This is a genomic window from Nocardioides acrostichi, from assembly GCF_015319165.1.
In the GTDB taxonomy this organism is placed as follows: Bacteria; Actinomycetota; Actinomycetes; order Propionibacteriales; family Nocardioidaceae; genus Nocardioides; species Nocardioides acrostichi.
The window spans coordinates 398121-455310 of record NZ_JADIVZ010000002.1 but is presented as its reverse complement, the minus strand read 5'-3'; the positions used below and the strand labels follow the sequence as shown (position 1 = coordinate 455310).

Annotated in this window: 56 protein-coding genes and 1 riboswitch (1 of these 57 running past the window's edge); of the genes, 25 read left to right on the top strand and 31 right to left on the bottom strand. The window is 71.7% G+C overall.

The genetic code is table 11. From position 1 onward, the window contains the following. Positions 1–129, bottom strand: the 5' portion of a protein-coding gene (locus ISG29_RS07025; RefSeq protein WP_194502652.1) for a hemolysin family protein. 1263 nt of this gene lie to the left of the window's left edge; only the first 129 of its 1392 coding nucleotides appear in the window; the start codon lies at positions 127–129; its stop codon lies beyond the left edge, outside the window. A gap of 283 nt (positions 130–412) precedes the next feature. On the opposite strand from ISG29_RS07025, the gene ISG29_RS07020 reads away from it, so the two are divergent. The 5 genes from ISG29_RS07020 (at position 413) to ISG29_RS07000 (ending at position 4906) form a co-directional block, all read left to right on the top strand. Further along, on the top strand, positions 413–1453 hold the full coding sequence (locus ISG29_RS07020; RefSeq protein WP_207792825.1) for a YihY/virulence factor BrkB family protein: 1041 nt from the start codon (positions 413–415) through the stop codon (positions 1451–1453). Positions 1454–1618: 165 nt separating this feature from the next. Continuing rightward, the gene (locus tag ISG29_RS07015) at positions 1619–3049 is read left to right on the top strand and encodes an MFS transporter (RefSeq protein WP_194502651.1); all 1431 of its coding nucleotides are present in this window, start codon (positions 1619–1621) and stop codon (positions 3047–3049) included. Between the two features lie 78 nt (positions 3050–3127). Beyond that, positions 3128–3490 (top strand): hypothetical protein, encoded by a 363-nt coding sequence (locus ISG29_RS07010; RefSeq protein ID WP_194502650.1) that lies wholly within the window; start codon positions 3128–3130, stop codon positions 3488–3490. Then, positions 3487–3768 (top strand): YrhK family protein, encoded by a 282-nt coding sequence (locus ISG29_RS07005; protein ID WP_328828291.1) that lies wholly within the window; start codon positions 3487–3489, stop codon positions 3766–3768. Before ISG29_RS07010 ends, ISG29_RS07005 begins: the two co-directional genes overlap by 4 nt. 151 nt (positions 3769–3919) lie before the next feature. Further along, positions 3920–4906: an LLM class F420-dependent oxidoreductase gene (locus ISG29_RS07000; protein ID WP_194502649.1), complete on the top strand. Its 987-nt coding sequence runs from the start codon at positions 3920–3922 to the stop codon at positions 4904–4906. A gap of 69 nt (positions 4907–4975) precedes the next feature. On the opposite strand, the gene ISG29_RS06995 is transcribed toward ISG29_RS07000, so the two are convergent. From ISG29_RS06995 to ISG29_RS06970, 6 genes are all read right to left on the bottom strand, one after another. Then, positions 4976–5521 (bottom strand): type 1 glutamine amidotransferase domain-containing protein, encoded by a 546-nt coding sequence (locus tag ISG29_RS06995; RefSeq protein ID WP_194502648.1) that lies wholly within the window; start codon positions 5519–5521, stop codon positions 4976–4978. Positions 5522–5631: 110 nt separating this feature from the next. Next, a complete protein-coding gene (gene yczE / locus ISG29_RS06990; protein ID WP_194502647.1) occupies positions 5632–6237 on the bottom strand; it encodes a membrane protein YczE in 606 nt (201 codons plus the stop codon). Then, a complete protein-coding gene (locus ISG29_RS06985; RefSeq protein WP_194502646.1) occupies positions 6234–7865 on the bottom strand; it encodes an indolepyruvate oxidoreductase subunit beta family protein in 1632 nt (543 codons plus the stop codon). The genes yczE and ISG29_RS06985 overlap by 4 nt, the downstream gene beginning before the upstream one ends. Beyond that, positions 7862–10039: a thiamine pyrophosphate-dependent enzyme gene (locus ISG29_RS06980; RefSeq protein ID WP_194502645.1), complete on the bottom strand. Its 2178-nt coding sequence runs from the start codon at positions 10037–10039 to the stop codon at positions 7862–7864. The genes ISG29_RS06985 and ISG29_RS06980 overlap by 4 nt, the downstream gene beginning before the upstream one ends. Before the next feature lie 30 nt (positions 10040–10069). Further along, a complete protein-coding gene (locus ISG29_RS06975; protein ID WP_194502644.1) occupies positions 10070–10840 on the bottom strand; it encodes a cyclase family protein in 771 nt (256 codons plus the stop codon). A 151-nt stretch (positions 10841–10991) separates the two neighbouring features. Continuing rightward, positions 10992–11972 (bottom strand): AraC family transcriptional regulator, encoded by a 981-nt coding sequence (locus ISG29_RS06970; RefSeq protein WP_194502643.1) that lies wholly within the window; start codon positions 11970–11972, stop codon positions 10992–10994. 126 nt (positions 11973–12098) lie between these two features. Here ISG29_RS06970 and ISG29_RS06965 point away from each other — a divergent pair, with 126 nt between their 5' ends. After that, on the top strand, positions 12099–12560 hold the full coding sequence (locus ISG29_RS06965; RefSeq protein WP_194502642.1) for a flavin reductase family protein: 462 nt from the start codon (positions 12099–12101) through the stop codon (positions 12558–12560). 17 nt (positions 12561–12577) lie between these two features. After that, positions 12578–13678, top strand: coding sequence for an LLM class flavin-dependent oxidoreductase (locus ISG29_RS06960; protein WP_194502641.1), 1101 nt, complete (start codon positions 12578–12580; stop codon positions 13676–13678). Positions 13679–13727: 49 nt separating this feature from the next. On the opposite strand, the gene ISG29_RS06955 is transcribed toward ISG29_RS06960, so the two are convergent. Genes ISG29_RS06955 through ISG29_RS06930 form a run of 6 tightly spaced genes read right to left on the bottom strand, consistent with a single transcriptional unit; the run spans position 13728 to position 19449 of the window. After that, complete coding sequence (locus ISG29_RS06955; RefSeq protein WP_328828284.1) at positions 13728–14537, bottom strand: PaaX family transcriptional regulator; 810 nt, start codon at positions 14535–14537, stop codon at positions 13728–13730. A gap of 16 nt (positions 14538–14553) precedes the next feature. Then, entirely contained in the window at positions 14554–14982 is a 429-nt protein-coding gene (locus ISG29_RS06950; protein ID WP_194502639.1) for an acyl-CoA thioesterase, read from the bottom strand. 7 nt (positions 14983–14989) lie between these two features. Next, complete coding sequence (locus ISG29_RS06945; protein WP_194502638.1) at positions 14990–17362, bottom strand: bifunctional salicylyl-CoA 5-hydroxylase/oxidoreductase; 2373 nt, start codon at positions 17360–17362, stop codon at positions 14990–14992. Then, a complete protein-coding gene (locus ISG29_RS06940; protein ID WP_194502637.1) occupies positions 17359–18279 on the bottom strand; it encodes an acyl-CoA thioesterase in 921 nt (306 codons plus the stop codon). Before ISG29_RS06940 ends, ISG29_RS06945 begins: the two co-directional genes overlap by 4 nt. Beyond that, on the bottom strand, positions 18276–18758 hold the full coding sequence (locus ISG29_RS06935) for a cupin domain-containing protein (protein ID WP_194502636.1): 483 nt from the start codon (positions 18756–18758) through the stop codon (positions 18276–18278). Before ISG29_RS06935 ends, ISG29_RS06940 begins: the two co-directional genes overlap by 4 nt. A 28-nt stretch (positions 18759–18786) precedes the next feature. After that, positions 18787–19449: a fumarylacetoacetate hydrolase family protein gene (locus ISG29_RS06930; protein ID WP_194502635.1), complete on the bottom strand. Its 663-nt coding sequence runs from the start codon at positions 19447–19449 to the stop codon at positions 18787–18789. A gap of 58 nt (positions 19450–19507) precedes the next feature. Between ISG29_RS06930 and ISG29_RS06925 the strand changes: the two genes are divergently transcribed. Continuing rightward, positions 19508–19939, top strand: coding sequence for a RidA family protein (locus ISG29_RS06925; protein ID WP_194502634.1), 432 nt, complete (start codon positions 19508–19510; stop codon positions 19937–19939). A 115-nt stretch (positions 19940–20054) separates the two neighbouring features. On the opposite strand, the gene ISG29_RS06920 is transcribed toward ISG29_RS06925, so the two are convergent. Genes ISG29_RS06920 through ISG29_RS06910 form a run of 3 tightly spaced genes read right to left on the bottom strand, consistent with a single transcriptional unit; the run spans position 20055 to position 23973 of the window. Next, positions 20055–21698, bottom strand: a complete 1644-nt coding sequence (locus tag ISG29_RS06920; RefSeq protein WP_194502633.1) for a phytoene desaturase family protein — start codon at positions 21696–21698, stop codon at positions 20055–20057. Further along, positions 21695–23164 (bottom strand): flavin-containing monooxygenase, encoded by a 1470-nt coding sequence (locus ISG29_RS06915; RefSeq protein ID WP_194502632.1) that lies wholly within the window; start codon positions 23162–23164, stop codon positions 21695–21697. Before ISG29_RS06915 ends, ISG29_RS06920 begins: the two co-directional genes overlap by 4 nt. A 23-nt stretch (positions 23165–23187) precedes the next feature. Then, positions 23188–23973 (bottom strand): SDR family oxidoreductase, encoded by a 786-nt coding sequence (locus ISG29_RS06910; RefSeq protein WP_194502631.1) that lies wholly within the window; start codon positions 23971–23973, stop codon positions 23188–23190. 207 nt (positions 23974–24180) lie between these two features. On the opposite strand from ISG29_RS06910, the gene ISG29_RS06905 reads away from it, so the two are divergent. Next, complete coding sequence (locus ISG29_RS06905; RefSeq protein WP_194502630.1) at positions 24181–25143, top strand: AraC family transcriptional regulator; 963 nt, start codon at positions 24181–24183, stop codon at positions 25141–25143. Positions 25144–25224: 81 nt separating this feature from the next. Beyond that, positions 25225–25761, top strand: coding sequence for a DUF3592 domain-containing protein (locus tag ISG29_RS06900; protein ID WP_194502629.1), 537 nt, complete (start codon positions 25225–25227; stop codon positions 25759–25761). Here ISG29_RS06900 and ISG29_RS06895 read toward each other — a convergent pair. The 5 genes from ISG29_RS06895 to ISG29_RS06875 form a co-directional block, all read right to left on the bottom strand. Continuing rightward, positions 25673–27187, bottom strand: a complete 1515-nt coding sequence (locus ISG29_RS06895) for a PepSY-associated TM helix domain-containing protein (protein WP_194502628.1) — start codon at positions 27185–27187, stop codon at positions 25673–25675. The genes ISG29_RS06900 and ISG29_RS06895 overlap by 89 nt on opposite strands. A 131-nt stretch (positions 27188–27318) precedes the next feature. Then, positions 27319–27972, bottom strand: a complete 654-nt coding sequence (locus ISG29_RS06890; protein ID WP_194502627.1) for a hypothetical protein — start codon at positions 27970–27972, stop codon at positions 27319–27321. A gap of 47 nt (positions 27973–28019) precedes the next feature. Beyond that, positions 28020–28769 carry a crotonase/enoyl-CoA hydratase family protein gene (locus tag ISG29_RS06885; RefSeq protein ID WP_328828274.1) on the bottom strand — a complete coding sequence of 250 codons (750 nt, stop codon included), beginning with the start codon at positions 28767–28769 and terminating at the stop codon, positions 28020–28022. 73 nt (positions 28770–28842) lie between these two features. After that, the gene (locus ISG29_RS06880) at positions 28843–29550 is read right to left on the bottom strand and encodes a dienelactone hydrolase family protein (protein WP_194502625.1); all 708 of its coding nucleotides are present in this window, start codon (positions 29548–29550) and stop codon (positions 28843–28845) included. Positions 29551–29604: 54 nt separating this feature from the next. Then, positions 29605–30708 (bottom strand): NAD(P)-dependent alcohol dehydrogenase, encoded by a 1104-nt coding sequence (locus ISG29_RS06875; RefSeq protein WP_194502624.1) that lies wholly within the window; start codon positions 30706–30708, stop codon positions 29605–29607. A gap of 100 nt (positions 30709–30808) precedes the next feature. On the opposite strand from ISG29_RS06875, the gene ISG29_RS06870 reads away from it, so the two are divergent. Continuing rightward, positions 30809–31771 (top strand): alpha/beta hydrolase, encoded by a 963-nt coding sequence (locus ISG29_RS06870; RefSeq protein WP_194502623.1) that lies wholly within the window; start codon positions 30809–30811, stop codon positions 31769–31771. Positions 31772–31810: 39 nt separating this feature from the next. On the opposite strand, the gene ISG29_RS06865 is transcribed toward ISG29_RS06870, so the two are convergent. Together ISG29_RS06865 and ISG29_RS06860 are read right to left on the bottom strand one after the other, a co-directional pair. Beyond that, positions 31811–32410: a GNAT family N-acetyltransferase gene (locus ISG29_RS06865; protein ID WP_328828271.1), complete on the bottom strand. Its 600-nt coding sequence runs from the start codon at positions 32408–32410 to the stop codon at positions 31811–31813. After that, on the bottom strand, positions 32407–33021 hold the full coding sequence (locus ISG29_RS06860) for a TetR/AcrR family transcriptional regulator (protein ID WP_194502622.1): 615 nt from the start codon (positions 33019–33021) through the stop codon (positions 32407–32409). The genes ISG29_RS06865 and ISG29_RS06860 overlap by 4 nt, the downstream gene beginning before the upstream one ends. 43 nt (positions 33022–33064) lie before the next feature. Between ISG29_RS06860 and ISG29_RS06855 the strand changes: the two genes are divergently transcribed. Beyond that, positions 33065–33712, top strand: a complete 648-nt coding sequence (locus ISG29_RS06855) for a hypothetical protein (protein ID WP_194502621.1) — start codon at positions 33065–33067, stop codon at positions 33710–33712. Positions 33713–33771: 59 nt separating this feature from the next. Here the strand turns inward: ISG29_RS06855 and dacB are convergent, their stop codons facing one another. Then, positions 33772–35280 carry a D-alanyl-D-alanine carboxypeptidase/D-alanyl-D-alanine endopeptidase gene (dacB, locus tag ISG29_RS06850; protein ID WP_207792824.1) on the bottom strand — a complete coding sequence of 503 codons (1509 nt, stop codon included), beginning with the start codon at positions 35278–35280 and terminating at the stop codon, positions 33772–33774. Positions 35281–35428: 148 nt separating this feature from the next. On the opposite strand from dacB, the gene ISG29_RS06845 reads away from it, so the two are divergent. After that, complete coding sequence (locus ISG29_RS06845; protein ID WP_194502846.1) at positions 35429–35920, top strand: inorganic diphosphatase; 492 nt, start codon at positions 35429–35431, stop codon at positions 35918–35920. Between the two features lie 158 nt (positions 35921–36078). On the opposite strand, the gene ISG29_RS06840 is transcribed toward ISG29_RS06845, so the two are convergent. The 5 genes from ISG29_RS06840 to ISG29_RS06820 form a co-directional block, all read right to left on the bottom strand. Continuing rightward, positions 36079–38100, bottom strand: coding sequence for an acyl-CoA dehydrogenase family protein (locus tag ISG29_RS06840; RefSeq protein ID WP_194502619.1), 2022 nt, complete (start codon positions 38098–38100; stop codon positions 36079–36081). 54 nt (positions 38101–38154) lie between these two features. Next, a complete protein-coding gene (locus ISG29_RS06835) occupies positions 38155–39201 on the bottom strand; it encodes a phosphatase PAP2 family protein (RefSeq protein WP_194502618.1) in 1047 nt (348 codons plus the stop codon). A gap of 5 nt (positions 39202–39206) precedes the next feature. After that, entirely contained in the window at positions 39207–40214 is a 1008-nt protein-coding gene (locus ISG29_RS06830) for an ABC transporter ATP-binding protein (RefSeq protein ID WP_194502617.1), read from the bottom strand. Between the two features lies 1 nt (position 40215). After that, positions 40216–41871: an ABC transporter permease gene (locus tag ISG29_RS06825; RefSeq protein WP_194502616.1), complete on the bottom strand. Its 1656-nt coding sequence runs from the start codon at positions 41869–41871 to the stop codon at positions 40216–40218. A 124-nt stretch (positions 41872–41995) separates the two neighbouring features. Then, positions 41996–43093, bottom strand: a complete 1098-nt coding sequence (locus ISG29_RS06820; RefSeq protein ID WP_328828266.1) for a thiamine ABC transporter substrate-binding protein — start codon at positions 43091–43093, stop codon at positions 41996–41998. Further along, positions 43086–43193: riboswitch (TPP riboswitch) on the bottom strand. Its footprint overlaps the gene before it by 8 nt. A gap of 35 nt (positions 43194–43228) precedes the next feature. Here ISG29_RS06820 and ISG29_RS06815 point away from each other — a divergent pair. The 3 genes from ISG29_RS06815 to ISG29_RS06805 are packed head-to-tail and all read left to right on the top strand — an operon-like array spanning position 43229 to position 45232. After that, on the top strand, positions 43229–44134 hold the full coding sequence (locus ISG29_RS06815) for an alpha/beta hydrolase (protein ID WP_194502615.1): 906 nt from the start codon (positions 43229–43231) through the stop codon (positions 44132–44134). Next, positions 44131–44568: a GNAT family N-acetyltransferase gene (locus ISG29_RS06810; protein ID WP_194502614.1), complete on the top strand. Its 438-nt coding sequence runs from the start codon at positions 44131–44133 to the stop codon at positions 44566–44568. The genes ISG29_RS06815 and ISG29_RS06810 overlap by 4 nt, the downstream gene beginning before the upstream one ends. Then, positions 44561–45232, top strand: coding sequence for a lysoplasmalogenase (locus ISG29_RS06805; RefSeq protein WP_194502613.1), 672 nt, complete (start codon positions 44561–44563; stop codon positions 45230–45232). The genes ISG29_RS06810 and ISG29_RS06805 overlap by 8 nt, the downstream gene beginning before the upstream one ends. A gap of 40 nt (positions 45233–45272) precedes the next feature. Here ISG29_RS06805 and ISG29_RS06800 read toward each other — a convergent pair whose 3' ends face one another. Both ISG29_RS06800 and ISG29_RS06795 read right to left on the bottom strand, forming a co-directional pair. After that, the gene (locus tag ISG29_RS06800) at positions 45273–46343 is read right to left on the bottom strand and encodes an MBL fold metallo-hydrolase (RefSeq protein ID WP_328828261.1); all 1071 of its coding nucleotides are present in this window, start codon (positions 46341–46343) and stop codon (positions 45273–45275) included. A gap of 19 nt (positions 46344–46362) precedes the next feature. Beyond that, entirely contained in the window at positions 46363–47166 is an 804-nt protein-coding gene (locus ISG29_RS06795) for an SDR family oxidoreductase (protein WP_194502612.1), read from the bottom strand. Positions 47167–47208: 42 nt separating this feature from the next. Here ISG29_RS06795 and ISG29_RS06790 point away from each other — a divergent pair, with 42 nt between their 5' ends. The 9 genes from ISG29_RS06790 to ISG29_RS06750 all read left to right on the top strand — a co-directional run bounded on the left by ISG29_RS06790 (position 47209) and on the right by ISG29_RS06750 (position 57131). Then, complete coding sequence (locus ISG29_RS06790; protein ID WP_194502611.1) at positions 47209–48006, top strand: putative protein N(5)-glutamine methyltransferase; 798 nt, start codon at positions 47209–47211, stop codon at positions 48004–48006. 5 nt (positions 48007–48011) lie between these two features. After that, entirely contained in the window at positions 48012–48518 is a 507-nt protein-coding gene (locus ISG29_RS06785; RefSeq protein WP_328828257.1) for a MarR family winged helix-turn-helix transcriptional regulator, read from the top strand. Then, positions 48515–50665, top strand: a complete 2151-nt coding sequence (locus ISG29_RS06780; RefSeq protein ID WP_194502609.1) for an alkaline phosphatase family protein — start codon at positions 48515–48517, stop codon at positions 50663–50665. Before ISG29_RS06785 ends, ISG29_RS06780 begins: the two co-directional genes overlap by 4 nt. Next, on the top strand, positions 50658–51449 hold the full coding sequence (locus tag ISG29_RS06775) for an MBL fold metallo-hydrolase (RefSeq protein WP_194502608.1): 792 nt from the start codon (positions 50658–50660) through the stop codon (positions 51447–51449). The genes ISG29_RS06780 and ISG29_RS06775 overlap by 8 nt, the downstream gene beginning before the upstream one ends. Further along, on the top strand, positions 51446–52036 hold the full coding sequence (locus ISG29_RS06770; protein WP_207792822.1) for a DedA family protein: 591 nt from the start codon (positions 51446–51448) through the stop codon (positions 52034–52036). The genes ISG29_RS06775 and ISG29_RS06770 overlap by 4 nt, the downstream gene beginning before the upstream one ends. An 80-nt stretch (positions 52037–52116) precedes the next feature. Further along, positions 52117–55341, top strand: coding sequence for a fused isobutyryl-CoA mutase/GTPase IcmF (gene icmF, locus ISG29_RS06765; protein ID WP_328828252.1), 3225 nt, complete (start codon positions 52117–52119; stop codon positions 55339–55341). A gap of 22 nt (positions 55342–55363) precedes the next feature. After that, the gene (locus ISG29_RS06760) at positions 55364–55867 is read left to right on the top strand and encodes a thioesterase family protein (protein WP_194502607.1); all 504 of its coding nucleotides are present in this window, start codon (positions 55364–55366) and stop codon (positions 55865–55867) included. Then, on the top strand, positions 55864–56397 hold the full coding sequence (locus ISG29_RS06755) for a hypothetical protein (RefSeq protein ID WP_194502606.1): 534 nt from the start codon (positions 55864–55866) through the stop codon (positions 56395–56397). Before ISG29_RS06760 ends, ISG29_RS06755 begins: the two co-directional genes overlap by 4 nt. 26 nt (positions 56398–56423) lie before the next feature. Next, positions 56424–57131, top strand: a complete 708-nt coding sequence (locus tag ISG29_RS06750) for a helical backbone metal receptor (protein WP_328828250.1) — start codon at positions 56424–56426, stop codon at positions 57129–57131. Positions 57132–57190: the final 59 nt, after the last annotated feature.

The window sequence follows — 57190 nt, the reverse complement described above, 5'->3', positions numbered from 1 at the left end:
TGCGGCCATGGCCGCGAGGCGGGAACGGTCCGCGGACATGTACGCGAACTCCTGGGCCACGAAGTAGCCGGTCGCCGCCGTGATGGCCAGGATCACCAGCAGCCCCAGCAGCAGCGTCAGCACCCACATGAGGGGTGCCTCCGAAGAGTTCGTGCGAGACGTCGAGCAAGGGGGCGGCGGGACGAGCGTCGTCCGTCGTCGGGCATGGTGCGGGCGGCTCCTGGGTCGGGCACCGAGTCGGTGTCGTCGGGTCCAACGTGTGAGGGGGCGCCGCGGTTCCCGGGAGCGCCAGGACCGGCCGCGGGGCGGCAACCGGAGGCGAGGTGCGGGGAGAGATCAGGGTTCGCGCGGGTGGCACCCGACGTGAGAGGCGCCACGGTTGCGACCGGCGGAGGCTGGGTAACGCTCGGTGGTGAGCAGCACCGACACCACCACGCCCGACACGGGGATCGGGAGGATCGACGCCTTCCAACGCCGGCACCCGGTGATCGGCCTGCCCGTCGCCGTCGTCTACAAGTTCTTCGACGACCAAGGGGGCTACCTGGCGGTCATGATCACCTACTACGGGTTCGTCTCGGTCGTGCCCATGCTGCTGCTCGCGACCACGGTGCTCGGATTCGTGCTCCAGGGTGACCCCTCGCTGCAGGGGAGGATCCTCGACTCGGCGATCCGCGACTTCCCGGTCGTCGGTGACCAGCTCGGCCGACCCGAGGGTCTACGCGGATCCCCCACCGCGCTGCTGATCGGATCGCTGGCCGCCCTCTACGGCTCTCTGGGGCTCGGCACCGCACTCCAGAACGCTGTGAACACGGTCTGGGCGGTGCCGCGCAACAGCCGCCCCAACCCCCTGCTGCTGCGGCTGCGCAGCCTCGTGCTGCTCATCACCGCCGGGCTCGCTCTGCTGGTCCTCTCGTCGGTGCCGGTGGTGCTGCCGGTGCTCTTCGGCTGGACCGGCCCCCTGCTCGGTCTCGGCGCGCCCCTCGCGGGCGTCGTCGTCATGGCCCTGCTGCTGACCGCCATCCTCTGGCTGGCCGAGGGGCGCCGCCGTCCGCTGCGTCGCAGCATGCCCGGGGCCGTCGTCGTGACCGTCTTGTGGCAGGGAATCCAGGTCGCCGCCACCCTCATCGCCCAACACGCCGCCGCGCAGGCCTCCGCCATGAACCAGACCTTCGGGCTGGTGCTGGGCCTGATCGCCGTCACCTACCTGGCCGCCCTGGCCCTGGTGCTGGGCCTGGAGCTGAACGTGGTCCTCACCCGGCGGCTGTGGCCGCGTGCACTGCTGACGCCCTTCTCCGACGACGTCGCGCTCACCCCCGGCGACAAGCGCGCGTACGCCGGCTACGTGCGCTCGCAGCGACACAAGGGCTTCCAGTACGTCGTCACGGGGTTCCGGGAGCCGAGCCGCGACGACCCCGAGGGGCCGGACGACGGGCTGGACACCTCCACCCGATGACGCGCCACTCGTCACCACCTGCGGCCGGCGCAGATCACCGCCGGTCACGACGCGCCCGCTGACCCTCCCGCGGGGGTGTACCCGTCGCCGCCCGTGCCCGGCAGGGTGCTGGGGTTCCGGTTGCCTGCGGCAACCACACCCCGAGACGAGACGAGGCTGCTGAGAATGGTGAAGGTGCTCGAACCGGTCGACGACGCCACGAGCTACGAGCTCGACGACATCGTCGTGACCGAGCCCGGAGTGATCCGGCGGGCCATCGGCGCAGCGGCGGTCGGCAACATCACCGAGTGGTACGACTTCGGCGTCTACGCGTACTTCGAGCCGACGATCAAGAAGGTCTTCTTCTCCGGTCTCGACGACACCGTCGGCACGATCGCCACCTTCGGGCTGTTCGCCGTCGCGTTCCTCGTGCGACCGTTCGGCGGCATGTTCTTCGGCCCCCTGGCCGACCGGATCGGTCGCAACCGCGTGCTGGCCACGACGATGATCATGATGGCACTGGGCACGTTCCTCATCGGATGCATCCCGTCGAAGGCGAGCATCGGCCTCTGGGCGCCCATGCTGCTGCTGCTGGCCCGGCTGCTCCAGGGCTTCTCCACCGGCGGCGAGTACGGCAACGCGATGACCTTCATCGCCGAGTACGCCCCCGACCGCAAGCGCGGTTTCCTCGGCAGCTGGCTGGAGTTCGGCACCTTCGTCGGCTACCTGCTCGGCGCCTTGCTCGTGACCCTGGCCGACGCCACTCTCAGCCAACAACAGCTGCTCTCCTGGGGCTGGCGACTGCCGTTCTTCGTCGCCCTGCCGCTCGGCATGGTCGGCGTCTACCTGCGCACCCGGCTCGCCGACACCCCCGCCTATGCGGCTCTGGAGAAGCAGGCCGACCAACGCGAGGCGCAGCACAAGGAGCGCAACGCCGGCGGCGAGACCAAGCGCCTGGCGCGCCTCTACCCGTTCGTACTGGTGTGCATGGGCCTCGTGATCGTCTGGAACGTCACCAACTACATGCTCACCTCCTACATGCCGACCTACCTCACCGACACCATCAAGAAGGGCGACGGCAGCGGTATCAGCGCCTCGGCCTCGCAGTGGCTGCAGATCGGCGTCATGGTCATCGCCCTGGTCTCCATCCCGCTGCTCGGGATGCTCTCGGACCGCATCGGCCGCAAGCCGATCGCGTGGACCGGCACCGCGATGCTCATCGTGCTGGCCTTCCCGATGGTGCTGCTCATCCGGGCCCAGAGCATGTGGTCGGTCTTCCTGGGCCTGCTCATCATGGGGATAGCGCTGATCTGCTTCAGCTCCACGATGCCCTCGACGCTGCCTTCGCTGTTCCCGACCGACGTGCGCGGGGCCGGGCTCTCGGTGTCGTTCAACGTCGCGGTCTCGCTGTTCGCCGGCACGACCTCGTTCGTCGTCGGGTCGCTGGTCGGGCTCACCGGCGACCTGAACTGGCCCGCCTACTACCTCATCATCGCCGGCCTCGTCGGAGCGGTGTCCCTGATGTTCCTCAAGGAGCCTCGCGGTGAGCGCATGTGGGGCTCTGCTCCCGCCGCCGAGACCGAGGAGGAGGCACGCGAGATCGTGAACGCCGCCTGACCGGGCAGGTGCGCGGCCTCCGGGTCGCCACCCCTCCGGACCTGGGCCACGAGGCGAACGCTGCGTTGACTCGTCGACATGACCTCCCATCGCGACGCCACCCCCCTGCCCCTGCGCCTGATGGCCGCCGCCACGGCGTCCTACGGCGCGTACGCCCTCGCTCAGCCGGCTCATCTGCGTCGCGCGATCGGCTCGGAGGACGACGTGTGGGACACCGTCGCCCGCGTGTTCGGCGTGCGCGACCTCGCCGTCAGCACCGTGACCCTGGCCGGACCTCCCGGCGCGGCGCGGGCCGCGCACGGCATCCGGATCGCGCTCGACCTGGGTGACGCCGCCGTGCTCGGCTCGGTGCTCGATGGGCAGGCGCGCCGCAAGGCGGTCGGCGTCGCCCTGGCCTGGGGCGGCCTGAACGCCCTGGCCTGGCTGGCCTCGCGACGGTGAGCCGCGACCTCGATCTGAACCTGCCCGGCCGCCGCGAGCTCGTGCTGCGGGGCCGGTACGAGACCCTCAGCACGGCCAACGACCTGCTGGTGGCGCTGTGGTTCCTGGTCGGCAGCATCCTCTTCCTGAGGGCGAGCACCACCTACGCCGGCACCTGGCTGTTCATCGTCGGCTCGGCGCAGCTGCTGGCCCGACCCGCCATCCGGTTGACCCGCCGGTTCCACCTGCGACGTCACACGGGGCGCCCCGACGGCCACGAGAGCCACGAGGACTTCTGAGCGCAGCCAGTGGCGCGGTCGCGTCGGCAGGGCTCTCGGCGATGGGCGCGTCCGCCCCTCCCCGCGTCGCGACGGCCCGGCCCCGCACGACCCCTTCGGGCGAACCCGAGCGGGCGTACGGCGCGCGGACATCGCGAGGTTCGCTGAGGTCATGACGAACTTCGGCTACACCCTCATGACCGAGCAGAGCGGGCCGCGCGAGCTCGTGCGCTACGCCCAAGACGCCGAGCGGGTCGGTTTCGACCTGCTGGTGAGCAGCGACCACTACTCTCCCTGGCTCACCGAGCAGGGTCACGCGCCGTACGCGTGGACGACGCTGGGCGCCGTCGCGCAGGCCACCGAGCGCGTCGAGCTGATGACGTACGTGACCTGCCCGACCATCCGCTACCACCCCGCGGTCGTCGCGCAGAAGGCGGCGACGCTGCAGATCCTGGCCGAGGGACGGTTCACTCTCGGGCTCGGCAGCGGGGAGAGCCTCAACGAGCACGTGGTCGGCCGCGGCTGGCCGGGTGTGCAGGACCGGCAGGGCATGCTCGCCGAGGCGATCGAGATCATCCGGCGCCTGCATACCGGAGACCTCGTCGACCACAGGGGCGAGCACTTCCAGGTCGACTCCGCCCGCGTGTGGGACGTGCCCGAGCAGGGGATGCCCATCGGGGTCGCCGTGTCGGGCGGACGCTCGGTCGAGACGTTCGCACCGCTCGCCGACCACCTCATCGCGGTCGAGCCGCAGGCCGACCTCGTGACGGCGTGGAACGGCGTCGAGGGCGCCGGCACCATCGGCGACTCCGCCCGCGCTGTGGGGCAGATCCCGATCTGCTGGCACCCCGACGCCGACGAGGCACGGCGTATCGCCCACGACCAGTTCCGCTGGTTCGCCGGAGGGTGGTCGGTCAACGCCGACCTGCCCACGCCCGCCGGCTTCGCGGGCGCCACCCAGTTCGTGACCCCAGACGACGTGGCGGCGAACATCCCGTGCGGTCCCGACCTCGACGCGATCGTCGAGGCTGTCTCCGCCTTCTGGGAAGCCGGCTTCACCGACATCGCCCTGGTGCAGATCGGAGACCAGACCCAAGACCGGTTCCTGGCCGAGGCGGCCGCACCCCTGCTCGAGAAGCTCCGCACGGCCTCCGCCTGAGGCCGGTGACGCACGAAGACCCCCGCCGCCGGCGGGGGTCTTCGGGTCACCGTCCTGGAGAGTCGGAGGTCAGTCCGTGCCGGCGGCGCCGTGCTGCACGGCCTCGAGCAGGGCGGAGTTGAACGCCGGGATGTCGTCGGGGTTGCGGCTGGTGATGAGGTTGCCGTCGGTGACGACCTTCTCGTCCACCCACTCCCCGCCGGCGTTGCGGATGTCGGTCTGGAGGCTCGGCCACGACGTGAGCGTGCGGCCCCGCACGACGTCGGCCTCCACGAGCGTCCACGGTGCGTGGCAGATGGCGGCGACGGGAATCCCGGCGGCCACGGCGGCCGAGATGAACTCGACCGCGGCGGAGTCGGTGCGCAGGGCGTCGGGGTTCGCGACGCCGCCGGGCAGCACGACCGCGGCGTATTCCTCGATGCGCGCGTCGGCGACGGTGACGTCGACGGTGCGGGTCTCGGCCTTGTCGAGGTGCTCGAACATCTGCACCTCGCCGGCCTCGGGCGCGATGAGCACCGGCTCGAGGCCGGCGTCGCTCACGGCTTGCCAGGGCTCGACCAGCTCAGCCTGCTCGATGCCCTCGTTGGCGGTCAGGAACGCGATCTTGGTGGTCATACCCCGACGCTAGGTCGCGCGACCCGTCGGCCCACCGCCCGCGCGGGTGTCCCCCTTCGGGCGAGCCCCGATCGGCGCGGCACCGCGCCTGGAGAGCCCGGCCAGGCCACTCAGGTGACACCCGGCGGCGGGGCGGCCTGCCGAAGGGGCGCCTGGCACCAGGGCAGGAACCACTGCACCAGCGGGCCGATCGAGAGCGCGTACACCACGGTGCCGACGCCGAACGCGCCACCCAGAGCGATCCCCACCCCCAGCGCCGTCAGCTCGATACCGGTCCGGATCGCTCGGAGCGACCAGCTCGTCCGGCGAGCCAACCCCGTCATCAACCCGTCGCGCGCGGACGAGCCCAGGCGTGCGCCGAGGTAGAGCGCACCCGCAAACCCGTTGAGCAGCACTCCCCCGGCGAGCAGGGCGGCCTTCAGCGCCGGCGACTCCGTCGGCGGGAGGACGCGCAGCGTGGCGTCGATGCACCCCCCGACGCAGATCACGTTGACCAGCGTGGCTACGCCCGGTCGCTGGCGCAGCGGGATCCACAGCAGGAGGACGGCGAGACCGACCACGATCACGACCTCCCCGAACGACATGCTCGTGTGTCGCTGCAGCCCGGCGGGGAGGACGTCCCAGGGGCTCAGTCCCCACGTGCTGCGCACCAGCAGGCCGATCGAGACCCCGTAGAGGCCGACACCGACCAGCAACTGCACCAGGCGCCGCGTCACGCGGCGAGCGTCAGCGCGGCCAGCTCCCGAGTGAGTGTGCTGCCGTCCTCGTCGGCCAGGGCTGCCTGACGCAAGCGCGCCAGGGTGGCTGCGGCCTCCGCCTCCCCGACGAGCGCGTCGGCGGCGTCCATGAGCTTGGTGAAGCTCTCGACGCTGTGCTGGTGCGTCTCGCCGTATCCCTTGAGCACCCTGTGGGTCTCGACGATCTCGCATGCCAGGTCGTAGTCGACCGGCGCGACGGCGACGGCCCGGTCGAGCCAGGCGTCGATGGCGGCCTGCTCGCGGGCGAACCGGTACGAGCGCGGTCGCAGCGGGCGGAACATCGCCATCGCCCACAGCATGGTGAAGCCGATGATGCCGGTGGTGTTGACGATCATGCCGTTGCGGGTGAGTCTGCCCACCAGACGGCCGAACCAGGCGGAGTCTGCGACCCAGCGGCCCAGCCGGGTGGGCAGGGTGTCGGCGATCTCCTCGACCTGGGGGTGCAGGTACTCGCGCACGTTCATCAGCTGCCCCGGCGCCGCCTTGGCCTCGGCACGGACGCCGTCGAGTCGCTTGCGGCGGATCTTCTGCAGCGCCACCTGGATGGTGTCCTGGTAGCACATCCACAACGCCACGTGCCGAGCCGCCTCGCGCGTCAGCCGGTTGTCGGCCCCGGTGTCGACGGCGGCGAGGCGCTCCACCCGTTCGAGGTAGCGGTCGGTGTAGGCCGGGTTCTGGTAGACCGCCGTGCGCACCACCCCGTGCAGCAGCATCGACCGGGCCGGCGCCGGGAAGCGCTCGGCCACGAGCGTGGCCCGGCCGTGCAGTTGCGGGCCCACCAGGGCAGTCGGCTGACTCGCGGCCACCTCCTCGCGGCGGCGCTCCGCCTGCTCGGCGGCCTCCTCGGCCGCGTCGACCGGACGACGACGGCTGATGGTCACGGGTACCGGCCCCGCTCCCGCGGGCGCCGGCTCGATCGGCTTCGGCGCCGGTTGCCGGGCGGCCTCGAATCCCGCGGCGAACGCGCGCAGTGACGCCTCGACGCCCTTGCCCGAGGCACGGATCGCGTCCTCGAAGGGCTCCCGCTCGAACGGCAGCGCACCCGACCCCGCCAGCGCCCCGAAGAGTGCGGCGCTGACGACGCTCCCGGCTTCGAGGGCCAGTTGCATGAAGTCGGCGCCGATGAAGCGTCGGCCGGCAGCGTGGGCCGCCGCGAGCAGTGTGTTGCTGTCGACCCGACCATCGCCCAGGGCGAGCTTCTCGTCCATCGAGTACACGCGGTTCGTGGAGGCGATGAGCGTGGTGCGGTCGGGCGTGGCGAAACCGCGCTGGATCGCGCGACCCGCCTCCATCAGCTCCGAGGCGATCACCACGTCGACCTCTCCCGGCGCGGGGAAGAGGCTGAGCACCGGCTGGCGGCGAGCATCCCCGGCGCGCGCCGGGCGCCCGCCGCCGGGGTAGAGCTCGACGTAGTAGACGGTGGCACCGGTTCGTTGCGCGACGCCCGCGACCGATGTCGTCTGGGCGTAGTAGCCAGCTTGCTCGCCGACGGCGACGATCCAGTCGGCGAGCACCCCGCCGCCTTCGCCGCCCATCGCCAGAATCGCGATCGTCAGGGGCCGCCGGCCCTCCTGCCAGCTGCTCATGCGAGCTCCTCGACCATCTCGTAGCGGGCCGCCCGGCGCTCCACGCCGGCCGACATCAGACCGATCCACGCACGTCGCAGCCGGGCGAGCGTCTTGTCGCGCCAGCTCGGGTTGTGCACCAGGTCGCTGCGGTAGAACGACGGACACAAGGACGCCGCGTGCGCGTTCGCTCCGCACACCCCACAGCCGACGCAGGAGTCGAGCACCGTGGCCACCGGGTCGGTGCGCATCGGGTCGGGGTTGGGCTTGACGCTGAGCGAGGGGCAGCCGGACACCCGGATGCAGGCGTGGTCGCCGGTGCAGGTCTCGGCGTCGACCCCGAAGCGCTCCTTGACGACCCGTTTCCCGCTCTGCATCGCCTGCTTGCGCAGCGGCTTCTCACGCCGCTCCTTATTGAGCATGCACTCGCTCTGTGCCACCACGACCTTCGGCCCCGAGCTGGGAGTCGTGAGGGCGTCGACGAACACGTCCCTCAGCTTGGCGATGTCGTAGGTGTTCGCGATCGTCTTCGCCCAGGTGACGCCGATGCCACGCACGGCTCGCTCGATGGGGTGCTTGGTCGAGCGCAACTGGCTGTCGGCGCGCGAGGACAGCACGTCTTGGCCACCGGTGGCGGCGCTGTAGGCGTTGTCGACGACCACGAGCATCTGGTCGCTCTGGTTGAACACCGCGTTGCCGACGCCACTGGTCAGTCCGTTGTGCCAGAAACCGCCGTCGCCCATCACCGCGACGGTGCGGCGGTCGGCGTCCTTGGAGTTGAGGGCGGCCGCTCCCGCCGAGCCGAGCCCGTATCCCATGGTGGTGGCGCCGAGGTTGAACGGCTCGTTGATGGCGAAGAGGTGGCAGCCGATGTCGGCACTCACATGGTGCTGCTTGCCGGTCTGCTTCTCGGCCAGCTTGAGCGCCGAGAAGATCGGCCGTTCCGGGCAGCCGGTGCACAGACCCGGCGGACGCGCCCGCACGACCTCGGCGTCGACGCGCGGTGCGAACGGGCTCGCCGGGTCGGTCTTCGGCAGCAACAGCGACGGCTTGGCCGACACCGCGGCCGGCAGGTGCTTGCTCAAGAACGCGTGCAGCCCCCTGGTCACCGCGGCGGCGGTGTACTCCCCGCCCACCGGCAGCAGGTCCTTGCCGTGCAGGATCACCTCGGAGCCGGCGCGGCGGAGAATGGTGTTGAGACTCTGCTCGATGTAGTCGGGCTGGCCCTCCTCGACCAGCAGCACCGCGCGCTTGTCGGCGACGAAGTCGAGGATCTCGGAGTCGACGACGGGGTAGGTCACGTTCATGACGTAGGTCGGCACGGTGGTGTTGCCGAACGCGTCCGAGCAGCCGAGCAGCTCCATCGCGCGGTTGAGCGTGTTGTAGACCCCACCCTGCACGATGATCCCGACGTCGGCGGTGCCGGCACCGATCACCTCGTTGAGCCCTCGGCTGCGGATGAACTCGACCGCTGCGGGCCAGCGATCCTCGAGCTTCTCCTTCTCGTGCAGGAAGCTCGCGGGCGGCAACACGATGCGGTCGAGCTGTCGAGAGGGGTTCTCGACGGCGTCCTTGACCGTCATCGGCGGGCGCACGTTGTCCTTGGCCGTGAACGAACCGTAGAGATGGCACGAGCGCAGTCGCAGCTGGAGCATCACCGGCGTGTTGCTGGCCTCGGAGAGCTCGAAGCCGGCCTCGACGGCGTTCACGATGGCCTCGACGTTGGGGCGGGGGTCCAGCAGCCACATCTGCGACTTCATGGCGAAGGCGTGCGAGCGCTCCTGCATGATGCTCGAGCCCTCGCCGTAGTCCTCGCCGACGATGACCAGCGCGCCGCCGCGCACCCCACCGCTGGCGAGGTTGGCCAACGCATCGGCAGCCACGTTGGTGCCGACCGTGGACTTGAAGGTGATCGCGCCTCGCAGCGGATAGTTCACCGAGGCCGCCATCATCGCCGCCGCCGTCGCCTCGGAGGCACTGTTCTCGAAGTAGACGTCGAGCTCCTCGAGGATCTCGTGGGCGTCACCCAGCACGTCCATGAGGTGCGAGATCGGCGCGCCCTGGTAGCCGCCCACGTAGGCGACCCCCGATTGGAGCAGCGCCTTGGTCACGGCCAGGATGCCTTCGCCGGCGAAGGTGGTGCCGGCCCCCTCGCGCAGCTTCTTCACCTCGTGGGCGAACGAGCGCTCAGCCATCGTTTCTCCTCGTGTGCGACGTCGGAAGGGTCAGGCGGGCACGATCGCGAGCACGCGGGACGGCGACCCGGTGCCGCCGACGATCGGCAGCGGCGAGGCGACGATCAGCGCACCGGTGGCCGGCAGTCTGTCGAGGTTCTGCAGCTGGGTCAGACCGAACTTGTTGGCACCGAGCAGGAAGTAGTGCACCGGGAAGGCGGGCTCCATGCCGCCGGCCTGGCCGGCGTCGACGCCGACGGTCTCGACGGCGAAACCGGTGATCGGGGAGGCCGCCAGCCACTGGGCACCCGCCGGAGAGACACCAGGGGTGTGCGGACCGCTCTCGTCGGCGTTGGCGAAGGCCGCGGCATCGGCGTTGAACCGGCTCCACCCGGTCTTGAAGACCAGCCAGGCTCCCTCGGGCAGGGGACCGTGCTCGGCGACGTAGGCATCGAGGTGCTCGGGCTCCAGCACGAAGTCCGGGTTCTCGGTCGCCTCCGCGGTGAAGTCGAGCACCACAGCCGGGCCCACCAGGCGGTCGGGCGGGATCTGGTCGACCGAGTAGCCCTCGCGCCCACTGACCCAGTGCACGGGCGCGTCGAGATGGGTGCCGGTGTGCTCGCCGGTGTGGATGTTGTTCCAACCCCAGGCGGGCCCTGCGTCGTCGAAGTCGCTGACGGTCTCCAGCGACATCGGGATCGTGTTCGCGAAGGGCTCGGGCAGCTGCAGGATCGGGGTCGAGGGCGAGAGCGGAGCGGTCAGGTCGACGATCTCGACCTCACCACTGCCGAGGCTTGCGAGCAGGGTGTCGATGACGGACATGGCGGCGGCCTTTCGAGGGCGGGCAGGCGCGCGGGGCGCTCGCGGAGGCTGACTGCGGTGGGCGACGCTGTCGCGCAGCTGATCTGAGGACGGTAGGTCGGCCGCCACCGGCGCCTCTATCCGCTAAGCGCGCGGCTCATCCGGATTGCGCTCACCACCCTCGCGCAGCACGCAGCGTCTCGCTCGGGCTCTCTCCGAAAGCGGCGCGGTAGTCGACCGAGAGCCGTCCGAGATGGGTCAGCCCCCAGCGCATGGCCACGTCGGTGACCGACGCCGCGACGCCGCCGCGCAGCTCCAACCGCACCCGTTCGAGTCGGGCTCGCCGCAGGTAGGCCGTGGGCGAGCACTCGTAGCGGTCGCGAAACCCCGCTTGGAGGGCCCGCACGGTGAGTCCGACCTCCTCGGCGAGACCGACGGTGGTCCATGACTCCTCGCAGCGCTCGCGCAGCAGACCGGCAGCACGCTCCACCCGCCTCCGGGCGGCCGGCCGGACCGATGGCGGCTCCGACGCCGACGGTCCGACCAGGCAGGCGAGGAGTCCGTCGACGAGGGCGAGCTGCAACGAGCTCGCGGCCGAGGAGACGGACCCGAGCGGCTGGCTGTCCTCGAGGTCGATGGTGACGACCTCGAGCAGAGCGCGCCACGAGCGGCCGACGCCGCGCGTGAGGTCGACCGAGGCGCCCGCTCGACGCGGGACGCTGACGCCGCGCTCGGCGGCCCGTGCCCGGCGGCTCTCCAGCAGGTCGCCTGGAACTCGCACCATGAGCCGCGGGTTGTCGGTGGAGTAGCGCATTCGTAGCGGGGATCCGGGCTCGGTGAACACGGCTCGGTTCGGGTCGACGCACACCGAGCGAGCGCCCGAGAAGACTGCCGTCGAGCCCGCGAGCGGGATCTGGACCAGGCCGAAGGCGAGGCCGTCTGTGTCGACGTCGACCTCGCACCCGTAGTCGATGAAGTGCAGACTCACGGCCTCCAGGGCAACGGCGTGATGACGCGCACGGAAGCCTGCGGTGCCGCGCGTCGGCGTCAGCCGATGTGGGGCGAGCGAGGAACCCACCGAGTGGCGCGCTTCGTCGACACTGGTCGTGTGGAGCACGCGGTGCGAGCTGAGCGGAGTGGCCGTGCGGGCCATGGACACCACCTCCTATCACAGCGAGTATGGAACGATCGCATCAGGAATGAAATAAGCATCGTTCGCGGGACAGTGACCTCCGCCAGCGGATAGCGCGCTCTTCCGCGGCGAAGCAGGCTCCCGGCCATGCACGAAGATCCGAGAGACCTGGGCGCCACGCTGCGCACGCAGATGGCGCGGTGGCCCACCGGGGCTGCCGTCGTCACCTCATGCAGCAACGGGCGCCTGCTCGGCAAGACCGTCAACAGCTTTCACGCCACCTCGCTGCGACCGCCCCTGGTCGGTTGGTGCCTCGATCACCGCTCCAGCCACCTCGAGGACTGGCTGACCGCCGAGGCGTACGTCGTGCACGTGCTCGCCGAGGACCACGGCACCCTCCTCTCCAGGTTCTGTGGGCCCGTCGAGAGACGGTTCGACGACGGATGGCGGACCGGACCCGACGGCGTCCCGCTGCTCGAGGCCGAGGTGCCGCTGCGCCTGACGTGCCGCGTGCAGCACCGACTCACCGCCGGCGACCACACCTATCTCGTCGGCGAGGTCATGTCCCTCGACACGAGCGAGGCCACTCCCATCGTCCTGCAACGCTGAACATCTAGGAGACAACCGTGGGCATTCCCATCCTCGAGTCGGAGCAATTCTTGCTGGGGCTCTTCTCGTCGAACTGCTCCGGCGGCCTGGCCGTCACGACCATCCCGGAACGCTGGTCGGGCTCGTGGGAGGACAACCTGCGCCTGGCCCGGCTCGCCGACACGGTCGGCATCGACTTCATGCTGCCGATCGCTCGATGGATCGGCTACGGGGGCAGCACCAACTTCCACGAGGGGGTGCTCGAACCGGTGCCGTGGGCTACCGCCATCGTGGCGAACACGCAGCGACTCAATGCGTTCGCAACCGTGCACACCGCCTTCAACCACCCGGTCGTGACGGCCAAGCAGCTCGCGACCGTCGACCAGGTGGCACCGGGGCGCGTCGGTCTCAACGTCGTGGCCGGCTGGAACCAGCCCGAGTACCTCGCGATGGGTGTGGACCTGCCCCAGGATCACGACTCGCGCTACGCCCTCGCCCAGGAGTGGGTCGACGTCGTGCAGCACCTGTGGTCGAGAGAGGGTCGCTACGACCTGCCCGGCAGCCACTGGGATCTCCACGGCGTCGAGGCCGAGCCGAAGCCGACGCATGGTCGCCTGCCCATCCTCAACGCCGGGTCGAGCCCGCAGGGCAAGGAGTACGCCGCCCGCAACGCCGACTTCGTCTTCACGATCGTCTCCGGACCCGACGAGGGTGCCGCCGTGGTCACCGACCTCGAGACGCACTCGGCCCGCCTCGGTCGTCGGGCGGGGGTGCTCACCCCGACCCACGTCGTGTGCCGCCCGACCAGGACGGAGGCCGAGGAGTACCTCACCTACTACGCCGACGACAACGCCGACTGGGAGGCCGTCGACAACCTGATGCGCCTGCAGGGACTGCACTCGCAGTCCTTCAGTCCCGAGATGCTGGCCACCTTCCGCAGCCGGTTCGCAGCCGGCCACGGCACCTGCCCGATCATCGGCTCCCCGGACGACGTCGCCGACGAGATCGAGCGGTTCGCCCGGGCCGGCTTCGGCGGCATCACCATGGCCTTCGTCGACTACGTGGGCGAGCTGGAGTACTTCGCTCAGGAAGTGATGCCACGCCTGGAGGCCAAGGGGCTGCGCGCCTCGATGTCCTGACCTGGGCGGGGCCCCGGCCCACTCCCCCAAGCAGCGGCGGCGCACCGGGTCACTCGGGCCAGTGCGCCGCCGCGTGCTCGAGGGCGGGCTTCTCGAGCTTGGCCACCTCTCGCCCGAAGAGGGCGATCGCCTCGGGGCCCGACCACTCCTCGGGGAGCACCTCGCGCGGCAGGCCGGGGTCGCGGAAGGGCAGCTTGCGCCAGCGATCGAGCAGCTCGACGTAGGCGGTGAACGCGGCCGCGCCCTTCGGGCGGTGGTGCTCGTCGATCCGCGAGCTGTCGATGAACTCGCGGTAGCCACGATCGATGGCGTCGAGATCCCAGGCTCCCCGCAACAGGGTCTGGAGATCCTGCGGCCCCCGGTAGTCACCGCAGAAGATCGCGGCGTACTCGCTGAGGTCGAGTTCGGCCACCGCGCGCTGCGCGACGTCGTGCATGCGCGCCGGAGCCATCCACAGCGCGGTGCCGGCGTTGCCGAAGCCGAGCGTGGCCAGGTGGGAGCGCAGCTGATGGCGACGCGAGCGCAGGGTCTCGGGCACGCTGAAGTGCACGACGCACCAGCCGTCAGCGAGGTCGGCCGGCTTGCGCGCGTGCCAGATCACCTCGTCGCCCGCGGCCAGGGTCGTCGTCGCGGACTCGGTCAGCGTGTAGCCGCGAGCACCTCCGCGCGAGTCCGATGCCAGCCAGCCGTTCTTCTTCAGCCGGAACACCGCCGTGCGGACGCTGGCAGCGTCGAGCCCGGCCTCGCCGAGCAGGTCGACGGCGCCGGCGATCGGCATCCACCCCCCGAGCGGACGCACCACCGCACCCAGGAACGACACCACGGTGGTGCGCGGTTGCGGTGCCGGCCGTGAGCTCACGCTCGGCATTGTGCCCTCACGCCGGCGCTGTGAGCGCCTCGACCCATGCCGCCGGCCACGGTACCGCCGACAGAGCACCCGGGTCGGCGTCGGCGCCGACATGCACCGCGACGTAGCGACCGAACGCGGCCCGTCGCCGCAGGCGGTCGTCGTACGGCTCGCCCCACACCTCGAAGGAGAACCCCATCGAGGTGGCGCCGACGCGGTCGAGCCACACGGTCGTCTCCACGGCCTGGCCGAAGACCAGGGGCGTCTCGAAGTCGACCTCGTAGTGCGCCCGGGGCGCGCACGGCGTGAAGCCGCGCACGCCCCGGGCCGTCATCAGCTGCGCTTCCGCGGCCTCCACGAGGCGGATCACCGTGCTGTTGTGGTAGATCCCGGAGGCGTCGGTATCGATCCACTGCATCTGCGTGCGGTGCACCCCGCTGCAGCGCTGCCCGCTCATGCGTGCCTCACGCCGTGGCGGCCGAGGACGGCGTCCACCGCAGATGCACCCGGTCGAGCTCGCCCTGACGCAGCAGCTGCAACCGCGGCGGAACCTTGTCGGTGCGTGAGCTGGGCGGACGCCGGCTACCGCCGGCCCACTGCTCCGGCCAGCCCGCCGCGTCGCCGGCGTAGTCCTGCTCCGCCGCGGCGTGCAGGGTCCAACTCGGGTCGTAGAGGTGGCTGCGACCGAGTGCACAGAGATCCGCGCGCCCCGCCAGGAGGATCGAGTTGACGTCGTCGAAGGAGGAGATGGCGCCGACGGCGATCACCTTGACCCCGGCCGGCCCCGCGACCTGTTGTCGGATCTTGTCGGCGAACGGCGTCTGGTAGGAACGCCCGTACGCCGGCCTCTCGTCCTTGCTCACCTGACCCGACGACACGTCGATCGCCGCGGCGCCCGCCGCGATGAACGCGCGAGCGATCTCGACCGCGTCGTCGTCGGTGTTGCCGTCCGGCATCCAGTCGACGGCCGAGATGCGCACCGTGACCGGAATCCGTGCAGGCACCGCCTCGCGCACCGCGGTGAACACCTCGATCGGGAACCTCAACCGGTTCTCCAGGCTGCCTCCGTAGACATCGGTGCGGCGATTCGCCACCGGCGAGAGGAAGGAGCTGAGCAGGTAGCCGTGAGCGGCGTGCACCTCGATCAGGTCGAAGCCCGCCTCGACCGCCCGGTGGGCAGCGGCGACGAAGTCGGCGACGACGGTGTCGAGGTCGGCGCGCGTGGCCTCGCGCGGCAGATGGCAGCCCGGACCGTACGGCAGTGCGGAGGGCCCGATCACCTCCCAGTTCGCGTCGTCGAGCGGCTCGTCGATGCCCTCCCACATCAGCTTGGTCGAACCCTTGCGCCCCGAGTGACCGAGTTGGACGCCGACCTTGGCGCCGCTGCGCGCGTGCACGAAGTCGGTGACGCGGCGCCAGGCGTCGCGCTGCTCATCGGTCCACAGTCCGGGGCAGCCGGGCGTGATGCGGCCTTCGGGCGACACGCACGTCATCTCTGTCATCACCAGCCCGGCGCCGCCGAGTGCCTTGCCGCCCAGGTGCACCAGGTGGAACTCGCCCGGGACGCCGTCGACCGCGGAGTACATGTCCATGGGGGAGAGCACGACGCGGTTCTTCAGTTCCAGGTCGCCGATGCGCACCGGCTGGAACATCGCCGGGGCGTCGTCGGTCGAGCCCTCGTGACGAGCGAACTCGGCCTGCATCCGGTGCGCGAACTCGGGATCGCGTTCCTCGAGGTTGGCGAAGGTGATGCGTCGCGACCGGGTGAGCAGGTTGAAGACGAACTGGGCGGGATCCTGCGCGGCGTACATGCCGATGTTCTCGAACCACTCCAGCGAGGCCTGGGCAGCCCGCTGAGTCGACTCGACCACCGGCTTGCGCTCCTCCTCGTAGGCAGCGAGCGCGGTCTCGACGCCGGAGTGCTCGTGCAGGCAGGCCGCGAGCGCGAGCGCGTCCTCCATGGCCAGCTTGGTGCCGGAGCCGATGGAGAAGTGCGCGGTGTGGGCGGCGTCGCCGAGCAGCACCACGTTGCCGTCGTGCCAGGTGCGGTTGCGCACGGTGTGGAAGTTCAGCCACTTGGAGTTGTTGGTGAGGATCTCGTGCCCGCCCAGCTCGTCGGCGAAGATCTCGGCGATCCGCTCGACCGCGTAGGCGTCGGACGTGCCCGGGGGCAGATCCTCGTTCTGCGTGGCGTCGAGTCCCGCTCGCCGCCACACGTCCTCGTGCATCTCGACGATGAACGTCGAACCGACGTCCGAGAAGGGATACCCGTGGATCTGCATGGTGCCCCACTGGGTCTGCTTCACGAAGAACTGGAACGCCTCGAAGACCAGATCGGTGCCGAACCAGATGTACTTGTTGGGGCGCCGATCGAGGTCGGGCCCGAAGGAGTCGGCGTACGCGGTGCGGATGACCGAGTTCACCCCGTCGGCGGCGACGACGAGGTCGAACTCCGCGCGTAGCGTGTCGGGGTCCGGCGCCTCGGTGCAGTAGTGCACGGTGACGCCGAGCTCGGCGACTCGCTGCTGCATGATCGCCAGGAGCTCCTTGCGCGCCATGGCCGCGAAGCCCTGACCCCCGATGGTGAACGGCGTGCCGTCGAAGTCGACGTCGATGTCGGTCCAACGGGCGAAGCGCTGCTCCATCCGCTCGTGGATGACCGGGTCGGCGCCCTCGATGCTGCCCAGGGTCTCGTCGGAGAACACCACGCCGAACCCGAAGGTGTCGTCCGGGGCGTTGCGCTCCCACACCGTGACGTCGTGACCGGGGTCGAGCGACTTCATCAGCGCAGCGAAGTACAGCCCTCCCGGGCCGCCGCCACAGATCGCGATCCTCATGACGATGCTCCTTGCGAGACGGGGGCCTCGGCGGCCCGGATCATGCCTTCTTGGACGACCGATGCGACGAGCACGCCGTCCGGGGTGAAGAAGCGGCCCGCTCCGGTGCCCCGCCCGTTCTCGACCGAGACCGCCTCCTGGGCGTACAGCAGCCAGCCGTCGAGCGGCACCGGACGGTGGAACCACATCGCGTGGTCGAGGCTCGCCGTGACCAGCCCCTCGTCGGCCCAGGCCAGGCCGAGCACCCGTAGTGCCGGTTCGAGGATGGTGTAGTCGCAGACGTAGGCGAGCGCTGCGAGGTCACGCTGCTCCTCGGTGAGGCCGGCGACGGTGCGCAGCGGGTCGTAGGGCCGGACCCAGAGTGCTTGGTGCGGCTTCCGGCCACCCTCGACCTCGAGGTAGACCGGCCCCTCGACGTGGCGCATGTCGAAGCCGCGCCCGTGCGACCAGTAGGCGTGGGACTCCGGCGTCATCGTGCCGCCGGAGCGTCCGGCGAGGGAGGCCTGCGAGGTCGGCAGCGTCTCAGGGGCGGGGACGTCGGGCATCGTCACCTGGAAGCTGCCCCCCGGCGCACCGGCCGCGAAGTTCACCAGGCAGGCGTAGACGGCCTTGCCGTTCTGGATGCCGCGCACCTGCCGCGTGCCGTAGCCGCGGCCGTCGCGCAGCGCCTCGACCTCGTAGCGCACCTCGCGCCCGATGTCGACGGGGCGCATGAAGAGCGAGTGCATCGCGTGCGCCTGCTTCCCGTCGCGCACGGTGCGCATCGCAGCGGCGAGCGCCTGCGCGACCATGTCGCCGCCGTAGGCCTTGGGCCACGGGCAGGGCTGGGTGACGGCGGTGAAGGCCTCGTCGAAGAGGTCGGGCGTCGTCGGCGCGAGGGTGATCGAGTCGGTGACGATCGCGGAGGTCGCGTTCACGGGCGCTCGGCCCAGTCGCGCAGGTCGGCGTCGGCCACCTGGGGCAGGTTCACCACGATGTTCTCGGGCGTGCGCGTGGTCATCCAGGTGAGCGGGTTGTTGCGATCGAGGTTGCACTCGACGTGAGGCATGAACGGAGGCACGAACACCCAGTCGCCCTCCGACATGTCGATGTAGTCGGCGAAGGCCTCGCCGAAGTAGATGCGGGCGCGGCCGGAGAGCACGTAGCCTCCGGTCTCGGCCTCACCGTGGTGGTGCGGCACGGAGCGATAGCCGGCGAGGTTGTGCACCTTGCCGAACCACAGCCTGGTGGCCGGCGTGTGCTGGATGCTGACGCCGCTGATGCGGGTGGCGCCTTCGCTCTGGCCGGTCAGATCGGGCTCGTGGCCGCCACGGGTCACGACCGGTACGACCAAGCCGTTCTCGAGCGCGTAGGCCGAGGGGTCACCCTCGAGCTGGTAGTCGGTGTTGGGGTCCATCGGGTGGCTCCTTGGTTCCAGTACGGGTTCAGACGAGGCGGACGGCGTTGCGCAGCGTGCCGATGCCGGAGATCTCGGTCTCGACGACGTCGCCGTCGGCCAGGTAGGTGGGCGGGGTCGCGGCCATGCCGACGCCGCCGGGGGTGCCGGTGAGCACCAGGTCGCCCGGGCGCAGCACGGTGAAGGTGGAGATGTAGGCCAGCAGCGCGGGGGCGTCGAAGACCAGGGTTGCGGTGTTGCCGCGCTGGCGCTCGACGCCGTTGACCCGGCAGATCACCTCCACACCGGCCTCCGGATCGAGGTCGTGAGGGCCCACGACGACCGGTCCCACCGGCGTGGTGGCGTCCCAGGCCTTGCCCTGGAACCACTGGAGGGTGCGGCGTTGCCAGTCCCGCACGGAGATGTCATTGGCCACGGTGTAGCCGCCGATGCACTCGCGGGCCTGTTCGCGGGTGGCCCGCCGCAGCTCGGCGCCGACGACGACGGCCAACTCGGCCTCCCAATCGACCTCGAGACCTCGCGGCAGCTCGATGTCGTCATCGGGGCCGATCAGCGTGTCGGCGTACTTGGCGAAGAGAGTGGGGAACTCCGGTCGCTGGCGACCGGTCTCCACGATGTGGTCGCCGTAGTTCAGCCCGCAGCAGATGACCTTGCCGGGGGCGGCGAACGGGAGCTCACGCTTCGGAATCATATTTCATTCTGTTCACGATCGTTGCTTGTTTGTCAATAGATGCGATACGGTCGGTCGCATGACCAACGACCTCGCCCCGGTGACTGTCAACCCGGCCTCGCTGCCCACCCCGAGCGGCTACTCCCACGGCACCCTGAGTGGCAACACGCTCTATCTCGGCGGCCAGACGGCCCTCGACCGCGACATGCGGATCGTTCCGGGAGGCATCGTCGAGCAGTTCCGTCAGGCCTTCGCCAACGTGCTCACCACGCTGCGCGAGGCGGGCGGAGTGCCCGAGGATCTGACCTCGATCACCATCTACCTCACCGACATCCCCGACTACCAGGCGCACGGCCGCGAGATTGGGGACGCCTGGCGCGAACTGGCCGGGCCCGTCTACCCCTCCATGGCCGGCATCGGCACGAGCGGGCTCTGGCAACCGGAGGCGCTGATCGAGATCCTCGGCGTGGCCGTGATCCCCGACGAGCGGCTCGTGCGTCCCGGCGACTGACCGGCACCCGGGCGGCCCACCCGAGGCGCTCCACGGCGACCGCGTGCGCCGGGGGCCACGCCATCGGGCAGCGGATACGCCCGGGCTCACCGCCGACCCGTGCCGGCCGCCGGCGTCAGCGACGGCCCAGGCGGGTGGCCACGCGCGAGGACAGCAGCCCGCGCACGCCGTTCGCCAGCCGCACCCCCGCGGTGGGAGCGAGGAGGGTCTGGGCGACGAGGTGTCCGGAGCCGCCGCCGAGGCCCGGGCCGGGGTGGGTGAAGGCGCCGATGTGGAACACGCCGGGCACGGCCGTGCGGTGGCCGGTGTCGGCACCGGGACGCCACAGCAGGGACTGGTCGAGCTCGGCCGCACCGCCGTAGGGGTCGCCCTCGACGGCGTTGGCGTTGGCGTCACGGAGGCCGGTCGGGCTGATCACGCGGCGCGCCATCACCGACTCGCGCAGCCCGGGAGCGAAGCGCTCGACCCGGGCCAGCACCCGGTCGGCGTACGCGTCGGCGAGCTCCGGCGTCCAGCCCGAGCTGACGTCGAGCTCGCCGGCGGCGTCACCGCGCGGCCTCCAGGGCAGCTCTTGCAACTGCAGCCACAGCGTGGCCCTCCCGTGCGGAGCGCGCGTCGGGTCGAGCAGGCACTGCTGCCCGACGACGACCGTGGGCTCGGCGGGCAGCAGTCCGGCCTCGGCCTGGGCGCACGCGACGGCGGTGCTGCTCGAACCCTCGCTCACATGCACCAACGGCACGGCGTCGAGCCGCTCGTCGCGCCAGCTCAGCGGACGGTCGAGCGCCAGGTGGATCTGGGCCGCAGCCCGGCCGGGGCGGTGCCGGGCCACGGCACGGCGACCGGTCTCGGCGACCGCGGGGTGGCCCGACAGCAACTCCTCGTAGAGCACCCGGGTCGAGGTCGAGGCCAGCACCGCGGAGGTGGCCAGACGTCGATGCCCGAGGTGCACTGCGACGGGGCGGCCCGCGCTCATCTCGATGCGCTCGGCCCGGGCGCCCAACAGCACCTCGACGCCGCGCTCTTGGAGCAGCAGCTCGAAGGCGGCCACGAAGTTCGCGGCGCCGCCCTCGACGACCGGCAGCCCGATCTCGTGCATGGTGAACGCCATCACCGGCAGCATCAGACCGCCGGTGGCCTGGTCGGGCGCGAGTCCGGCGTGCAGCAGCCAGGGCGCCCACAGCTGGTCGACCTCGCTGCCCGCGAATCGTTCGCGGGTCAGGCCGCGCCCGCTCTGGGCCGAGACCCGCATCAGCTCGGTGAGCCCCGCGCGACCCAGGTCACGCAGCGCGGAGATCCCGAGCCGAGCCAGTCCGCGGGTGTCGAGTTCGGTTCCGAGGGCGCCGAACACATGCGGAGCCCACTCACCCAACTGCGCGAGCATGTCGACGTAGGCCTGCCGGTCGGCCGCCGACCCGAAGCCGGCGGCGGTCTTCTCGGCGCTGCGGTCGGCCACCACGACACCGCCCTCGCCGATCGAGGCGGTGACCGGACCCTCGGCGTTGCGGTACACCAGCCCGTGCCGATGCAGATCGGCCCCCAGATCGGCGTAGGCGCCGCCCGCACAAAACAGCGGGTGCCAGGAGCTGAAGGTGTCGTGCACGAAGCCCGGCACGGTGAGCTCGTCGGAGGCGATGAAGCCACCGAGCCGATCGCGCTCGTCGACCAGTGCCACCCGGCGTCCGGCCCCGGCCAGCTCGGCCGCCGCGACGAGGCCGTTGACGCCGGCCCCCACGACGACGACGTCGAAGCTGCCGCTCATCGCGCGGCGGCGAGGCGCTTGGCCAGCTTCGGCGTCAGCCGGCGGTAGTCGGCCGGCTTGACCGGGAGCAGCCACTGCTTGGCCTTGGTGCGCCGGGGCACGTCGAGGCCGATGTCGCCCAGCACCTCGTCGACGTTGTGCATCGAGAACGGGATGATGTTGGTGCCGCGCGCGTGCATGCCGCCGGTGCGCTCGCGCATCCAGGCCAGGCGCTCCCGAGTCTGACGGAGCATCTCCTCGGTCGGGGGCGGGGTGTGGTGGCCGCCGAGGAACGAGCCGATCCAGAGCGCGGAGACCTCCGCCGAGAGCGGCGAGAAGAACGACGAGTTGTAGCCGGCGAAGCTGAGGTCGGGCACCTGGATCGGGTGGATCTGCCGGTAGAGCAGGAAGTCGCCGTTGGCGTCGAGCAGCTTCTCGAGCACCTCGGCGGGGAGGAACGGGATGTCCTGGGTCCAGCCGGTCGCGGCGATGACGACGTCGGCCCGGATCACCTCGCCGTTCGCGAGCTCGGCGTGGGGTGCGCCGTCCTTCTCCACGAACCGGCTGATCACGGTGTCGCGGTGCACGGTGATCCGCTTGGACGCCACTCCCTCGAAGAAGCCCTCGGTGGCCAGCGACACCGTCGACTTGGCGATGTCGGAGAACGTGCCCTGGGGCACGAGGTCGAGATCCTGCAGACCGAGCTGCTTGGTGGTCACGCCCTCGACGCTGCCGAGCATCCCCGAAGCGATCTTGGAGTCGTTCGCGTGCAGCAGCCTCTCCGCCCCGTTGAGCGCACGGTAGCGGAACAACCCCTCGCCCATCCGCGTGAGCATGAGGTACTTGTAGTTGAGGACGCCCTTGATCTTGCGCGGCATCTTCCACAGCAGCTCGCGCGCCACGACGGTGGTGGAGGCGGCCTGCTTGGCGATCTCGACGGTGATGTCGCACGCGGACTTGCCGTAGCCGAGTACGACGGTGTGCTTGCCGCGCACTTGCTCGAGGCTGTGGAACTCGCTCGCCGGCAGGTACTGCCCACCCGCCTGCTCGAACTCCTCGATGCCCTCGACCGGCGGCACGAACGGTCGCGAGAAGATGCCACTGGCCAGCACCAGGTGGTCGACGTGCTCGGCGCCGAGGGCCGTGACCACGCTCCAGCCGCCGCCGGCAGCAGGCTCGGCGATCGTGACCTCGGTGTCGAGGCGGATCTTGTCGGTGAGCCCGAACTTCTCGGCGTACGAGGCCAGGTAGGCCGCGACCTGCTCGCCACTGGGCCACTCGGGGTAGTCGCCGGGCATCTTCAGGTCCGAGAGACAGTAGGTGCCCTTGTTGTTCTGGGTCTTCAGGCCCGGGTAGCGGCGCGTCGTGCTCCACACGCCGCCGATGTCGGGGGTCTTCTCGTAGACGGTCACGTCGTGACCGAGCTCCGTGAGCACCTTGGCTGAGGAGATGCCGGCGAATCCGGCACCCACGATGGCGATCTTCATGACGTCTCTCCTGCGGGTTCGGGTCAGTCCGCGAGCTGCGGAATGGCGGGTACGGCCTGCTCGGGACCGAGTGCCGAGTAGCCGCCGTCGGCGGCCCAGTCGGCAGCGGTGACGACCGAGGCGGCATCGGAGGCGAGGAAGGCCACGACCTCGCCCACCTCGCGCCCGTCGCCGACGCGTCCGGTGAGGTGGAACGGCGCTGCCACCTTGTCGGTCTTGGCGCGATCGCCGCCGGAGAGGTCGTCCATGATCTTCGACCACGTCCACCCGGGGCTCACGGAGTTGACCCGGATGCCGTCGCCGGCGAAGTCCATCGCCATCGAGCGAGTCAGCTGCACGATGGCCGCCTTGCAGGCCGGGTAGACCCAGCGGCCGGTCTGGGCGACCTTGCTGGAGATGGAGGTGAAGTTGATGACGGCGCCACCGGCGCTGGCCGCCAGGTGCGGGTGTGCGGCGCGTACCACCTCGACCATGCTGACGAGGTTCACGTCGAGCGCGGTGAGCCAGTCCGATCGCCGGGTCGCGAAACCCTCGTCGAGGTAGGTGGCAGCCAGGTTGACGACGATGTCGATGCCGCCGAACCGCTCCACCGTCGCCTCGATCAGGGCGGCGATCTCGCCGTCCTTCGTGACGTCGGTACGCCGATAGACGACCTCGGCGCCGAGCGACTCGGCCGCACCGCCGCCTAGCTCGTCGATGTCGGCGACCACCACACGGGCGCCGGCCTGGGCCAGAGCGCTGATCACGCCGTGGGCCAGGAGCGTCGCTCCGCCGGTGACGATCGCCGTCCGGCCGGTCAGATCTGCCATCACGGCACCTCCTTGTCAGGACTCGCGGTGCACCGGGTGGGTGCGACTCGCAGGTGAGTTGCCGGGACGCTAGGGCGGCGAGATGCGGGTCACTAGCCGGAATCCGCGGCGGCCATCCACAAACCGCAATGTTTCATCCAAGCAACGATCGAGACTTGCTTGACATGACTCGTGCGCGCGTGCGCCAATGGACCGCAGGAGGTCGCCGTGACCAGGAACCTGCTCCCCCAGCACCGCAGTGTCGCCACTCGCGACCGCGACGAGGCGCGCGACGAGGTGGCCCGCAGGTTCTGCCCGCATCGACTCACGCTGACCAAGCCCGACGGCCGACTCGACATGGTGCACAACGCCGCACCCATCGGGCACGACGTCACGCTCAACTATCTGCGCTACGGCGACGAGGTACGCATCACCCCCGGCACCTTCGACGACTTCTTCCTGGTACAGATCCCGCTCGCCGGCCGCGCTCGTGTGCGCGTCGGCGAACGGGTCGTCGCCTCCGACCGCAGCAGGGCCTCCCTCGGCTCACCCACCGAGCCCGTCGACATGATCTGGGGCGACGGCTGCGAGCAACTGCTGGTCTACATGCGCCGGGCGGCGGTCGAGGCCGTAGCAGGCGTCGACAGCGGCGAAGGCCCGTTGGTCTTCGACGCACTGATGGACCTCGACGCCCCGGCTCTGCGCTCGTGGCTGCGACTGGTGCGACTGGGCGTCGACGAACTGGACTCCGGCGGGGCACTGTTCCGCTCGAGCCTGGCCGCCTCGCACTTCGAGCAGACGGTGATCTCCGGCCTCGTGGCGGCCCAGCCGCACAACCGCCAGCGATCCACCGAGGCTCCCGCGCTGCCTGGCCGCCTGGTGCGCCAGGTGCTCGACCTGATGGAGGCCGGACCGGAGCGCGAGTGGCACCTGGCCGACTTCGCCGCCGAGACCGGCGTCTCCGCCCGCACCCTGCAAGCAGCGTTCCAAAGAGAGCTCGGCATGCCGCCGCTCGAGCGGTTGCGGCGCATCCGCCTCGAGCGAGCTCGCGCCGACCTGCTCGCAGCAGACGGCAGCACCTCCTCGGTCACCGACATCGCCGCGCGCTGGGGCTTCTTCCATCTCGGCCGATTCGCGGCGAGCTATCGCGATGCCTACCAGGAGCTGCCGAGCCAGACGCTCGCCTCGTGAATCCACCGGTGCCCACCCCGGGTCACGGCGACCAGCCGGGGACCGAACATACCCAGGCCGCCGGCGTGACACAGTGACGCCGTGCCCACCCCCGTGCTCATCGTCCCCGGCTTCATCGGCGCCGTGTTCGTGCTCGTCGGCTCGACGATCCTCTACCGCGCGATCACCTCGGTGAGCCGCGCGCGAAGCTGGACGCCGATCCAGGGCGAGGTGGTCTCGCTGGCCCAGGAGCGGCGCACGAGCTCCAGCAGCCACGACGACCACCACCACACCGATGTGCGGTACGTGATGATCGCGCACTACACCTACCGAGACCCCCGGACCGGGCAGCAGGTCGACGACCGCACGGAGGTGCCCGACCGGTTCGTGGGCGGCCCCGGCAGCCCGATCGGGCTGGTCTACGACCCGAAGGATCCGACCCGATCCCAGTTGGCCGAGGTCAGCGCCGGTGCCTCGGCCTTCGTCGGCGTCGTGGGCCTCTTCTTCGCCGCCGTCGGCGTGGTGATCGTCGTCGCGGTCATCGCCGCGGTCACAGGACACGGGCCGATGGCGGACTTCTTCGGCACCGACGACGGTGGCGGCGGCGACTTCCCGGGTCGCTTCGACCGTTCTCCGTGACGCGGCGCAGCACCAGCTGGTCGAGGGCGAGCACCACCACGAGTGAGAGCCCGAACAGCGGCAGGAACACACCGAGGGCGACGAACCCGACCAGCAGCGCAGGCGTCGCGCGCAGCGGCATCCGGCCGCGGGGAGCGCCCAGCCGGCCACTGCCGCGCGGACGGCGTCGCCACCACATGAGCGGCCCGGTGACGCACATGAACATCACCGCGACGCACATCAGCGCCGCGCCCCAGAACGACCACAGCCCCCACGAGCGGCCCTCGTGCAGACCGATGCCGTGGCTGACCACCTTGGCCAGCAGCGGGTAGTCGTCGAACCCGTAGGTCGACACCACCTGCCCGCCGTAGCGGTCGACGTGCACGGTGCGCTCGTCGGAGGGTGCGTCGAAGGCGTACCCGATGACGGAGTAGACGCCGGGGTCCGCGAGATCCTCCGACGGCAGCGCGATCGTGAACGGGTGCCGCAGCCCCCGCTCGCCGGCCACGGCCACCGCGGTCTCGATGTTCGCCACCGACCCGTCGTCGGTGCGCTCGGACTGCGGAACCTCGGAGTCCTCCATGCCCCACGGCACGGTTCCGGTGTGACTGTGCGGGAGCGATTCGTCCAGCGTCGACGTCGGGTCGGACACGGCGCCCGGGTCGGTGCTCCACAGCGACGAGCCCCGGTCGGTGGCCAGGGACTGCACCTGCGCACCCCAGAAGCCGGTCCACGGCAGACCCGAGACCAAGAGGTAGAGCAGCCCGACGCCCACCACCAGCCCGACGGTCGCGTGCCGGGTCCGCAGCCTCGCACCGCGCCGCGCCGCGCGTGCCTGCCGACGCCGCGCGCGGCGTCCACGCACGAAGAGGTAGTAGCCGGTGAGGGCCATGACGATCGCCCAGCAGGCGCCGATCTCCATGATCGTGTCGCCCAGGCGGCCGGCCATCAGGTTCGCGTGCAGGCGCACCGCGTACCCCGACAGCGTCGTCTCCGGGTTCAGTGACCCGAGCACTCGTCCGTCGTAGGGGTCGACGAAGACGTCGCGTCCCCCGCCGTCGGCGGTCGTGATCGTGAAGCGGGTCGGCTCGTCGGCGGCACCCGGTTCGGTCAGGGACTCCACGGTGGCGCCGGGGTAGGCGGAGCGCACCGCCTCGAGCTGGGTGTCGTAGGTCTTGGTGGTCGCCGCCGCCTGCGTGTCGCTCGGCACGTCGACGCGCATGAGGTCGGCGTGCAGCAGCGGTTCGATCTGGAATCGCAGGAGGTAGATCAGCCCGGTCGTCGCCAGCACCAGGAGCACCGGCACGACGAGGAAGCTGGCGAAGAAGTGCCATCGCCAGACGGCCCGGAAGAGGCCGCCCTTCGTGGCTCGATCGGATGGCGCCGTGCGGCGGGGGTGGGTGCCGACGGGTGGCGAGTGGTCGGGGGTGCTGAGGTCTGTGGTCACGTGATCCTCTGTTCGTGCTCGACCGGGCGCGCTGGCTCGAGGCTGGCGCCGCGGTATGCGGACATGGCCCGGTGGCGGGTGCCGACGGGCTGGGTTGAGCGCGTGCGACCGTCGACCCGGACGGGTCGTGGTCAGCCGAGCAGCAGAGGAGGTCCGCGACGGCGGCGCGGCGCCGTGCGCCAACGGGGGGCACACGGGCGCAGCAAGGATCCCGGTACCGGGGGTCGGGCGCTCGGGCCGGTCGTGGCGGATGCGGCCGTCGGCCGCAGCAGGTGCAGCACCCGGCGAGCAGCCAGTGCCAGCAGGGTCCAAAGGGTGCGCTCGCCGACGGCCAGCCAGAGTCCCACCCCGAGCGCGGCCACGAGGTGGGCCAGGGCCATCGAGCCGTGCATCGTGAGGTGCCCGATCAGCTCGGTGCCCAGGGACGGCGCCCCCGTGCCGGCGTCCACGACCGCACCGTGCACGTGCGGCAGCGCGCCCTCGTGCAGGTGCAGGCGCCCGGACGGCGCACTGCCGCGGCGTCCACTGGCCGCGAGCACCTCCAAGGAGAGGTGGGTGACGGTCTGACCCGCCACCAGCAGCGCCATGCAGCGCAGGGTCGAGACCCGACGGGTGAGTGAGGGTGCGGTCAGCACCACGGCGGCGACGCAGAGCGCCACCAGGGCCCACGGCGGCGGAGGCTCACCACCGGCGCTCATGTGCCCGACGACACCGAGCAGCACCATGAGCGAGCCGGTCAGGAGAGCGCGCAGCCACAGCAACGCTCCCGAGGCCCGATCTCGCACCGAGCCATGATCGCACCACGTGCGCCCGATCTCGTCCGCCCCCGGGGTCAGCGGCCCCTCCACCGCGGCGTGCGCTTCTCGGCGAACGCCGAGGCACCCTCGGCGGCGTCCTCGCTCGTGAAGACCGGCCCCATGATCTCGCCCTGCTTGGTCCACCGCTCGGCCTGCGACCACGACGGCGCGTCCAGCGCCACCTGCTTGGTGACCCGGACGGCGAGGGGCCCGTTCGCGGCGATCGCGGCGGCGAGCTCGAGGGCGGCGTCGAGCGCGGTGCCGTCGTCGACAACCCGGTTGACCAGGCCGAGCTCGTAGGCGCGAGCGGCCGGCACGTAGTCGCCGGTGAGCAGGAGCTCCAGCGCGATCGCCTCGGGGATGCGTTGCGGCAGCAGCATCGCCGCACCGGCCCCGGCCACGAGGCCGCGCTTGACCTCGGGCACGCCGAGGCGCGCGTTCTCGCCGACCACGACGAGGTCGCAGGCGAGCATCAGCTCGAAGCCGCCGGCCACCGCGAACCCCTCGACGGCGGCTATGAGTGGCTTGACCGGGCGCTGCTCGACCAGCCCGCCGAAGCCGCGGCCCTCGACGAACGGCAGGTCGCCGGCGAGAAAGCCCTTGAGGTCCATGCCCGAGCAGAATCCTCCGCCGGCACCCGTGAGAACCCCCACCCGCAGCTCGTCGTCGCCGTCGAGCTCGTCGAGGGCGGCCGCGACACCTCGGGCCACCTCACCGTTGATGGCGTTGCGGGCCTCGGGGCGGTTGATCGTGATGACCTGCACGCCGTCGCGTACCTCGCTCACCACTACCTGCTCATGGCTCATGCTGCTCTCTCCCGTCGGCCCTGGGGGTGGACGCGCGCGCGGACACCTGGAGTCAGACGACCTTGGCCCGCAGGAAGTCGAGCGTGCGCGACCACGCGAGCTCGGCGTCCTCCGGCGAGTAGGTGCCCATGTGGTCGTGGTCGTTGTTGAACGCGTGTCCGGCGTCGTAGTAGAAGAACTCGACCTCGGCACCGGACTCGGCACGGATCTGCTCGGCCTGCTTCTTGGCGTCCTCGACCGGGTACATCTCGTCGCGCTCGGCATAGTGGCCCTGCACCGCGGCCGTGAGCTCGGTGTAGGTGTCCGGAACACCCTGTCCGACGCCGTAGAAGGGCACGGCCGCGGAGACGCGGTCGCCCTGCTGGGCGGCGAGCATGAGCACGAAGCCTCCGCCCATGCAGAAGCCCACGGCGCCCACGGTGCTCGAGGTGCAGGCGTCGTGCCCGAGCAGGTAGTCGACGGCCCCGGAGAGATCCTTGGCCGCCTGCTCGGCCGGCAGCTGCTGCATGAGCTCGCCTGCGTCGTCGGCACCGTGCGTGACCTTGCCGCCGTAGAGGTCGGGGGCCAGCGCGACGAAGCCCTCGCCCGCGAGGCGGTCGCAGATGTCGACGATGTGGTCGTCGAGGCCCCACCACTCCTGGATGACGATCACTCCGGGGCCGCTGCCGGACTCGGGCGTCGCGAGGTAGCCGTGGGCGTGGTCGCCGTTGCTGGCGAAGGTGACGTTCTGGCGCGGGTTGTCGTGCTGCTCGTGGTCCATAGGCCCGAACCTACGTCGTGCGAACCGGGGAACGGACCGACCTCCGGGGTGGAGCTACCACACCAGCACCGGCTTCACGACCCGGCCGGAGGTGACGTCGGCGATGGCGCGCTCGATGTCGGTGGCCGGGTAGGTGGTGACGAGGCTGTCGAACGGCAGGTCGCCCGCGTCGCGCATCGCGATCAGTCGCGGGATGAAGGTGAGCGGGTCGGAGTCGCCCTCGACCGAGCTGCGGAAGACCTTGCCGCTCTGGAGCAGGTCGAGCGCGTCGACGGTGTACTGCTCGGCTCCGAGCCCGATGGCCACGATGGTGCCCATCGCCCGGGTGGCGAGCTGGGCCTGGGTGACCACCTCGGGGATGCCGGTGGTGTCGATGGCGGCGCTCGCGCCACCGCCGGTGAGCTGCTTGACCCTCTCGACGACCGACTCCCCCTCGGCCAGTGAGCCCGGGTTCACGGCGACGGCGCCCCATCCGGTGGCGACCTCGAGTCGGGAGTCCGTCGTGTCGACGGCGACGACGGTCTCGAAGCCGGCCGCGCGGCCGGCCGCCACGGCCGCCAGGCCCACCGACCCGACACCGAAGACCACCAGGGAGTCCTTCGAGGGCAGCGGGTCGAGCACGTTGAGCACCGTGCCGGCACCGGTCTGGAACCCGCAACCGAACGGCGCGAGCAGCGTGAGATCGGCCTCGGGGTCGACGACCACGCAGTTGTCGGCCGTGGCGAGCGCGTGCCGGGCGAAGCTGGACTGGCCGAAGAAGGAGCCGAAGATCGGGGCGCCGTCGAGGTGCACGGTCTGGCTGCCGTCGGCACGCATGCCGAGATGGTTGAGCAGCAGGTGCTGGTCGCAGTAGGAGACGTGGCCGGCCTCGCACGCCGCGCAGGCCCGGCACGAGCGGTAACTGAGCACCACCTGGTCGCCCACGTCGATGCCCTCGACGCTCGCGCCGACCTTCTCCACGACGCCGGCCCCCTCGTGACCGAAGACGCGGGGAAACCACTCCGCGGGCAGGTAGTCCTTGACCGTCAGGTCGCTGTGGCACAGCCCGGTGGCCACAACGCGCACGAGCACCTCGTCGTCGCGGGGATCGTCGAGTTCGACCTCGGTCAGGCGGAAGTCCCCGCCCTGGCTGTCGACGACGAACGCTTCGGTCTTCATGAGCTCGAGACTATCCACAATCAGACACCTGTCCAGCCAATCGTCCGACTTTCTCGCGCGCGCGTTGACATCGGCGACGCGGGATGCGCACGATGCAGCGATGCCGGCCCTGCCACGCTCTCGCGGCCCGTACGCCTCGCCGCCCGCCCTCGACCCCGGCCTGCGCGCCGCCGCGCGATTCCTGCCGCGGGGTGCACGCGTGCACTGGGGCCTGCGCGTGCAGCGATTCCTCACCGACACGGCCATGCGCGCCACCGCGAAGCGCGACATCACCACCGTGCCCATCTCGCCCGGGGTCGGCGTGCGTGTGCACCACCCCGGCTCGACGCCATCCGCGCCCGGACCCGCTGTGCTGTGGATCCACGGCGGCGGCACCCTCTTCGGGTCCGCCCACCAAGACGACGCCTTCTGCGCCCGTCTCGCCGAGGCGCTCGGCGCGAGCGTGGTCGCCGTCGAGTACCGACTGGCACCCGAGCACCCCTACCCGGCACCGCTCGAGGACTGCTACACCGCGCTGGCCTGGCTCGAGCGCCAGCCGTGGACGGGGCGGATCGCCGTGTCCGGCGGCAGCGCCGGCGGCCTGCTCGCGGCGTCCGTCGCGTTGCTGGCCCGCGACCGTGGCGACATCGAGGTGGCGGCGCAGGCGCTGGTCTACCCCATGCTCGACGACCGCTCCCCCCGCCAGCCCGACGGCCACCCGCGGATCATGTGGAGCGAGCGCGACAACCGCCTCGCCTGGGACCACTACCTGCGCGGCACCGACCGCGCGACGGCGCTCGTGCCCGCGCGCCGAGCCGAGCTGCCGGACGACGACCCGCACGGCCTGGCCGGCCTCCCGCCCGCCTGGATCGGCGTCGGGGATCTCGACCTGTTCCTCGACGAGGACACCACCTACGCCACCGCCCTCGAGGCCGCCGGCGTGCCGGTGAGCCTGCACATCGCTCCCGGCGCCTTCCACGCCTTCGATCAGGTCGCCCCCCGGGCCGCCGTCACCACCGCCTTCTTCGAGTCCCTCGCCCGGTTCCTCCGTACACACCTGTCTCGAGCAACACCTGCTCCCTGACCGGGACAGCGCCGCGACGAGCCGAGCGCGACGAGTGCCTCAGAGCGTGCGGCGCATCACCAGGCGCGGCAACTGCGAGGCGGTCGCGTCGGTCTGACCGACCACCTCGAACCCGACGGTCTCGAACATCGAGCGGGTGCCCACGAACGCCATGGTGGTGTCCATGCGCCCCGGCGGGTCGACGGGGTAGGCCTCCACGGCCGGCGCTCCCCTGGAGGCGGCGTAGGCCACGGCCCCCTCCAGCAGCGGCCGCGTCACACCCCGCTTGCGGTGACCGCCGCGGACCACGACGCAGACGATGCTCCAGACCGGCACGTCGTCCAGCGGCCTGATCTTGGTGTGGTGCACCAGCCGCGGGATCTCGGCGCGCGGGCCGACGTGGCACCAGCCGACCGGCACGTCGTCACGGTAGGCGACCACGCCCGGCGGGTGCTCGCGCTCGCAGAGGGTGCGCATCGCCTGCTCGCGACCACCGAGCTCGTCGATCTCCCGGGCGCGCAGTCGGTGCGTGACACACCAGCAGTGGGTGGCGCGCCGGTTCGGGTTCGTGACGTCGGCGAAGTCCTCGAACCGGTCGGGCGTCACCGGCTCGACCCGCCACGTCGGGTCGGTCACGGCGTCGGTCACGGGGTCGATCACGGGGCTGGTCGGGGTGCGTCGGCGGGTGCGCGCAGCGCCGCGCCCAGCCACCGATCGACGAAGGTGCGCAGCTCGGCCCCGGCGCGGGGCGGGTTGCCCGGGTCGTGCAGGAGGGAGTGCAGGACGCGCAGGCCGAGCTCGGCGACCTCGTCGACATCGTGCCCCAGCGCCACCCAGTCGACGTCGAGCCGCTGCATGAACGAGCGCGCGAAGGCCATGCCGGTCTCGGAGAGCACAGGGGCGCGTTGCTCTCCTGGGGCCGACTCGAAGAGCAGCCGGGTCAGCCGCGGATCCTGGCCGATCGTCTCGAGAGTGAGCACGATGCCGTCGACGTAGGCCGCCACCGGGTCGTCACCGGCAGCGGCGAACCGCCGTTCGATGCGGGCCAGGAGGCCGTCGGCGGAACGCAGCGCAACCGCCGCCACCAGCGCCTGGCTGGTCGGGAAGTAGCGGTACACGGTCTGTCGGGTGACGCCGACCGCTCGCGCCACGCGAGCGATGCTCGGCTCGCGGACGCCGTCCGCTGCGACCCGCTCGGCCGCCGCCATGATGCGCTCGACGGCCTCGGCGTCGTCGGTCGGCGTCTGACCGGCCCAGCCGTGGGTGCGCATGCCCGGGAGTGTAGGAGATCGCAGCGTGCGCCATGCTGGGCCGGTGCACGCACGCGAGAGGGCGGACGATCTGGCCGAGTGGCTGGTCGGGCTCGGACTGCTCGACGTGCTCGACGGAGCGGGTCTGCCGAGCCCGGCTCGGGGCCACGACGGCCATTGGCACTGGCGCGAGCACGACACCGGCGAGCCGCTCACCGACGCCCGCCTGACCGAGCTCGACGGGCACCTGCGAGCTCACGGCGACGACCCGCGGCACGGTGTGCCGGTCGCGCTGGTGCAGCTGGCCCGCCAGGCGCGGGTGCGCGAGCTGCTGCTCGCGAGTGACTGGCTCACCCACTCCTCACTGGCCGAGCGCCGCCACTGCTCCGAGTCCGCCGCCAGGTTCTGGACGGCGCGAGCCGCCGCCGAGCACCGGCTCCTGGTGGTGCCGACGGACCTGGCCCAGCTGGTGCCGGCCTTCCAGCTCGAGGCGGACGGCGAGCCGCGTCCCGATCTCGCCCCGGTCCTCGCCGCCCTGCTGCCGGCGCTGGGCGCCGGAGGCCGCGGCGGACTCGACCCGTGGCTCGTCTGGGGATGGCTCACGACCCCGGCCGGGTTGCTCGGCGGCGAGGTGCCCGAGCAGGCGGTGCGCTCGAGCGCGGACGCCGCGGTCGTCGTCCGGGCCGCCGAGGCACTGGCCGCTCGTTCCTGACCCCTCGCGCGACGATTCGCGACCCCTCGCGCGACGATTCGCGACCCCTCGCGGGAGCCTCAGCGGCCGCAGCGGCAGGCGCCGAGGGCTCCGGCGGCGTTGTCGAGGGCGTCGGAGGCGGGGGTCTCGACCTCCTTGCGGATCCGGTCGGCCATGAGGGCGAACACCAGGGGCGTGCCGTCGGGGGTGACGGCGATGCCCGCCAGGGAACGCACGTTGGTGAGGGTTCCGGTCTTGGCGCGGGTGGTACCCAGCGCCAGGGGAGGTGCCGCCGCGAAGCGGTCGTCGAGGGAACCGAGGAAGCCCGCGACGGGCAGCCCCTCGAGGATCACCCGGGCGGGGTCGTCGGGCGATGAACCGGCCACGGCCTGGAGCAGCTCGACCAGCGAGATCGGCTTGATGAGGTCACGCCGCGAGAGTCCGCTGCCGTCGAACTGGCGCACGGGCGCGGTGATGCCCCGCTGTCGCAGCACCTGACGCAGACCCGTGAGGCCGTCGGCGACGGATCCGGCACCACCGGTGGCGAGCCCGACCTGGCGCAGCAGCACCTCGGTCGCCTCGTTGTCGCTGACCTGGAGCAGCCGCTGGACGATCTGCTCGATCGGGGCGCTGCGTACCGCGGCCAACCGACGCGCGCGGGGCTCGACGCCGGCCACCGTGGGGTTGCCCGACACCGCGATGCCCGCCTCGCGCAGCGCGGCGGCGAAGGTCTCTGCTGCCACCTCGGCGGGGTCGGACACGTAGCCGTAGCCGGAGGGCGAACGACCCTCGTCGACCCACAGCGACGTGATGGGGGCGACGACGTCTCCGCGGTAGGAGTCCGGCCACGCAGGGTTGAACGCAGGCCCGGTGAACAGCGAGTCGTCGTAGCCGAGCCGCACCGAGCGCACGCCCTGTCTGCGCAGCGAGGTCGCCGTCCTCTTCGCGAGCGTGACGACGTCGGCGCGTTGCGGCCAGACGCCGTCGGCGGGGTCGACCGGCTTGCTCGCCAGGAACGGGTCGCCTCCGCCCACGAGCACGATCTGCGGGCTCTTCTGCTTTCCCGGCTGGCGCACGACCCGCGTGCTGAACCGGGTGCCGGGGTCGATGGTCGAGAGCGCGGCCAAGGACGTGAACAGCTTGGTGGTCGAGGCCGGCGTCTCCGCGCCACCCGTGGTGTAGACCGGCTTGCCGTCCAGCGGCGCCACGACGGCCGACACGTCACGGCCCAGCAACTTGTTCGCCAACAACGGCTCCAGCAGCCGACGCACCTTCGCCGGGCTCACGGGACGCCGGGCGAGAGTGTCGTACAGCGGCTCCGGGCGCGGCACGGCGGGCAGGTCGAGGCCCTCGGGCGGCGGCACCGCCTCCGGCTCGGTGGCGGGGTCTGGCCGCTGCCCGATGCCGAGGCGTTCCTTGATCGCGCCGGGGTCGATGAGTCCGGTGTAGGTGCCGGCTCCGGCGGCCACTCCTAGCAGCGCCAGCACCGCGAGCCACGTCGTCCAGCGCCCCCAGCGGCGCCTGCGCGAACGCTGCGGCGCCGGCCGGAGCGAGCGGCCCGGAGAGTGGCGTGCGTCACTCTCGTTCACTCCGCGGCCTTCCTCGGTGGGTCATCGGGGCCATTGTGCGCCAGAATGCCCACGGGCCGTGACCCGGCCCGCGCAGACCAATCAAACACGCAATCGAGACAGTGAAGGCGTCCGCCGGGCCCGGCGGACGCAGCGGAGGCAGACGGTGCTGGAGTTCGACGTCCTGGTGGAGATCCCCAAGGGAGAGCGCAACAAGTACGAGGTCGACCACGAGTCCGGCCGGCTGCGCCTGGACCGCACGCTGTTCACCTCCACCCAGTACCCGGCCGACTACGGCTACATCGAGGACACCCTCGGTCAGGACGGCGACCCGCTCGACGCGCTCGTCATCCTCCAGCAGCCGACCTTCCCCGGCTGCCTCATCAAGTGCCGCGCGGTCGGCATGTTCCGCATGACCGACGAGGCCGGCGGCGACGACAAGGTGCTGTGCGTGCCGGCGTCCGACCCGCGCCTGGAGCACCTGCGCGACATCTCCCACGTCTCCAAGTTCGACCGTCTGGAGATCCAGCACTTCTTCGAGGTCTACAAGGACCTCGAGCCCGGCAAGTCCGTCGAGGGCGCCGAGTGGGTCGGCCGGATGGAGGCCGAGGCCGAGGTCGAGGCCTCGTTCGCCCGGTTCAAGGAGACCGGCGGCCACTGAGTCGCGTGTCGCGGGTTGTCGCGGGCGTCGGCAGTTTTATCGGGGAACCGATAAAACTGCGGGTTCCCCGATAAAGCCTCATCGGGGGACCCGCACCTTTGTCGGGGAACCGATGAATCTGGCGCGGGCTCGGGCGGCCCCAGAACTCTGACAGGCGGCTACCCCGCGACCGGCCCGCGCACCGCGCCGATCAGCTGCTCGGAGCGCAGCAGCTCCTCGGGGACGGCGAGACCGTCGACGAGCACCCGGGCCAATGGGCGGATCTTGCGGCACAGCGAGCCGATCTCGCGGCTGATCGCCTTGGCCCGCTGGGCGGAGAGTCGTCCGTGCTGCATGAACCAGGCGGCGTCTTGCTCGATGCCGACCAGCGCCTGGAGGTCGCAGAGCAGGGTGAGGGCGACCCGCAGGTCCGAGCCTTCGGGCACCTCGCGCGTCTTGTCGACGAACGCCTCGAGGACGACGCGCTCCATGTGGGCGCGCCCTGCGGCGATCACGTGGTCCTGCACCCGCGAGAAGACCTCGCCGGGGGCCATGCCGTTGTCCATGCCGCGCTTGAGGCGGCGCGCGCACGAGCTGACCGTGTGCTCCTCACGGAACCGGTACATCGCCACCTGGTAGTCGGGGTCGAGCAGGCCGGCCTCCTGGTCCCAGTCGTCGCCGCCGGGCAGCAGATCCTTGACCCGCTGGAGCATCTGCCAGGCACGGGTCTTCTCGACCACCGTGTCGACGGCCAGCCCGGCCACGAAGCCGACCATGTCGAGCTGGTTCATGTCCTCGAACTCCGACGCGTAGTCGGTGAGCAGCCCCTTGGCGACCAGCTGGAGCAGGATGTGGTTGTCGCCCTCGAAGGTGGTGAAGATGTCGCTGTCGGCCTTGAGCGCGGCGAACCGGTTCTCGGCCAGGTAGCCGGCCCCGCCGCACGCCTCGCGGCACTCCTGGATCGTGTGCGTCGCGTGCCACGTGCCGAGCGCCTTCGTGCCGGCGGCCGTCGACTCCAGCTCGCGCTGGAAGTGCTCGTCCTCGTTGACGCCGGTGAGCACGTCGTGCAGGGCCGAGGCGAGATCCTGCTGGGCGAAATGCAGCCCGTAGGTGCGCGCCAGCAGCGGGAAGAGCCGACGCTGGTGCAGGCCGTAGTCGAGCAGGATGTCCTCCTCGGCCTCGCTCGAGGCCTCGAACTGACGCCGCACCAGGCCGTAGCGCACCGCGATGGTGATCGCGACCTTCGCGGCATTGATGCCCGCGCCACCGACACAGACGCGCCCCTGGATCAGGGTGCCGAGCATCGTGAAGAAGCGGCGGTTCTTCGACTCGATCGGGCTGGTGTAGACGCCGTCGGGCGACACGCTGGCGAACCGGTCGAGCAGGTTCTCCCGCGGGATCCGCACGCCGGAGAACCAGAGTCGGCCGTTGTCGACACCGTTGAGGCCCATCTTGAGGCCGTCGTCGCCGATGGTCACGCCGGGCGCCGGCTCGCCGTCGACCCTGATCGGGACGACGAACGCGTGCACGCCGTGCCCCTCGCCGTCGACCTCGAGCTGGGCGAAGACGACGGCGAGCTCACCGTGGGCGGCGGCATTGCCGATGTAGTCCTTGCGCGCGAGCTCGGTGGGGGTGTCGACGACGAACTCCTGCGTCGCGGGGTCGTAGACCGCGGTCGTGCCGAGCGCCTGCACGTTGGAGCCGTGGCCGGTCTCGGTCATGGCGAAGCAGCCGAGCAGCTCACCGCTCATGAGCTTGCGCAGGTAGGCGTCGTGGTGGTGCTTCGTGCCCAGCTGGAGGATCGCACCCCCGAACAGTCCGAATTGCACGCCCGCCTTGACCATGAGCGAGAGATCGCCCATGGCGAGGGTCTCGAACGCGGCGATCGAGGCGCCGATGTCGCCGCCACCGCCGTACTCGGTCGGGAACCCGAGCCCGGTGTGGCCGGAGCCGGCCATCTCGACGAGCACATCCTTGACCCGCTCGCGGTAGTCCGCGCGCGACATCGTCTCGGCGTCGAGGAGGATGTCGGCGTGCTCGGCGAGCTGACCTCGCACGAGTCGGCGGACGTCGGCGTAGCGGCCGTCGAGCAGGTCTGTCAGAGCCTCGAGGTCGACCTCGGGTTGCGCGTAGCGACCACTGCGAGTGGCCGAGCCCGAGCCGTCACTGACCTGGTCACGCACGGGGGTGTCGGTTGCCATGGGTGCGAAAATAGCGAGCACCGGGCGCCGGGCACAGCCCCTGCAGGGGGTGGATCAGTCCTGGCTGACGGGGATCTTCGAGGTCGTCGTCGTGGGGTGGGTGTTCATGCCCGCATGGTCGAACTTCTGCCCGGTCGCGATGCCGCCCACGTAGAACGACACGAACGCGATGGCGATGCCGGCGATGTCGTCGGAGATGTAGTGCCAGCCGAAGTAGAGGGTGGCGACGACCGTGAAGCCGAAGTTCACCCAGAAGAGGATCTTCAGCCAACGCCACCGCAGCGTGTACTGCACCATCAGCGCCACCAGCAGGGTGATCGCGCAGTGCAGCGAGGCGAAGCCGGCTACCGATTGCACCTGGCCGAGCGTGCCGCCGTACAGCACGCCCTGCCGGCTGTTGACGAGCGAGGCCATCAGCTCGTTGGTGGGGGTGTTGGCCAGACCCTCGTAGATGAAGGAGTACTCCAGCCCGGGGCCGAGCGTCGGCAACGCGTAGTACGACACCGTGCCGAGGGTCCAGGCGATGCACTGGCTGGTGACGAACCAGTACCCGTAGGAGAGGTTGCGCGCCCACACCACCCACGCGGTGATGCACAGCGGCACCAGCGGCAGGAACCACAGGTAGATGTAGGAGAGGAAGTAGGCGGCCGCGTGGGTGCCGAGTATGTCGTGCAGCACGATCGCCGGATCGTGGCCGAAGAGCAGCGCCCGGTCGAGCAGGTGCAGCTCGCGGTCGTACATGCGGTGGTGCACGAACGGCAGGAACGACTTGATGTTGCGGTAGCTGACGTAGACGACGTAGAAGCTGGCGATGCCCAGGGCGACCAGCACCAGGCGTTCCTTGTTCCAGTGCCGCGTCAACCGCTCGCGCACGATGCCCGGCATCTCGGTCGGCTTGCCGCGCGAAAGCCACAGGGTGCGTGGCAGCAGGTCGAGCAGCAGGGCCCCGAGCAGGAGCAGCGGGAGCCGCAGCCACGAGGGGCCGAGGAAGCTGCCCTCGGGATCGACGAGCGGCCGACCGAGCACAACCGCCTCGACGACCGCCCACGCGCCCATCGCGAGGGCGATCCCCACGAGCAGGGCGTAGGCGCGGCGATACACGGCGGTCAGTGTAGTGAGGCCGTGTCGGCGCCCCGCAGGGGTGCCAGCCGGGTGCCCTCGACGTGCATCCGAACGACATCGCCGACGCCCGCACGCAGGGCCAGGCCGGCGACGGCATCGACCTCCCCCACGCCCTCGACCCGCACCACGAGCCGCAACAGCTCGGGGGTGGTGCGCACCGCCACCACCTCGCCCGCGAGGGGGCCGTCGTCGGCGACGTGGAGCGCCGACCGGCGCAGCGCCACCGGGGTGCCGGTCGCCCTGCCGGCAGCGGCCAGGATCGGCGCCGCCGGCTCGGCGTCCAGCACCCGCGCGTAGCCGAGGAACAGAGCGGTCGGCGCGTCGGTAGGGGCCGCCCACACGTCGGCGATCGCCCCGGTCTGCACCACGCGGCCGGCGCGCATGACGGCGAGCCGGTCTGCGACGGCGAACGCCTCCTCGTGGTCGTGGGTGACCAGCAGCGCGGTGGTGCCGGCAGCGCGCAGGATGTCGCGCAGCTCGCCGGCCAGCCGCTCGCGCAGACCGGCGTCGAGGGCCGAGAGCGGCTCGTCGAGCAGCAGCAGCCGCGGTTCGACGGCCAACGACCTGGCCAGGGCGACCCGCTGCCGCTCGCCCCCCGACAAGGTGCCGGGCAGCCGGTCGGCGTACCCGGCCAGCCCGACGAGGTCGAGCAGGTCTGCCACCCGCGCAACGACCTCAGCGCGCGGACGCCGCCTCAGCCGCAGGGCGTAGCCGACGTTGCGGGCGACCGTGAGGTGAGGGAACAACTGCCCGTCTTGGAACATCAGCGCGAAGCCGCGCTTGTGAGTCGGCACGCGAGCGAGGTCGGCGCCGTCCCAGGCGACGGTGCCGGTGCACGGCTCGAGCCCGGCCACGGCGCGCAACAGTGTGGACTTGCCGCAGCCCGATGGCCCGAGGACGGCCAGCACCTCGCCGTCGTCCAGCCGCAAGGAGGCGTCCTGCACCGCGGGCTGGCCGTCGTAGGCGACGCTGACGTGGTCGAGGGAGAGCACCTCAGATCACCCCGAGGCTCCGCACCCGCAGCCGCTCGACGACGAGCATGACGAGCGCGACGGTGAGCGCGAGCACCACCGACCCCGCCAACGCCATGCCGTAGTTGGGGCGGCCGGGGTGCCCCAGGAGGCGATAGATGACGACCGGCAGGGTCGGGCGGTCGGGGCGGGCCAGGAACGACGTGGCGCCGAACTCCCCCAACGACACCGCGAAGGCGAACCCGGCGGCCGCGAGCAGCGGCCGCCACACGACCGGCAGGTCGACGGTGAGGACGGCGCGCACCGGGCCGGCGCCGAGCGAGGCGGCCGCCTGGCGCAGCCGGTCGTCGATGCCGGCCAGCACCGGCACCAGCGTGCGCACCACCAGCGGGAGCGCCACCAGCGCCTGGGCCAGCGGGATGAGGACGCGGGAGTCGCGCAGGTCGAGCACCCCGTGGTCGAGGGTGATGAGGAACCCGAAGCCGAGCGTGACCGCCGAGACCCCGAGCGGCAGCATGAAGAAGCCGTCGAGCACCGAGCGCACGCGGCGCTCGGCCCGGCTGCGGGAGCGGCGGGTGACCACGAGGGCGAGCAGACCACCCAGGAGCAGCGACATCCAGGTGGCGTCGACGGCGATCCGCAGCGAGTTCGACAGCGCCTGCGTCACCGGCACCGCCAGGGCGGCGTTCGACCCCTCGCCCGAGAGCGCTCGGTAGTTCTCCAGCCCCCACACCTGGGCGCCGTCGGCCTGCTGCACCTGCAACGACCCCGCGACCAGCGTGCCGATCGGCAACGCGACCGCCCCCAGCAGCAGGGCGGTGGCCCCGAGCCAGGGGGCGTCGGCGAGGCGCGGACGACGCGGGCCGGCCGTCGTCCGGCTCACCGTCGGGTCGGGCACCCGACGCAGCCGCCCGGCGAGGACCAGCAGCACCAGCACCGCGAGCAGTTGGAGGATCGAGAGCGCGGCGGCGGCACGCAGGTCGAGCAGCACGGTGGTCTGGAAGTAGATCTCCGACTCCACCGAGGAGTACTTCAGACCACCGAGGATCAGCACGATGCCGAAGGCCGTGGCACAGAAGAGGAACACCACGCTGGCCGCGCTCACGATGGCCGGTCGCAGCGACGGCAGGGTCACGGTGCGGAACACCTGCGCCGGCGTGGCGCCGAGGGCGGCCGCCGCCTGGGCGGGTCGGGTGTCGAGCGATTCCCAGGAGGCACCGACGCTGCGGATCACCACCGAGGCGTTGAAGAACACCAGGCCCGCCACGATCGCCCATTTCGAGCCGTCGAGCCCGAGACCGCCGAGCAGCCCGCTCGGGACGAGCAGCTCGCGGAACGCCACGCCCACCACCACGGTCGGCAGCACGAACGGCACCAGGAGCGCGGCGCGCACGAGACGGCGGCCAGGGAAGTCGAGGCGGTACAGCACGTAGGCGACCGGCACCCCCAGCCCGACCGAGATCATCGTCGCGGCCGTGGCCGACCACACCGTGAACCACAGCACCTGGTGGGTGCGCGAGCGGGTGAACACCTCGAGCACCCCGCCGATGTCGAGGTGGCCGTCGGCCACGAACCCGCGCTCGATCATGCCGCTCACCGGCAGCACGAAGAACACGCACAGCACCGCCAGCGGCAGCGTCGCCAACGCCCCCAGCCCGGCCAGGCGTTTGGCTGTCATGTGGGCCGCGCTGCGCGGGCGAATTCGCCGGACGTCCGGTGAATTCGCCCCTGGGACGACGACATTCCGCCGTCCGGGGGGCAGGATCGCCGTCCCACCCCCGAGCCGGTTCCGACCGCCACGATCACTGCGACACCAGGTCGGTCCACTCCTGGAGCCACTGGTCGCGGTGCTCGTCGACCGAGGCCGGGTCGATCGTCCACGGGTCGGTGGGACGTTTCGCGAACGAGGCCCAGTCCTTCGGCAGCGGGGTGTCGTCGACGACGGGGAAGACGTACATCGAGGTGGGCAGCGCCTTTTGCACCGCCGGGCTCAGCAGCCAGTCGACGACCGCCTGGGCACCCTCGGGGTTCTTCGCACCGGACAGCACGCCGGCGTACTCGATCTGCTCGAAGCAGGTGTCGAGCAGCGCGGCGGTGGTGGTGCCCCCGTTGCCGTCGGTGGTGAACGCCGGCGAGGAGTCGTAGCTGGTGACGATCGGCCGGTCGCCCTTGCCGCCACCGGTGAAGTCGACGTAGTAGGCGTCCTCCCAGCCCTTGTCGACCTTCGTCCCGTTGGCGAGCAGCTTCTTCCAGTAGTCCTGCCAGCCGTCCTCACCCTTCGCCGCGATGGTGGCGAGCAGGAACGCGAAGCCGGGCGAGCTGGTCGTGGCGCCCTCGGTGACGAAGAGATCCTCGTACTGCGGGTCGATGAGGTCGTCGAAGGTCTCGGGCGGCGTCAGGCCCTGCTTGTCGAACCAGGAGGTGTCGACGTTGACACACACGTCGCCGTTGTCGATCGGCGTGAGGTCGCCGTCGTCGTCACCCGGCAGGTCGTAGGCGTCGACGCCGTCGGGCCGGTCGCCCTCGTACGGCGTGAACACCCCGGCGTCGACGGCCCGGGAGCCGAAGGTGTTGTCGACGCCGAACGCGACGTCGCCCACCGGGTTGTCGGCGTTCAGCACGAGCTGGCTGGTGAGCGCGCCCGCGTCACCCAGCGCGCGCTGCTCGAGGGTGTATCCGGTGTCGGACTCGAAGGACCTGATGAGCTTCTTCGGCAGGCTGAAGCTGTCGTGGGTCACCAGCACGACGGTGCCGCCCGCGCTGCTCGAGGCACCGCCGGACGACGACGGCTCGCTGGCGGTGTCGCTCTCGCTGCCGATGAGCGAACAGCCGGAGGTGAGCAGCACCCCGAACGCCAGGGCGGCGGACGAGGTACGGACGGCAGGACGGATGGCACGCACGAGGCGGACTCCCTTCGCCGGTGCTAACCGGAGCAGGTTCGTAGGGTCTGCGGCGGCGCCGCACTCTCAGCCGATTCGTTCGGCTCCCCTGTCTGACACGCACGACCCTACCCGCCTGTCTGGTTCGATGTGCCCGTGCCCAGCGCCCTGCATGAGCTCTACGCCACCGCCATCCCCCGCCTGCGCGCGTCGCGCGAGCTCGACAGCCCCGAGCGCGAGCGGGCCCGGCTCGAGCGGTGGCAGGCCGGACTCGACCGCACCCTCCCCACGCGGGCGACCCCGCGCCTCGCGCGGCACTTCGAGGTCCACCAGCGTCACGGCGGGTTCCCGGTGTGGGAGCTGACGCCACACACCCCGACCGATCGCACCGTGCTCTACCTGCACGGCGGCGGGTACGTCGCCCCGATCGACGCCATGCACGTGCGCTACGCCGCGCGGCTCGCCCGTCATCTCGGCGCGCGCGTGCTGATGCCCGACTACCCCCTCACCCCGACGCACTCCTGGCGAGCCTCGCACGAAGCACTCGTCGACCTCGCCGCAGAGGCGTCGTCCCTGGGCCCCACCGTGCTGGCGGGCGACTCCGCGGGCGGTGGCATGGCCCTCGCCGTCGCACTGAGCCAGCTGGGTCGCGGCGGCGCACGGCCCGAGCGACTCGTGCTGCTCTCGCCGTGGGTCGACCTCACGACCTCCACGCCGGCCACCGCCTGGTTCGCCCGACGCGACCCCTGGCTGTTCCCCGGCAAGCTCGAGGCCTACGCCCGCTGGTGGGCGGGCTCGGACGACGACCTCGCGCGCCCCGAGGTCTCACCGGCCCTCGCCGACCTCGACGCGCTCGCCGACCTGCCGCCGACGCTGATGTTCTGCGGCACCCGCGACCTGCTCCTACCCGGTGCCCGCCTGCTGGCCCGTCGGATGCACGAGGCCAAGGCCCCGCTCAGCTACGTCGAGGAGCCCGACCTCATCCACGTCTACCCGCTCCTGCCCGGCCTGCCCGAGGCGCGACGCGCCTGGCGCACCACCGTGGACTTCCTCGACTCATGACCACCACCACGGTGCTCGCGTTCGACGAGCTCGACGCCCGCACCGCCCACGACCTCTTCAAGCTGCGCCAAGACGTCTTCGTCGTCGAGCAGGGCGACCCCTACGACGACCTCGACGGCCGCGACACCGAACCCGGTACCCGGCACGTGCTCCTGCACGAGGGCGACGCGCTCGTCGGCTGCGCCCGGGTGCTCGACGACGGGTCCGAGGCGCGCATCGGCCGTGTCGTGCTGGCCCCCGCCGCGCGCGGCCGCGGACTCTCGGTCGAGCTCATGACGGCCGCGATGTCGGTGTGCACCGGCCGTGCCGTCGTCCTGGCTGCCCAGTCGCCGTTGCGCGGGTTCTACGAAGGGTTCGGGTTCACCGTCTGCGGGCCCGAGTTCCTAGACGGTTCGCTGCCCCACCTGCCGATGAGGAGACCGGCCGATGCCTGACCTCCTCCCGCGACGGGCCCTGGCCGCCTACGTGGCCGTCGCGGCCGCCGACACCTGGCTGGCCGGCCGCACCCCGACCACGCCGGTGCGCACGGCGCGATGGGTCACCAAGCCCGCGCTCATGCCGTTGCTGGCCCTGGCTCGGCCGCCTCGTTCGACCGGAGCGGCGGTGGCGCTGGCCGGTTCCTGGGCCGGCGACGTCGCCCTCCTCGCACACGACGCCCGACCCATGCCGTCGCTCTACCGCGCCGGGGTCGGCTCGTTCGCCGTGGCCCACGCGGGCTACCTCGCGGCGATGTCGCCGCAGGTGTCGCGGGAGAGGCTCGGGTCGCGCCTGGTGCGCGGGCTGGCCCTCGCAGGTGTCGTCGGCGGTCCGGCCATGGGCCTCTCGGCGGCCCGGGTCGACCGCGGCCTGGGCGTCGCCGTGGCCGCCTACTCCCTCTGCGTGAGCGGGACGGCGGCCCTCGGCGCCGCCACCGCGGGCCCGGGTGCGCGCTGGTTGGCCGTCGGGGGCGCGACGTTCCTGGCCTCCGACGCGACCCTCGGCACCCGCGACCTGCTCCTCGCGGGGCGCCCCGCCGCCGGCACCCGCTGGATGGAGCGGATCGTCATGGCCACCTACACCGCGGCGCAGGCGATGCTGGCGCAGGGACTCCGTCGCTGACGGGGGGTCGAACGGCGAGACAGCCCCGGCACTGAGCGCCTCAGCGCTGCTCGACCACCGGTGCGTAGACCACGCCACCCTCGTCGTCGGTGGCCGTCGCGTCGCCGCGCGCGACGAGCAGGTCGAGGTGGGCCTTGGTCTCCATGGCGGCCATGCCCTGGTTGTAGGGGTCGAGGTCGGCGAAGGCCTTCTCGTGGCGGGTCCAACCCAGCGAGCCGGCCACCTCGAGCGCCGTGCGAGGCCCGTCGTCCAGCGCGGCGAGCGACGCCGCGAGCCGGGTGTCGTGGTGGGCGAGCAGCTCGTCGCAGCGGGCATGGGTGGACTCCGCGACGGGACCGTGGGCGGGCAGGACGCGCAGGTCCGGCAGCGAGCGCACCTTGGTCAGGGAGGCCATGAACTGACCCAACGGGTTGTCGACAGGCGGCATGGTGAACCCGATCGAGGGCGTGATGGTGGGCAGCACGTGGTCGCCGGCGAACAGCAGGCCCGCGGCCCGGTCGGCGAACACGAAGTGTCCGGGCGTGTGGCCGGGCGTGTGCACGGCGTCGACGATGCGCTCGCCCACGCTGATCGCATGGTCGGACTCGAACCAGTGCGTCGGGTAGGCCCAGTGCTCCCGTGGCGGCACGTCGGGCTCACCCTGGGCCCAGAGGTCGGCGACCTCGTGGGCGCCCGCGCTGCGCAGCACGCCGAGGAACGGGCTCTCGGTGACCCGGTCGAGATTGTTGAGCAGGTCGAGCGCGGGCTTCTCACCCACGCCGAGTCCCACGTCGACGCCGAGCTCGTGGCCGAGCACCGTCGCCATCGTGAAGTGGTCGCGGTGCACGTGCGTGACGAGGAAGCGACGGATGTCGCCGAACCCGGCGCCGAGCTGCGTCAGGCTGCGGTCGAGCAGGTCACGCGCCACCGGGATGGCCCAGCCGCCGTCGATCAGCGTCAGCCCGTCGTCGTCCTCGATGACGTAGACGTTGATCGCGCGCAGACCGTCCATGGGCAGCGGCAGCGGGATCCGGTGGATGCCCTCGGCGACCCGCCAGGCACCCTCGGCTGTCCAGTGCTCACCGGAGTCGGGCGAGACGGCTCGATGCGTGGGGGTGTCCGCGAAGCTCACCGGCCGACCCTAGACGACCCTAGACGAGATCGGGCAGACCGAGGTCGAGGTTGGGTTGCTGGATGCCGCCGTCGATCTCGAGCATCTTGCCGGTGACGTACTGCCCCGCCTTCGACGCCAGGTACACGATGCCCGCCGCGATGTCGTCGGCCTCGCCGATGCGCCCGAGCGGGGTCGCGGTCTCCATCTCGGCCTTCGTCTCGGGCACGCCGGCGACGAACTCCAGGGCACTGGTCATGACCGACCCGACGAAGATCCCGTTCACGCGGATGCGCGGTGCGAGGTCGGTGGCGGCGAGTCGCGACCAGTGCGCGAGCGCGGCCTTGGCCGTGCCGTAGGCGAGGTATCCACGACCGGCAGCGCGCCCCATCATCGAGGAGATCGAGGTGATCGAACGCTGGGCGTCGTCGGGCCCCCGGAGCATCAGGGGCACGGCCGCGCGGGTGAGGGCGTGCGCGGTGGAGACGTTGAAGTGGAACGCCTCCTCGAGGTAGTCGACGTCGGTGTCGAGCAGGGCGTTCGGGATCGTGCCGCCCACGTTGTTCACGACCGTGTCGAGGCGACCGAACTCGTCGAACGCGGCCTGGGCCAGCCCGGCGACCGCGTCGGTGTCGGCGAGATCCGCTGCGACGACGAGCGCCCGACGTCCGGTCGCACGGACCTGCTCGGCCACCTGCTCGAGCTGGCCGGCGGTGCGCGAGGAGATGACGACGTCGGCTCCGGCCTGGGCCAGGGCGACGGCGGTCGCGGCGCCGATGCCGCGGCCTGCCCCGGTCACCACGGCCACGTGGTCGGTCAGGGTGAAGCGATCGAGGATGCTCATGCCGCCAAACCTAGAACACGTTCTACTTCTACGCGAGGGATGATGCGGGTCGTGGGAGATCCGCTGGTCGCTTCGCTGCGCGCCGCCGGCTGCGTGTACGCCGAGGCGGAGGCCGCGCTCCTGCGCGAGTCGGCGGCCGGCGACAGCCAGCGCCTCGCCGATCTCACCGCGCGCCGCGTGGCCGGCGAGCCGCTCGAACCGCTGCTGGGGTGGGCCGAGCTCGACGGCGTGCGCGTGGTCGTGCGTCCCGGCGTGTTCGTGCCACGGGCCCGCAGCCTGCTGCTGGTGCGCCTGAGCGTCGCGCACCTGGCCTCGCGCACTCCACCCGCCCCGGCACCGACCGTGGTCGACCTCTGCTGCGGCAGCGGGGCGCTGGGGCTGCTCCTGCGACGGGCTCTTCCGACGGCGCGGGTGCACGCCGCCGACGTCGACCCGGTCGCCACCGCCTGCGCGGCCGAGAACCTGCCACCCGGACGGGTGCACACCGGCGACCTGCTCGCCGCCCTGCCCGGCGAGCTACACGGCGTCGTCGACCTGCTCGTCGTCAACGCGCCCTACGTGCCCACCCGGCACATCGCCTCGATGCCCCGCGAGGCTCGCGACCACGAACCGCTGCACACCCTCGACGGCGGTGCCGACGGGCTCGACCCGCACCGCAGACTCCTCGCCGACGCGCCCTCCTGGCTGGCGCCCGGCGGCGCGCTCGCGATCGAGACCAGTCGGGCGCAAGCACCCGTCGTGGTCGAGACCGCCCGGCGGAACGGATGGCACGCCACGCACCACCACGACCGCGACCTCGACGGCACCGCGGTGCTGGCGGTGCGGCGTCCTGGAGAATGAGGCACGTGAGCAGGAGCGACGACCGGGATCCGATCGCCGAGGCGCACCGGCAGTGGGCGGCGCACGGGTGGGCCGCCGCCGCCGACGGCATGGCCTTGGTGACGTCCGTGGTGCGCGTGCAGCAACTGCTCATGGAGCGCATCGACCCGGTGCTCAAGCAGCACGGGCTCACGTTCGCCCGCTACGAGATCCTGCGGCTGCTCGCGTTCTCCCAGGCGGGTCGGATGCCGATGATGCGGCTCGGCTCCCTGCTCCAGGTGCATCCCGCGTCGGTCACCAGCGCCGTCGACCGGCTCCAGGCCCAGGGCTACGTCGACCGCGAGCGCCGCACCGACGACCGTCGTGTCGTCCTGGCCTCCCTCACCGACGTCGGGCGCGCGGTCGTCGAGCGCGCCACCCTCGACCTCAACGAGGTCTTCTCCACCCCTGGCATCGGCCCCGACGACGTCCGCGACCTCACCGATCTGCTCACCCGCCTGCGCGGGGCCGCCGGCGACACGGTGCAGAGGTGAGCAGCCCGGCAGAGGCCTCGAGCACGACCCGCCCCGATCGCGGACGCCGGCTGCTGCGGCTGGTGCGCCGGCGCATCGGCGCCTTCCGACCCTCCTGGACGTGGACGGCCGAGGTCGTCCGCTCGCTGATCACGTCGTTCGTGGCCCTGGCGGTGTCGTTGTGGGTGCTCCCCGGCACCCAGGTCGACGCAGGCGCCACCTCGGTCGCGAGTCTCGCGATCACCGTGGTGACGCTCGGCGCGATCCTGCGTCCCCTCATCGTGCGGCTCACGGTGCTCACCGGCGCCGTCGGCCTCCTGGTGTCGGGATTCCTGGCCCAGGCCGGCATCCTCGCGCTCGCGCTGGCGCTGCTGCCCACCGTCGAGCCCTTCACGCTCAGCGAGGTCGTGCTGGCCGCCTGGGCGGCAGCGGCCACGGCGACGGCGGTGAACTGGCTCTTCGACGCCGGGTCCGACGAGGCGTTCCTCGGCCAGACACTCCAGCGCGCCGTGCTGCGCACGCCACGCGCCGGCGTCGACGGCCCCGGACTGCTGGTGGTGCAGCTCGACGGTGTGAGCGAGCCGGTACTGCGGCAGGCGCTCACCGCCGGGTCGCTGCCGACGCTGAGCCGGTGGCTGCGCGGCGGCAGTCACGAGCTGCGCCGCTGGCACACCGGCATCCCGGCGACCACGCCCGCGGGCCAGGCGGTGCTGCTGCACGGCGACACCACCTCGGTGCCCGGCTTCCGCTGGTGGGACCGCGACCAGGGGCGTCTGGTGACGGCCTCGCGCCCCGGTGACGCGGCAGCGCTGGAGCGCTCCCTCAGCACGGGCCGAGGACTGCTGGCCGACGGCGGCGCCTCGGTCTCGAACCTGCTCTCCGGCGACGCCCCGGAGCGCGTGCTCACCGTCTCCGACGCCCGCGCTCCCGGCGGCGACGCCGGCGCCGCGTCGTTCGCCACGGCCCGTTCGGGCTTCCTGCGCTCGGTCGTGCTCCTCGTCGGACAGATCGTCACCGAGTTGCACCAGGCACGACGGCAGCGAGCCCGCGGTGTGCTGCCCCGGGTGCGTCGTGGTGGCCGGTTCGCGCTGCTGCGGGGTGTGGCCACCGTGGTGCTGCGCGACCTGACCACCAGCGTGGTCGCCGAGCAGCTGACCCGGGGCACGCCCGTGGTGTTCGTCGACTACGTCGACTACGACGAGGTCGCCCACCACGCGGGTCCGACGCGGCCGGAGTCACTGCGCACCCTGGAGCACCTCGACCAGGTGCTCCACCTGCTCGAGCAGGTGGCCGAGCAGGTCGGGCGCCGGTACGAGATCGCCGTCGTCTCCGACCACGGCCAAGCGCAGGGCACGACGTTCCGCCAGCTGACGGGTCGCACCCTCGAGCAGGTCGTCGAGGAGCTCGCCGCCGGCTCCCACCCTCGTCTGGGTGGCGCCGGACCCGACGCCGACGACGACGAGCTCGGCATCCCGGCTCAGCTGGTGCTCTCGGCCGGCGCAGGCGCGTCGCGGGCGGTGGCTCGCGCGGCCACGAGCGCGGCGAGCACGGTCACGCGTCGTCGTCGCGGATCGGCCGGGCACGACCTCGAGCCCGCCCCCGAGCCCGCCCCCGAGCCCGCACGCCTGCTCGTCGCCGTGTCCGGAAGCCTGGCGCACGTCTACCGCACCGACCAGCCGACCAGGCTCAGCCATGCCCGCCTGGAACGGCTGCACCCCGGCCTGGTCGAGAGGCTGGCGGCTCACCCGGGCGTCGGCGCCGTGATGACCCGGTGCGACGACGGTGCCGTGCGGGTCGACGGACCCGGGGGTCATCTCGTGCTCGGCGGCGATGCCGAGCAGCCGGTGGTGGCCGAGCAGCACGGCCGCGACCCCCTGGCACCGTACGGCGAGACGGCCCGTGCCGACCTGCTCGCACTCGACGCCCGCAACCACGTGGGCGACCTCGTGGTGCTGGCGGCCTTCGACACCCGGCTGCACGAGGTGGCGGCCTTCGAGGAACTGGTGGGCTCCCACGGTGGTCTGGGCGGCGACCAGACCGAGGCGTTCGTGGTGCACCCGCGCGGGTGGCGGGTTCCCGACGGCGTCCTCACCGGGCGGCAGGTGCACGACGTGCTCGTCGGCCGACTCGTGGACCTCGGACTGCGCGAGGAGGGCCGCGATGAGTGAGCCGGGCCTGGCGGTGACCTGGTGGGGGCACGCCAGCACCACCGTCGACTTCGCGATCGGGGGCGGCGTGCGCGTCGCCCTCGACCCTCTATTCGTCGACCGGCTCGCCCACCTGCGCCGCGCGGCCCCCACTCCTCCGCCCGCCGCTGCCGAGGCCGACCTGGTGCTCGTGAGCCACCTGCACCTCGACCACTGCCACGGCCCCTCGCTGGCCCGCTTCGACGCCGGCGTCCCCGTCATCGTGCCGCGCGGCGGGGAGGCCTTCGTGGCGGGATCCGGGCTCAGCGTGGTTCCCCTCGCGCCCGGCGAGAGCGTGCGGGTGGCCGGCGTCGAGGTCGAGGCCCTGCCCGCTCTTCACGACGGACGCCGCACGCCGCTGTCGCGCTCCCGGCCGCCGGCCCTGGGCTTCCGGCTCACCGCCGGAGGTCGCTCCGTCTGGTACCCCGGCGACACCGGCCCGCAGCCCGCCTTCGCCGAGGTCGCGCCGGTCGACCTGGCCCTGCCGCCCGTGGGTGGGTGGGGGCCCTCGCTCGGCCCCGGGCACCTGGACCCGCAGCAGGCGGCCGCGGCGGTGGCCGCCGTCGGCGCGCGATGGGCGCTGCCGGTGCACTGGGGCACCTTCTGGCCCGTCGGCCTGCGCCGGCTGCACCCCGCCAGCCACCGCGAGCTGTTCCTCGCACCCGGCGAGCGCTTCGTTGCCGCGGTCGCCCAGGGCAGGGACCAGCTCGCCGCGCCGACCCGGGTGCTCCGCGCGGCGCACGGCGAGCGGGTGGTGCTGGCGTGATCGACTCCAACCTGGGCCTCGTGGCGCTGCTCGTGCTCTTCGGCGGCGTCGCCTTCGGTGCCATCGTGCCGGTGGTGCCGACCGGTGCCCTCGTGAGCGGCGCCGCGGCCCTGGCCGCCGACGAGCACCCGTGGGAGATCGCCCTCGTCGTGGCCCTCGGCGCCGCCGGCGCCTGGCTCGGCGACATCGTCGTCTACGGGGCGCTGCGGGCGGCCGGGGCGCCGCTGGCCCTGCGCATCGGCTGGCTGCGCGCCGACGACCCCGACGGCCACCTCGCCCGGCTGCGCGCCGCCATCGAGCGGCACGAGCTGCGCACGCTGCTCGTCTCGCGCCTGGTGCCCGGCGGCCGGATCCCGGTGCTGCTGGCCGCGGCCCTGACCGGCTACTCCTGGCGCCGCTTCACCGGCGCCGCGGTGGCGGCCGCGACCCTGTGGTCGGCGGCCTACGCCGCCGTCGGCGTGGCCGGGGGGCGGTTGCTGCCCGACGACCGCGTGGCGGTCGTCGTCGCAGCCGGGGCCGCCCTGCTGCTCACCGCTGCGCTCCAGATCGTGCGTCGCTGGCAGCAGCGCTCCAGCACGCCCTCCTGACCCGGCGACCAGCCCGCTTCCCGACTGGCGAGTAGCCCTCTACACTCGGAATAGTTGGACATCCAAGTATCTTGCCGGGAGTGACTGTGACCGACCGATCCGCCGACCTGCACCAGCCGAGCAACCCGGTGCGCATCGTCACCGCCTCGAGTCTCTTCGACGGCCACGACGCCTCGATCAACATCATGCGGCGGATCTTCCAGGCCCAGGGCTGCGAGGTGATCCACCTCGGCCACAACCGCTCGGTGCGAGAGGTCGTCGACGCCGCCATCGAGGAGGACGCCCAGGGCGTGGCGGTCAGCTCCTACCAGGGCGGGCACGTCGAGTACTTCGAGTACCTGGTGCAGCTGCTGCGCGAGTCCGGGGCCGGCCACGTCAAGGTCGTCGGCGGCGGTGGCGGCGTCATCGTGCGCGACGAGATCGCCCGGCTGCGCGACTCCGGCGTCACCATCTTCTCTCCCGAGGACGGCGCCCGCCTGGGCCTGCCCGGCATGGTCAACCAGGTCGTCCGTGATTGCGACTACGACCTCGTGGGCGTGGGCGCGCCCGACGCCGAGGCCGTGCTCACCGGCGAGCGCGCGGCGGTCGCCCGCGCCGTCACCGCCGCCGAGGCCGGCCGCCTCGACGACACCACCCTGAGCCGGCTGCGCGACGCCGCCGCCGGCCGCACCACCCCGGTGCTCGGCCTGACCGGCACCGGCGGTTCCGGCAAGTCCAGCCTCACCGACGAGCTGGTGCGCCGCCTGCGCACCGACCAGCAGGACAAGCTGCGCGTGGCCGTCGTCGCCGTCGACCCCACCCGCCGCCGAGGCGGGGGCGCGCTCCTGGGCGACCGCATCCGGATGAACTCCCTCGACCTCACCGGCCTCGACCGCGAGCGGGTGCTCTTCCGCAGCCTCGCCACCCGCGGCGCCCACGAGCTGCCCGAGCAGCTGGCCGACGTCATCACCGTGCTCAAGGCCGCCGGCTACGACCTCGTCGTCGTCGAGACCCCCGGCATCGGCCAGGGCGACGCGGCGATCATCCCGTTCGTCGACACCAGCGTCTACGTCATGACGCCCGAGTTCGGGGCCGCCAGCCAGCTGGAGAAGATCGACATGCTCGACTTCGCCGACGTCGTGGCCATCAACAAGTTCGAGCGCCGCGGCGCCGCCGACGCCCTGCGCGACGTCGGCCGCCAGCTCGTGCGCAACCGCGAGGCGTTCGGCCAGCGGCCGGAGGACATGCCCGTCTTCGGCACCTCGGCCGCCACCTTCGACGACGACGGCGTCACCGCGCTCTACCAGCACCTGCGCGGCCTGCTCGCCGAGCACGGCCTGCCCGTCGCCGACGGCACCCTGCCCGCCGTCGAGGTCCGCACCTCCTCACACCTCGACGCCGTCGTGCCCGGCGACCGGGTGCGCTACCTCGCCGAGGTCGCCGACACCGTCCGCGGGTACCACGCGCGCACCGAGGAACTCGTCGACCAGGCCCGCCGCCTCCAGCGCGTCGAGGCCGTCGCCGCCGAGCTCGCCGACGGCGAGGGCCGCCTCCACGACTCGGTCGCCGGCCTGCTCGACGACGCCCGCGACCGGCTCGACGCCGACGTCAAGAAGCAGCTCAAGGCCTGGCCGGCGGTCGTGGAGTCCTACTCCGGCGACGAGCAGGTCGTGCGCGTGCGCGACAAGGAGATCCGTACCCGGCTCACCAAGGAGTCGCTGTCGGGCAACAAGATCAACCGGGTCTCGCTGCCCCGCTTCGACGACCACGGCGAGCTGGTGCGCTTCTGGCGCCGCGAGAACCTGCCCGGCCACTTCCCCTTCACCGGCGGGGTGTTCTCGTTCAAGCGCGACAACGAGGATCCCGCCCGCATGTTCGCCGGCGAGGGCGACCCGGCCCGCACCAACCGTCGCTTCAAGCGGCTCAGCGAGGGCCAGCCGGCCACCCGGCTCTCCACCGCCTTCGACTCCGTCACCCTCTACGGCCACGACCCGGCGCAGCGGCCCGACATCTACGGCAAGATCGGCACCAGCGGCGTCAGCGTCGCCACGCTGGAGGACATGAAGACGCTCTACGACGGCTTCGACCTGCTCTCGCCGTCCACGAGCGTGTCGATGACCATCAACGGCCCCGCCCCCACGGTGCTCGCGTTCTTCCTCAACACCGTCCTCGACCAGGCGCGCGAGAACGGCGTCGACGACGCCACGGCGCTCGCGACCGTGCGCGGCACCGTGCAGGCCGACATCCTCAAGGAGGACCAGGGGCAGAACACCTGCCTGTTCTCCACCGACTTCTCGCTGCGGTGCATGGCCGACATCCAGGAGTGGTTCATCGAGAACAAGGTGCGCAACTTCTACTCGGTCTCGATCTCGGGCTACCACATCGCCGAGGCCGGGGCGAACCCCATCAGCCAGCTCGCGTTCACCCTCGCCAACGGGTTCACCTACGTCGAGGCCTACCTCGCCCGCGGCATGGCGATCGACGACTTCGCGCCCAACCTGTCGTTCTTCTTCTCCAACGGCATGGACCCCGAGTACTCCGTCATCGGCCGGGTGGCCCGCCGCATCTGGGCGATCGCCATGCGGGAGGCGTACGGCGCAAGCGAGCGCAGCCAGAAGCTGAAGTACCACGTGCAGACCTCCGGGCGCTCGCTGCACGCGCAGGAGATGGACTTCAACGACATCCGCACCACGCTGCAGGCGCTGATCGCGATCTACGACAACGCCAACTCCCTGCACACCAACGCCTACGACGAGGCCGTGACCACCCCCACCGAGGAGTCCGTGCGCCGGGCGCTGGCCATCCAGCTCATCATCAACAAGGAGTGGGGCCTGGCGATGAACGAGAACCCGCTCCAGGGCTCGTTCGTCATCGACGAGCTCACCGACCTGGTCGAGCAGGCCGTGCTCGCCGAGTTCGAGGCGATCACCGAGCGCGGAGGCGTCCTCGGCGCGATGGAGACCGGCTACCAGCGCGGCCGCATCCAGGACGAGTCGATGCTCTACGAGCACCGCAAGCACGACGGCTCGCTGCCGCTCATCGGCGTCAACACCTTCCTCGCCGAGCGACCGGACGACGCCACCCCGGCCCACGTCGAGCTCGCCCGCGCCACGGAGGAGGAGAAGGAGGGCCAGCTGCACCGCGTGCAGCAGTTCCGTCGCGACCACGAGGCCGAGGCCGCCGAGGCGATCGCGCGGCTCAAGGAGGCCGCGACGAGCGGCGAGAACGTCTTCGCCGTGCTCATGGACGCCGCCCGCGTGTGCACGCTCGGCCAGGTCACCGAGGCCTTCTTCGAGGTCGGCGGCGCCTATCGCCGCAGCGTCTGATGCGGCGATAGGGTCACGCCCTGTGAGCACCGACACCCAGCCCAGCTACGAGACCCTCGCCCCGATGCCGGCCTTCGCCGAGCAGCCGGTGCCGATCGCCTTCGAGGACAACAACGGTCACCTCAACGTGCGGCACTACCTCGGCATCGGCAGCGAGGGGCTCGACGAGTCACTCGTCGGCGTGGGCATCCCCATCAACTGGCCGACCTCGGCCGGACACGCCTGCTTCGCCGCCGAGCACCACGTGACCTACCTGGCCGAGTTGCGCACCGGCGACCGGATGTCGGTGCGGGTGCGGCTGCTGGGCCGCTCCGAGCGAGCCGCGCATGCCCTGGTGTACATCCTCGACGACACCCACGAGCGACTCAGCTGCGTGTTCGAGGAGATCTTCCTGCACATCGACCTCAAGGACCGCAAGACCGCACCGTGGCCCGACGACGTCGCGCAGGCCCTCGACGACCGCATCGCCGAGCACGCCGGGCTCGGCTGGGAGCCGGTGACCTCGGGGTCGATGAGACTGCGTTGACCTCGACCCCGGTGGACAACCCCGAGCGGTACCGACTCGAGCAGGCGGTACGAGTTCGTCTCCCGGGTTCGGGCTACGTGATCCACCTCACCGACGACGGCTTCGCGCTGCGACGAGATCTCAGGGCCGCCGCACTGCTACGCGCACAGATGTCGACGACCATGACCCACGAGGTGCGCGAGCCCGGCGACGGCACGTTCACCGTCGTCGACGTGGAGCGCGCGGTGACCCGCGACCCGACCGGTCGCCTCACGTGGGGAGCCAGCGCCTCGCGTGGCCACCTCCTGGGCACGCAGACCAAGAGAACCTATCGCTGGAACGGCCCTGGCTTCACGCTGGAGTCCGAGGTGTCGGTCGACCTCGGCGCGGGTCGTCGGATCGTGGAGGAGGAGGCGACCGGGCTCGGGCTGCGCCAGAAGCGCGGCGCCGCAGAGCTCGTCGGCCTCTTCTTCGCGGTCCTCGCGGTGGGTGGGCTGCTCATCTGCGGCGTCGTGGCGCTGGCGCTCTGGCTCACGGGAGCACTGCGGTGAGGCGATCGCGAGGCGAGAACCGCCTGGTGAGCCTGGTGCCCTCGATCACCGAGGCCCTGGCGAGCGTCGACCCGGGTGCCCTGGTGGGCGTCACCGACTGGTGCACGCACCCCGCCGACCTCGACGCGCGGGCGGGTGGCCCGGTCGCTCGCGTGCGCGGCACGAAGAACCCCGACCTCGCCACGATCCGGGCGCTGGAGCCCGACATCGTGATCGCGAACAAGGAGGAGAACCGCGAGCTCGACGTGCGCCGCCTGCGTGAGGCGGGCGTGCGGGTGGAGGTGACCGACATCGAGACGGTGCCGCAGGCCGTCGCCGCGTTCGAGTACCTCCTCGACGACGTGCTCGGCTGGCCGCGGCCGGGCTGGCTCGCCGAGGTCGCCGACGCCTGGTGTGGTCCGCCGCCGCCGATCACCCACCGGATCGTGGTGCCGATCTGGCGCGACCCGTGGATGGTGGTCGGGCCACGCACGTTCACCGCCGACCTCTGCCGCCGGCTGGGCTGGCAGGTCGTGCACGCAGAGGCCGACGGTCCCGACCGCTACCCTGCCGTCGACCTCGCCGAGCTCGACGCCTGCGGTGCAGACGTCGCCCTGCTGCCCGACGAGCCGTACCTGTTCACGGCGGACGACGGTCCCGAGGTGTTCCGCCGCACTCCCACGCGCCTGGTGAGCGGACGTCTGCTCACCTGGTACGGCCCGTCGCTGGCCGAGGCGGCTCGCCTCACCCTTTAGATCGACTGAGCGTGGCGCGCGTGGGACACCGCGACATGGGGCACCATGGTCGAGGCCGA

Bases quoted from the DNA above. Each gene is read 5' to 3' on its own strand.
- ISG29_RS07015 (WP_194502651.1), top strand. From the start codon at position 1,619: ATGGTGAAGGTGCTCGAACCGGTCGACGACGCCACGAGCTACGAGCTC.
- ISG29_RS07010 (WP_194502650.1), top strand. From the start codon at position 3,128: ATGACCTCCCATCGCGACGCCACCCCCCTGCCCCTGCGCCTGATGGCC.
- ISG29_RS07000 (WP_194502649.1), top strand. From the start codon at position 3,920: ATGACGAACTTCGGCTACACCCTCATGACCGAGCAGAGCGGGCCGCGC.
- ISG29_RS06995 (WP_194502648.1), bottom strand. From the start codon at position 5,521: ATGACCACCAAGATCGCGTTCCTGACCGCCAACGAGGGCATCGAGCAG.
- ISG29_RS06985 (WP_194502646.1), bottom strand. From the start codon at position 7,865: ATGAGCAGCTGGCAGGAGGGCCGGCGGCCCCTGACGATCGCGATTCTG.
- ISG29_RS06980 (WP_194502645.1), bottom strand. From the start codon at position 10,039: ATGGCTGAGCGCTCGTTCGCCCACGAGGTGAAGAAGCTGCGCGAGGGG.
- ISG29_RS06975 (WP_194502644.1), bottom strand. From the start codon at position 10,840: ATGTCCGTCATCGACACCCTGCTCGCAAGCCTCGGCAGTGGTGAGGTC.
- ISG29_RS06970 (WP_194502643.1), bottom strand. From the start codon at position 11,972: ATGGCCCGCACGGCCACTCCGCTCAGCTCGCACCGCGTGCTCCACACG.
- ISG29_RS06965 (WP_194502642.1), top strand. From the start codon at position 12,099: ATGCACGAAGATCCGAGAGACCTGGGCGCCACGCTGCGCACGCAGATG.
- ISG29_RS06950 (WP_194502639.1), bottom strand. From the start codon at position 14,982: ATGAGCGGGCAGCGCTGCAGCGGGGTGCACCGCACGCAGATGCAGTGG.
- ISG29_RS06945 (WP_194502638.1), bottom strand. From the start codon at position 17,362: ATGAGGATCGCGATCTGTGGCGGCGGCCCGGGAGGGCTGTACTTCGCT.
- ISG29_RS06935 (WP_194502636.1), bottom strand. From the start codon at position 18,758: ATGGACCCCAACACCGACTACCAGCTCGAGGGTGACCCCTCGGCCTAC.
- ISG29_RS06930 (WP_194502635.1), bottom strand. From the start codon at position 19,449: ATGATTCCGAAGCGTGAGCTCCCGTTCGCCGCCCCCGGCAAGGTCATC.
- ISG29_RS06925 (WP_194502634.1), top strand. From the start codon at position 19,508: ATGACCAACGACCTCGCCCCGGTGACTGTCAACCCGGCCTCGCTGCCC.
- ISG29_RS06920 (WP_194502633.1), bottom strand. From the start codon at position 21,698: ATGAGCGGCAGCTTCGACGTCGTCGTCGTGGGGGCCGGCGTCAACGGC.
- ISG29_RS06915 (WP_194502632.1), bottom strand. From the start codon at position 23,164: ATGAAGATCGCCATCGTGGGTGCCGGATTCGCCGGCATCTCCTCAGCC.
- ISG29_RS06910 (WP_194502631.1), bottom strand. From the start codon at position 23,973: ATGGCAGATCTGACCGGCCGGACGGCGATCGTCACCGGCGGAGCGACG.
- ISG29_RS06880 (WP_194502625.1), bottom strand. From the start codon at position 29,550: ATGGACCACGAGCAGCACGACAACCCGCGCCAGAACGTCACCTTCGCC.
- ISG29_RS06875 (WP_194502624.1), bottom strand. From the start codon at position 30,708: ATGAAGACCGAAGCGTTCGTCGTCGACAGCCAGGGCGGGGACTTCCGC.
- ISG29_RS06870 (WP_194502623.1), top strand. From the start codon at position 30,809: ATGCCGGCCCTGCCACGCTCTCGCGGCCCGTACGCCTCGCCGCCCGCC.
- ISG29_RS06860 (WP_194502622.1), bottom strand. From the start codon at position 33,021: ATGCGCACCCACGGCTGGGCCGGTCAGACGCCGACCGACGACGCCGAG.
- ISG29_RS06840 (WP_194502619.1), bottom strand. From the start codon at position 38,100: ATGGCAACCGACACCCCCGTGCGTGACCAGGTCAGTGACGGCTCGGGC.
- ISG29_RS06825 (WP_194502616.1), bottom strand. From the start codon at position 41,871: ATGACAGCCAAACGCCTGGCCGGGCTGGGGGCGTTGGCGACGCTGCCG.
- ISG29_RS06810 (WP_194502614.1), top strand. From the start codon at position 44,131: ATGACCACCACCACGGTGCTCGCGTTCGACGAGCTCGACGCCCGCACC.
- ISG29_RS06805 (WP_194502613.1), top strand. From the start codon at position 44,561: ATGCCTGACCTCCTCCCGCGACGGGCCCTGGCCGCCTACGTGGCCGTC.
- ISG29_RS06795 (WP_194502612.1), bottom strand. From the start codon at position 47,166: ATGAGCATCCTCGATCGCTTCACCCTGACCGACCACGTGGCCGTGGTG.
- ISG29_RS06790 (WP_194502611.1), top strand. From the start codon at position 47,209: ATGCGGGTCGTGGGAGATCCGCTGGTCGCTTCGCTGCGCGCCGCCGGC.
- ISG29_RS06775 (WP_194502608.1), top strand. From the start codon at position 50,658: ATGAGTGAGCCGGGCCTGGCGGTGACCTGGTGGGGGCACGCCAGCACC.